53 protein-coding genes and 2 pseudogenes (2 of these 55 only partly in view) are annotated in these 57,523 nt (G+C 59.5%); 37 read left to right on the top strand and 18 right to left on the bottom strand.

Features of this window, described 5'->3' with window-relative positions:
• Both CN933_RS28105 and CN933_RS28100 read right to left on the bottom strand, forming a co-directional pair.
• A pseudogene (locus CN933_RS28105) lies at positions 1-192 on the bottom strand (CorA family divalent cation transporter) (its annotated part extends 2 nt beyond the left edge of the window); the annotation flags it as partial.
• A gap of 307 nt (positions 193-499) precedes the next feature.
• Positions 500-1,429 (bottom strand): LysR family transcriptional regulator, encoded by a 930-nt coding sequence (locus tag CN933_RS28100; RefSeq protein WP_102763011.1) that lies wholly within the window; start codon positions 1,427-1,429, stop codon positions 500-502.
• Positions 1,430-1,540: 111 nt separating this feature from the next.
• Between CN933_RS28100 and CN933_RS28095 the strand changes: the two genes are divergently transcribed.
• Both CN933_RS28095 and CN933_RS28090 read left to right on the top strand, forming a co-directional pair.
• Entirely contained in the window at positions 1,541-2,293 is a 753-nt protein-coding gene (locus CN933_RS28095; protein ID WP_102763010.1) for a 3-oxoacyl-ACP reductase family protein, read from the top strand.
• A gap of 26 nt (positions 2,294-2,319) precedes the next feature.
• Positions 2,320-2,919, top strand: coding sequence for an NADPH-dependent F420 reductase (locus CN933_RS28090; RefSeq protein ID WP_102763009.1), 600 nt, complete (start codon positions 2,320-2,322; stop codon positions 2,917-2,919).
• 110 nt (positions 2,920-3,029) lie between these two features.
• Here CN933_RS28090 and CN933_RS28085 read toward each other — a convergent pair whose 3' ends face one another.
• The gene (locus CN933_RS28085) at positions 3,030-3,515 is read right to left on the bottom strand and encodes a GNAT family N-acetyltransferase (protein ID WP_102763008.1); all 486 of its coding nucleotides are present in this window, start codon (positions 3,513-3,515) and stop codon (positions 3,030-3,032) included.
• Positions 3,516-3,774: 259 nt separating this feature from the next.
• Here CN933_RS28085 and CN933_RS28080 point away from each other — a divergent pair, with 259 nt between their 5' ends.
• The 6 genes from CN933_RS28080 to CN933_RS28055 all read left to right on the top strand — a co-directional run bounded on the left by CN933_RS28080 (position 3,775) and on the right by CN933_RS28055 (position 8,635).
• Positions 3,775-4,419, top strand: a complete 645-nt coding sequence (locus tag CN933_RS28080) for an HAD family hydrolase (RefSeq protein WP_102763007.1) — start codon at positions 3,775-3,777, stop codon at positions 4,417-4,419.
• Positions 4,420-4,993: 574 nt separating this feature from the next.
• A complete protein-coding gene (locus CN933_RS28075) occupies positions 4,994-5,308 on the top strand; it encodes a Rap1a/Tai family immunity protein (protein WP_018098172.1) in 315 nt (104 codons plus the stop codon).
• An 810-nt stretch (positions 5,309-6,118) separates the two neighbouring features.
• Positions 6,119-6,385, top strand: a complete 267-nt coding sequence (locus CN933_RS28070) for a hypothetical protein (RefSeq protein WP_522954418.1) — start codon at positions 6,119-6,121, stop codon at positions 6,383-6,385.
• A gap of 155 nt (positions 6,386-6,540) precedes the next feature.
• Positions 6,541-7,110: a hypothetical protein gene (locus CN933_RS28065; protein WP_102763006.1), complete on the top strand. Its 570-nt coding sequence runs from the start codon at positions 6,541-6,543 to the stop codon at positions 7,108-7,110.
• A gap of 182 nt (positions 7,111-7,292) precedes the next feature.
• Positions 7,293-7,763 carry a transposase gene (locus CN933_RS28060; RefSeq protein WP_102763005.1) on the top strand — a complete coding sequence of 157 codons (471 nt, stop codon included), beginning with the start codon at positions 7,293-7,295 and terminating at the stop codon, positions 7,761-7,763.
• Between the two features lie 269 nt (positions 7,764-8,032).
• Positions 8,033-8,635, top strand: coding sequence for a hypothetical protein (locus tag CN933_RS28055; protein WP_102763004.1), 603 nt, complete (start codon positions 8,033-8,035; stop codon positions 8,633-8,635).
• A gap of 147 nt (positions 8,636-8,782) precedes the next feature.
• On the opposite strand, the gene CN933_RS28050 is transcribed toward CN933_RS28055, so the two are convergent.
• Positions 8,783-9,634 (bottom strand): sugar phosphate isomerase/epimerase family protein, encoded by an 852-nt coding sequence (locus CN933_RS28050; RefSeq protein ID WP_102763003.1) that lies wholly within the window; start codon positions 9,632-9,634, stop codon positions 8,783-8,785.
• Positions 9,635-9,947: 313 nt separating this feature from the next.
• Here CN933_RS28050 and CN933_RS28045 point away from each other — a divergent pair, with 313 nt between their 5' ends.
• The 4 genes from CN933_RS28045 to CN933_RS28030 are packed head-to-tail and all read left to right on the top strand — an operon-like array spanning position 9,948 to position 13,756.
• Positions 9,948-10,835 (top strand): sugar phosphate isomerase/epimerase family protein, encoded by an 888-nt coding sequence (locus CN933_RS28045; RefSeq protein WP_102763002.1) that lies wholly within the window; start codon positions 9,948-9,950, stop codon positions 10,833-10,835.
• A gap of 56 nt (positions 10,836-10,891) precedes the next feature.
• Positions 10,892-12,061: a mandelate racemase/muconate lactonizing enzyme family protein gene (locus CN933_RS28040; RefSeq protein WP_102763001.1), complete on the top strand. Its 1,170-nt coding sequence runs from the start codon at positions 10,892-10,894 to the stop codon at positions 12,059-12,061.
• Positions 12,062-12,063: 2 nt separating this feature from the next.
• Positions 12,064-12,756, top strand: coding sequence for a FadR/GntR family transcriptional regulator (locus CN933_RS28035; protein ID WP_100673692.1), 693 nt, complete (start codon positions 12,064-12,066; stop codon positions 12,754-12,756).
• A 25-nt stretch (positions 12,757-12,781) separates the two neighbouring features.
• Positions 12,782-13,756 carry an NAD(P)-dependent oxidoreductase gene (locus tag CN933_RS28030; protein ID WP_102763000.1) on the top strand — a complete coding sequence of 325 codons (975 nt, stop codon included), beginning with the start codon at positions 12,782-12,784 and terminating at the stop codon, positions 13,754-13,756.
• 67 nt (positions 13,757-13,823) lie between these two features.
• On the opposite strand, the gene CN933_RS28025 is transcribed toward CN933_RS28030, so the two are convergent.
• The 7 genes from CN933_RS28025 to CN933_RS27995 all read right to left on the bottom strand — a co-directional run bounded on the left by CN933_RS28025 (position 13,824) and on the right by CN933_RS27995 (position 20,564).
• Positions 13,824-14,942, bottom strand: coding sequence for an ABC transporter ATP-binding protein (locus CN933_RS28025; protein ID WP_102762999.1), 1,119 nt, complete (start codon positions 14,940-14,942; stop codon positions 13,824-13,826).
• Positions 14,942-16,051, bottom strand: a complete 1,110-nt coding sequence (locus CN933_RS28020; RefSeq protein ID WP_102762998.1) for an ABC transporter ATP-binding protein — start codon at positions 16,049-16,051, stop codon at positions 14,942-14,944. The genes CN933_RS28025 and CN933_RS28020 overlap by 1 nt, the downstream gene beginning before the upstream one ends.
• A complete protein-coding gene (locus CN933_RS31720) occupies positions 16,048-16,248 on the bottom strand; it encodes a hypothetical protein (protein WP_018098160.1) in 201 nt (66 codons plus the stop codon). The genes CN933_RS28020 and CN933_RS31720 overlap by 4 nt, the downstream gene beginning before the upstream one ends.
• Positions 16,245-17,204 (bottom strand): carbohydrate ABC transporter permease, encoded by a 960-nt coding sequence (locus CN933_RS28010; protein WP_102762997.1) that lies wholly within the window; start codon positions 17,202-17,204, stop codon positions 16,245-16,247. Before CN933_RS28010 ends, CN933_RS31720 begins: the two co-directional genes overlap by 4 nt.
• Before the next feature lies 1 nt (position 17,205).
• Entirely contained in the window at positions 17,206-18,111 is a 906-nt protein-coding gene (locus CN933_RS28005; RefSeq protein WP_018098158.1) for a carbohydrate ABC transporter permease, read from the bottom strand.
• A 147-nt stretch (positions 18,112-18,258) separates the two neighbouring features.
• Positions 18,259-19,566 (bottom strand): ABC transporter substrate-binding protein, encoded by a 1,308-nt coding sequence (locus CN933_RS28000; protein ID WP_018098157.1) that lies wholly within the window; start codon positions 19,564-19,566, stop codon positions 18,259-18,261.
• 356 nt (positions 19,567-19,922) lie between these two features.
• Positions 19,923-20,564: a TetR/AcrR family transcriptional regulator gene (locus tag CN933_RS27995; RefSeq protein ID WP_018098156.1), complete on the bottom strand. Its 642-nt coding sequence runs from the start codon at positions 20,562-20,564 to the stop codon at positions 19,923-19,925.
• Between the two features lie 104 nt (positions 20,565-20,668).
• Between CN933_RS27995 and CN933_RS27990 the strand changes: the two genes are divergently transcribed.
• The 4 genes from CN933_RS27990 to CN933_RS27975 are packed head-to-tail and all read left to right on the top strand — an operon-like array spanning position 20,669 to position 24,383.
• Entirely contained in the window at positions 20,669-21,907 is a 1,239-nt protein-coding gene (locus CN933_RS27990; RefSeq protein ID WP_102762996.1) for a Tm-1-like ATP-binding domain-containing protein, read from the top strand.
• Positions 21,876-22,718 carry a phosphoenolpyruvate hydrolase family protein gene (locus CN933_RS27985; RefSeq protein ID WP_018098154.1) on the top strand — a complete coding sequence of 281 codons (843 nt, stop codon included), beginning with the start codon at positions 21,876-21,878 and terminating at the stop codon, positions 22,716-22,718. The genes CN933_RS27990 and CN933_RS27985 overlap by 32 nt, the downstream gene beginning before the upstream one ends.
• 29 nt (positions 22,719-22,747) lie before the next feature.
• Entirely contained in the window at positions 22,748-23,161 is a 414-nt protein-coding gene (locus tag CN933_RS27980) for a cupin domain-containing protein (protein WP_102762995.1), read from the top strand.
• Positions 23,162-23,195: 34 nt separating this feature from the next.
• Positions 23,196-24,383 (top strand): M24 family metallopeptidase, encoded by a 1,188-nt coding sequence (locus CN933_RS27975; RefSeq protein ID WP_102762994.1) that lies wholly within the window; start codon positions 23,196-23,198, stop codon positions 24,381-24,383.
• Positions 24,384-24,913: 530 nt separating this feature from the next.
• Here the strand turns inward: CN933_RS27975 and CN933_RS27970 are convergent.
• The 4 genes from CN933_RS27970 to CN933_RS27955 all read right to left on the bottom strand — a co-directional run bounded on the left by CN933_RS27970 (position 24,914) and on the right by CN933_RS27955 (position 29,561).
• Positions 24,914-26,275, bottom strand: coding sequence for an aspartate aminotransferase family protein (locus CN933_RS27970; RefSeq protein WP_102762993.1), 1,362 nt, complete (start codon positions 26,273-26,275; stop codon positions 24,914-24,916).
• 21 nt (positions 26,276-26,296) lie between these two features.
• A complete protein-coding gene (locus CN933_RS27965; protein WP_210204023.1) occupies positions 26,297-27,427 on the bottom strand; it encodes a phosphotransferase enzyme family protein in 1,131 nt (376 codons plus the stop codon).
• Between the two features lie 148 nt (positions 27,428-27,575).
• A complete protein-coding gene (locus CN933_RS27960) occupies positions 27,576-28,244 on the bottom strand; it encodes a haloacid dehalogenase type II (protein WP_018098150.1) in 669 nt (222 codons plus the stop codon).
• A gap of 441 nt (positions 28,245-28,685) precedes the next feature.
• Positions 28,686-29,561, bottom strand: a complete 876-nt coding sequence (locus CN933_RS27955) for a GNAT family N-acetyltransferase (protein ID WP_102762991.1) — start codon at positions 29,559-29,561, stop codon at positions 28,686-28,688.
• Positions 29,562-30,361: 800 nt separating this feature from the next.
• Here CN933_RS27955 and CN933_RS27950 point away from each other — a divergent pair.
• From CN933_RS27950 to CN933_RS27890, 13 genes are all read left to right on the top strand, one after another.
• Complete coding sequence (locus CN933_RS27950; RefSeq protein ID WP_102762990.1) at positions 30,362-32,026, top strand: ABC transporter ATP-binding protein; 1,665 nt, start codon at positions 30,362-30,364, stop codon at positions 32,024-32,026.
• A gap of 37 nt (positions 32,027-32,063) precedes the next feature.
• Positions 32,064-33,734, top strand: a complete 1,671-nt coding sequence (locus tag CN933_RS27945; protein ID WP_102762989.1) for a peptide ABC transporter substrate-binding protein — start codon at positions 32,064-32,066, stop codon at positions 33,732-33,734.
• A gap of 67 nt (positions 33,735-33,801) precedes the next feature.
• A complete protein-coding gene (locus tag CN933_RS27940) occupies positions 33,802-34,752 on the top strand; it encodes an ABC transporter permease (protein WP_102762988.1) in 951 nt (316 codons plus the stop codon).
• Between the two features lie 30 nt (positions 34,753-34,782).
• The gene (locus tag CN933_RS27935) at positions 34,783-35,661 is read left to right on the top strand and encodes an ABC transporter permease (RefSeq protein WP_102762987.1); all 879 of its coding nucleotides are present in this window, start codon (positions 34,783-34,785) and stop codon (positions 35,659-35,661) included.
• Positions 35,662-35,707: 46 nt separating this feature from the next.
• Positions 35,708-37,018 (top strand): NAD(P)/FAD-dependent oxidoreductase, encoded by a 1,311-nt coding sequence (locus tag CN933_RS27930; protein WP_102763057.1) that lies wholly within the window; start codon positions 35,708-35,710, stop codon positions 37,016-37,018.
• 294 nt (positions 37,019-37,312) lie between these two features.
• Positions 37,313-38,770: an NAD-dependent succinate-semialdehyde dehydrogenase gene (locus tag CN933_RS27925; RefSeq protein WP_102762986.1), complete on the top strand. Its 1,458-nt coding sequence runs from the start codon at positions 37,313-37,315 to the stop codon at positions 38,768-38,770.
• A gap of 54 nt (positions 38,771-38,824) precedes the next feature.
• Positions 38,825-39,820: an ornithine cyclodeaminase family protein gene (locus CN933_RS27920; RefSeq protein ID WP_102762985.1), complete on the top strand. Its 996-nt coding sequence runs from the start codon at positions 38,825-38,827 to the stop codon at positions 39,818-39,820.
• 149 nt (positions 39,821-39,969) lie between these two features.
• Positions 39,970-40,944 (top strand): threonine/serine dehydratase family protein, encoded by a 975-nt coding sequence (locus CN933_RS27915; RefSeq protein WP_102762984.1) that lies wholly within the window; start codon positions 39,970-39,972, stop codon positions 40,942-40,944.
• Between the two features lie 261 nt (positions 40,945-41,205).
• Positions 41,206-42,330 carry an acetylornithine deacetylase gene (argE, locus tag CN933_RS27910; RefSeq protein WP_102762983.1) on the top strand — a complete coding sequence of 375 codons (1,125 nt, stop codon included), beginning with the start codon at positions 41,206-41,208 and terminating at the stop codon, positions 42,328-42,330.
• 9 nt (positions 42,331-42,339) lie between these two features.
• Positions 42,340-43,263, top strand: a complete 924-nt coding sequence (locus CN933_RS27905; protein ID WP_102762982.1) for a 2-hydroxyacid dehydrogenase — start codon at positions 42,340-42,342, stop codon at positions 43,261-43,263.
• Between the two features lie 28 nt (positions 43,264-43,291).
• Positions 43,292-43,645, top strand: a complete 354-nt coding sequence (locus CN933_RS27900) for a cupin domain-containing protein (RefSeq protein ID WP_102762981.1) — start codon at positions 43,292-43,294, stop codon at positions 43,643-43,645.
• 97 nt (positions 43,646-43,742) lie between these two features.
• The gene (locus tag CN933_RS27895; RefSeq protein WP_102762980.1) at positions 43,743-45,206 is read left to right on the top strand and encodes an aldehyde dehydrogenase family protein; all 1,464 of its coding nucleotides are present in this window, start codon (positions 43,743-43,745) and stop codon (positions 45,204-45,206) included.
• Positions 45,207-45,214: 8 nt separating this feature from the next.
• Positions 45,215-46,258, top strand: coding sequence for a tartrate dehydrogenase (locus tag CN933_RS27890; RefSeq protein ID WP_102762979.1), 1,044 nt, complete (start codon positions 45,215-45,217; stop codon positions 46,256-46,258).
• 145 nt (positions 46,259-46,403) lie between these two features.
• On the opposite strand, the gene CN933_RS27885 is transcribed toward CN933_RS27890, so the two are convergent.
• The gene (locus CN933_RS27885; RefSeq protein WP_102762978.1) at positions 46,404-47,681 is read right to left on the bottom strand and encodes an NAD(P)/FAD-dependent oxidoreductase; all 1,278 of its coding nucleotides are present in this window, start codon (positions 47,679-47,681) and stop codon (positions 46,404-46,406) included.
• Positions 47,682-48,167: 486 nt separating this feature from the next.
• On the opposite strand from CN933_RS27885, the gene CN933_RS27880 reads away from it, so the two are divergent.
• Together CN933_RS27880 and CN933_RS27875 are read left to right on the top strand one after the other, a co-directional pair.
• Positions 48,168-48,998 (top strand): GNAT family N-acetyltransferase, encoded by an 831-nt coding sequence (locus CN933_RS27880; protein ID WP_102762977.1) that lies wholly within the window; start codon positions 48,168-48,170, stop codon positions 48,996-48,998.
• 13 nt (positions 48,999-49,011) lie between these two features.
• Positions 49,012-50,385, top strand: coding sequence for an aspartate aminotransferase family protein (locus CN933_RS27875; protein ID WP_102762976.1), 1,374 nt, complete (start codon positions 49,012-49,014; stop codon positions 50,383-50,385).
• Positions 50,386-50,469: 84 nt separating this feature from the next.
• Here the strand turns inward: CN933_RS27875 and CN933_RS27870 are convergent, their stop codons facing one another.
• Positions 50,470-50,946: an Lrp/AsnC family transcriptional regulator gene (locus tag CN933_RS27870; RefSeq protein ID WP_102762975.1), complete on the bottom strand. Its 477-nt coding sequence runs from the start codon at positions 50,944-50,946 to the stop codon at positions 50,470-50,472.
• A gap of 221 nt (positions 50,947-51,167) precedes the next feature.
• On the opposite strand from CN933_RS27870, the gene CN933_RS27865 reads away from it, so the two are divergent.
• On the top strand, positions 51,168-52,490 hold the full coding sequence (locus tag CN933_RS27865; RefSeq protein ID WP_102762974.1) for an NAD(P)/FAD-dependent oxidoreductase: 1,323 nt from the start codon (positions 51,168-51,170) through the stop codon (positions 52,488-52,490).
• 118 nt (positions 52,491-52,608) lie between these two features.
• On the opposite strand, the pseudogene CN933_RS27860 reads toward CN933_RS27865, so the two are convergent.
• Positions 52,609-52,755: pseudogene (locus CN933_RS27860) on the bottom strand (IS6 family transposase); the annotation flags it as partial.
• Positions 52,756-53,309: 554 nt separating this feature from the next.
• On the opposite strand from CN933_RS27860, the gene traI reads away from it, so the two are divergent.
• The 5 genes in view from traI to CN933_RS27835 are tightly spaced (at most 10 nt apart) and all read left to right on the top strand, a layout consistent with a single transcriptional unit that may run on beyond the window.
• Positions 53,310-53,933, top strand: a complete 624-nt coding sequence (gene traI / locus CN933_RS27855) for an acyl-homoserine-lactone synthase (protein ID WP_102762973.1) — start codon at positions 53,310-53,312, stop codon at positions 53,931-53,933.
• Positions 53,934-53,943: 10 nt separating this feature from the next.
• A complete protein-coding gene (trbB, locus tag CN933_RS27850) occupies positions 53,944-54,921 on the top strand; it encodes a P-type conjugative transfer ATPase TrbB (protein ID WP_102762972.1) in 978 nt (325 codons plus the stop codon).
• A complete protein-coding gene (locus CN933_RS27845; RefSeq protein WP_100673680.1) occupies positions 54,911-55,294 on the top strand; it encodes a TrbC/VirB2 family protein in 384 nt (127 codons plus the stop codon). The genes trbB and CN933_RS27845 overlap by 11 nt, the downstream gene beginning before the upstream one ends.
• Positions 55,287-55,586: a conjugal transfer protein TrbD gene (locus CN933_RS27840; RefSeq protein WP_100673679.1), complete on the top strand. Its 300-nt coding sequence runs from the start codon at positions 55,287-55,289 to the stop codon at positions 55,584-55,586. The genes CN933_RS27845 and CN933_RS27840 overlap by 8 nt, the downstream gene beginning before the upstream one ends.
• 10 nt (positions 55,587-55,596) lie before the next feature.
• Positions 55,597-57,523, top strand: partial view of a conjugal transfer protein TrbE gene (locus CN933_RS27835; protein ID WP_102762971.1) — the 5' portion only. It continues 530 nt past the right edge of the window; only the first 1,927 of its 2,457 coding nucleotides appear in the window; its start codon is at positions 55,597-55,599; the stop codon falls past the right edge of the window.

Below are 57,523 nucleotides of genomic sequence, written 5' to 3'. Positions count from 1 at the left end.
AGAGCCAGCCGCGCCTCTTGAAAAACAGGTACGGCATAACGGCCGAAAGAATCATCAAGCCGATCGCGAACGGATCGCCGAACTGCCATTGGAGTTCCGGCATCACATCAAAGTTCATGCCGTAATCGGGGCGACGAGCGTCGGCGGGAGAAATGCGACCGCCGCCACGGAGAAGATCTCGATGATCATGTCGGCATTGCCGACGGAGCAGATGGTTCGTACGCATTACTAAGTCAGCAACCGCTCAGACGCTGGCATTCAATTCTGACAGCTCACACACGCTATCGCCGCCCCCCACGCATCCGGTGAACCCCGATTGCGTCAACGACAGTTCCGGCGTGGTGGCCCGGTATTCCTACGGCAGAACTGCCGCGATCGCCTCGGCCAGACGGTCGACATTCTCGATCCGAGGACGGGACATGATGCCGACTTCTGATCGTCTAAGGGAACGACGTCAGGTCACTAGCGCCCAAGGGCACCTATGCGCCACAAGCGGAAATTAACCCAGCGTACCTGCGAACAGTTCTGGCCACCGCTCGCGTTGGAAGACCTCGCCTATGAAATCGATAAACACTCGGGTTTTGGTGGGCAGCAAGGTCCGATTCGCATAGTAAATCGAAATCGGACCGGCATCCGCGTACCATGCAGGTATCAACCGGACGAGTTCCCCGTTCTCCAGGTAGGGCAACGCGTCCGGTTTCGCGATCATGGCGACGCCGAGCCCCAGAACCGCAGCCGATCGCATTGCGGCCGGGTCGTTGACGACGATCCTTTCCTTCAGCGACGCCGACTGCTCTTCACCTGCGACGTTTCGCATCTGCCATTGCCGGATTCGACCTGTCCGCAATGAACGCATGACGATCCCGCCTAGCTCAGTCAGGCCGGATGGGTCGTGAGGCGGAATGCGGTCCTGCATGTAGGATGGTGAGGCAACCGCTATAATGTGAGCCGAGGCCAGTGTCCTTGCAATGATGCCTGGCGTCAGATCGAAACCACCGCCTATTGCCGCGTCGTATCCCTCGCCGATCAGGTCAACTTGCCTGTTCTCGAACATCCATTCCGGCCTGATCAGCGGATATCGGGTCATGAACTCGGGCAAGGTCGGAAGAATATACTCAACTCCAAATGTGGGACTCATGCTGAGTTTCAGCACACCTGCCGGTTCGGCCTGTTCATTTGACGCCTCGGCAATCGCGCCTTGAAGGCTCTCCAGGTGATCACGGACCGAATGGAGGAAGCGCTCGCCTGCCTCCGTAAGTGTCAAACTCCGCGTGCTACGCTGGAAGAGCCGGAGCTTCAGGTTGGCTTCGAGGGCGGCGACGTTTCTACTGACTGCAGCTGGGGTCAACCCCATCCTGCGGGCTGCGGAAGAGAAGCTGCCAAGTTCCGCGCTGCGAACGAAGGATTCCAGATTTGCCAGCGTTTCCATGAGGCATCTTTCAACGATTGCTTGAAATTAATAACAGTCAATTCCGTCTAATCATAGAGGAATAAGAAGGCGATATTCGCTCCATCGAAACCAAGCAATGAAGTGAACGCAATGACCAACACCTCTTTGAAACTGTCCGGCAAGACCGCTCTCGTCACGGGCGGTTCGCGCTCTATCGGCGCGGCCATTGCAAAGCGCCTCGCGGCAGATGGAGCCGCAGTCGCTCTCACCTACAGCGCCTCGCCGGAGAAGGCAGCCGCGGTCGTGAAGGAAATCGAAAACGCAGGCGGTCGTGCCATCGCCATCCATGCCGACTCCGGGAACCCTGAATCCGTACGGGCCGCGGTGGCCAAGACGGAGGAAGCGTTCGGCTCTCTCGACATCCTCGTCAACAATGCCGGCATCGCGCTCGGCGGTCCGATCGAGGAGATCAAGTTCGAAGACTACGAACGTATGATTGCGGTCAACGTGACGGGTGTTTTCGTCGGAACCCAGGAAGCCGCCCGTCGCATGAAATCCGGCGGACGGATTATCCATATCGGCTCTTCGATGATCCGTTATGCGGCCTTCCCGACAGCCTCTCTCTACACGCTGACGAAGGGAGCTGTCGCCGGCTTCAACCGCAGCCTCGTGCGCGATCTCGGTCCCAAGGGGATTACCGTGAACACCGTGCACCCTGGACCGACCGACACCGACATGAACCCGGATGGAGGTCCCGTCTCGAAGATCGTCGGCCCCGGTATGGCGATCGGCCGCTACGGCAAGGCCTACGAGGTCGCCAGTGTCGTGGCTTATCTCGCCAGCCCGGAGGCTGCCTTCGTAACCGGCGCTGATATCGTCGCCGATGGCGGCTTCACCGCCTGATCAGCAATCCAACTTGGAGACTACCAATGTCTATCGGCATCATTGGAGCGGGCGAGATCGGCTCCGCATTCGTCCGCGCGCTTGCGCGAAACGGTATCGCCGCAACGATCGCGAACAGTCGGGGTCCCGACACCCTTCGGGACTTCGTACGCGAACTGACACCACACATCACGGCAGGCACTATCGAGGAAGCGGCCAAGGCCGATCTCGTCCTGGTCGCCGTGCCGTGGTCGAAGTTGCCAAAGGCTCTGGCTGGTCTTCCGGATTGGGCCGGGCGCGTCGTGATCGACGCCAACAACCCCATCGAGCGTCCTCTCTTCCAGCCAGCGGAACTCAATGGTCGGCTGTCGACCGAAGTGTTCACAGACCTGGTGCCGGGCGCTCGTGTCGTAAAGGCGTTCAACCATCTCCCTCCGCATCTGCTCTCTGGTGATCCGCGCGCTGAGGGTGGAAGCCGCGTCCTTTTCTACTCGGGAGACGAGGCGAGGTCGAAGGCCGAAGTTGGTGCACTGATCGCCAAGCTGGGCTTCGCGGGGATCGATCTCGGTCCGGTCTCGGTCGGCGGAAAGCTCGTGCAGTTTCCAGGCGGTCCGCTCCCCGCACTCAACCTTGTGAAATTTGGATGACGAGGAGATTTGCCGGAAGCGAGAACGCTTGCTTCTGGCTTTCCCTTGCATCCACAAAGTCGCCTATTTAGACCGCTTTGGGCCGGGAGCGGAAGCTGGCTTTGACCGAGCTAAAGGCGCCGCGAAAAGGTGAGGACGGTGAGGCCATGCGGGCCGACATTTTCTTCCAGGCGACGCCAGCCGAATGCCTCATAGAATGAGCGCTTTTCCGGCAAGGCGCATAGATAGGCAACATCATGGCCCAGGTCGAACGTCGCTTCTACTGCACGGCGGACAAGGGCCCTGCCAATACCCCGACGCCGGTGGTCGGCATCGACCCATACGGCCGCCACCCATGGAGCGTATTGCGGACGCTCCTCCAGGTCGCAGGAGATGATCAGGGCCGATCCGAGATAGGTCGCGCCCTCGTGCGCAACGAGCCCGAAAGGCAGGGGTCCTTCGTCCAGCATTTCCTGCATGTGGTCGGCTACATGCTCGAGCGGATGGCCGGCGCCTTGCCACCAAGTCCGCCAGACACGATCTGCAATCGTGGGGCAGAAGCCCGGCTGATCACGCAAGTCCGAGATTGCGTAGGGGCGCGACTGTGATCGTGGCATGCGTCCTCGTGAGCTTCGGTTGCTGGAATGGGCCCAGCGCGGATAAAATTGTGAGTTGCTGCTTACTTCATGGCTGATGTACTTCAACGGGTAGTGATCGTAAAGCGCTGCAATTTCTCCCCCGAAGAGAAGCGTCCGCGATGCTGGGTTTAAAGCGCAACGTCAGCCTGCTGGTCGATTATGATTCCGCTTGGAGAACGAGTTCGCTGCCAGAGGCGAGCATCGGGAATTCCAACAGTCGCGGCCGAATGGAGGTCAAGTGAAGGTCTTCTTTGATGTCGATGGCGTGCTGATTGATGGCTGGCATGCCGATATTGCCCGTCGCAAGCCGTGGGATGCAACGGTCGAGGCCGACCTGGGCGTCGACCGCGATGCGTTTCAGCTCCTGTTCTTTGGCACGCCAGGCAACCGATCTGCCTCGCCGATGTTCGAATGCGTTACCGGACGTCGTGACCTGAAACAGGCCTTGGCGGCCATTCTTCCCGATGTCGGCTACAAGGGGAGCGTTGACGACTTCGTGCGCTACTGGTTCGAGAAGGACTCCAGGCTCGATCCCGATGTATTCGGAATAGTTCGGGAGCTCCGTGAGCGCGGCAGAGCCCAAATCTTCGTTGCGACCGGCCAAGAGCACTATAGAGCGGCGTACCTGTGGAACGAACTGGGTTTCTCCAGCCATTTCGATCGGCTATTCTATAGCGCCGAAATCGGCGTTCCAAAGAAGGACTTTCGCTTCTTTGAAGCTATCAACCGCGCTCTTGGAACTGAGCCGGGAGAGCGCCCGGTGTTCTTCGACGATCAGCCGGAAATTGTTGAACTCGCCAACCGTGCCGGCTGGGACGCGGCAATATTCACTTCGGTGCGGGATATTCAACAGCACCCACGCCTAAGGCACCTTTGGCCGTAGCCGAAGGGATTGCCCATCGATGCGCCGGCAACCTCGATCCACATTCGACAGGCCAGCGCGCACGATCGGGGGGGCGATTGCACGCGTTCTGGTCGACACGTGGCGAAGCACGTTCCTCGGTCTGCTTTCGGGCGAATTCTTGGAAGGCATGAGCTATGACCATAAATGAGAACGCCATGCCCGGCGATCGCCAGCCCGATGATCGCGTATTTTGTCGCCGCGATAGCATCGCCCGCCTATGTAGAAATGTATATGCCGACCTAGTTTGGTTTGTTGTAGAGTAATGAACAATGGAGCATCTTTGGAAACAGCTGCGGGCCATGAGAAATCGAAGGAATCGACGGCGGCAGAAGACAGGCGCGAGATCCTGAACATGTGCGGCCGCTTCGTCGAAATCCAGCACGATCTTAAATCAAGTCTGCGATCGCAGGCGGCACGAGCGATTTGCAATTTAAGCCCGTCATAGACCATGCGAATGGTGCTGGAGACCCGCACACTGACTTAAATGGACCGCCGAGGACACCAACAGTCTCCGAGTTTGCTACGGCTGAACCAATGTGCAACCGAGAATACGATGAAGATCGCCGCTCTTGCATCGGCTGGCATTCTGATGGCTGCTGCATCCGACGCCCAAGCGTCGAATGGCATCGACATTGAGCGGTGGTGCGAGAATGATCCTGCCGTCGCGCTGGCCTACATCGAAGGAGTTATCGATGCGTATGCGACGGTAGGTCCTCCGATTGACTATTGCCTATCAGAAGGCGCGACATACGGGGACGTTCGCGACGTCGTCTGCAGATGGGTCAGCAACTATCCAGAGGAGAGACACAGGGCAGGCGCTTTGCTCGTGCCTGTGGCGTTGCGCGAGGCTTGGCCCTGCAAGGGCTAGTTGATCGGCAAGCACAGGATCAGGCGAAAAGGAAATCGCCGCTCGAAACGTATTCGCAGCGCCGTTCGGACTCCTTCCCCACCCATGTTGCCGCTGGGAACCGATGATGTCCGGGCCTCTGCGCATGTCTCGGTGATTCCGTGCAAGACGCTTCGCGGGATGTTTCGTCGCTCGGTCATGGTGAGGTGCGGCCATCCACTGGCATGCCGGACACGTAATGCTCCTGCAGCCAGGGCGGCCCATCTGGGCGGCCGGTGGAGGGAGTTACCGTCGGCCATACGATGGTGCCAGGCCAGCTACGTCTCGCTGCAGTTTTCGACGTCGCCCGTTCCGGCAAGCGGGACGCGACAAGGCGATAGCGGCGTCAGAACCCAGGAGTTCAACCCTTCTCCTCGCTTGCTTCCGGGTGGGTTCCATCCGATACGGAGCCTGGATGAGGATCGCTAACGACCTTGTCGTCTTTGCCGTCTGTGTTTTCGATGGGCCTTTTAGGCGGCGATCGCCGCTTGCTTGTCTTCGATTCCGGTTTGGTCCGTTTCAAAGGCACCTCCTCTGGCATCAACGTCACTCCGCTGCAGTTGTCCAATAAATTAGGCTCGAAAACGTTCCGCCAAGAGGCGCCGGTATCTTCGAAGGTCGTTGTCGCTTGACCGCCACATTGGGAATGCGGCATCAGCTGCAACTGCGAGGAATGCCTTCGCCTGTATGGTGGCCGCAAGGCCCCACGCCGTGTGAGCCAGGCGATGATGGATTTGTGAGGCTGCCCCGCCTCTGAAGCTGCGGGAGCGGAGTCGGCTCGGTGACGAGAGCATGGCCCAGTTGCTGGAGGAGAGCGGCAGCTATCGCGTGCTTCTCAAGACAAGTCAGCGCTCGCGCGTGCGCATCTTCGCCGAACACAGCCGGTTCGACATGAAAAATCATCTAAAGCTTGGGGATATCGCTGGTCGGATGGCGACGGACGCCCGAAATCGTGGTGAATTGAAATCGACGAGGAGCAGCGTGCCGCGGAGCTCGCTTCCTCAATCGGAGATCAATGGGAAGAGGCGACCCACCCCTAAAAAGGCTGACGGCGTTTGATCGATACAAGGCCTGATCGGCATGACATTGACGAGCATGCCACGGCAGGCAGTTTGCTTAGGCTCGTTACCGCGATGGCGGTGCAGTCTCGAAAGGCGTGAGGAAGGGACAGCGGCAGCAGGATCACCGTCCGGCGTGCTCAAGGTTGGATCACTATGAAATCACCATGGAAATTCATTGTCCAACTGACGTCGCGTCGAGCGTCGGCAAAAGCGCAGGACAGTTCGACTGGCAATGACACCGATCCCAAGGCCCTCGAGAGCGAAGTGGAACATGTGTCCGCACTTCTACCCAGTTCGAATCTAGTTGATCAAGAGTCGAGTGCATCCGATGAGGGGAAAGGTGGTGACAGTGTTGCGCAGATAATAAGACCGCCGATCGATGATGCACAAGCTCACGCACCGGCGCGTCGTGAAGCTGACAATACGGTTGGCGAAGAGCCTTCGTTGGTACGAAAATACGCGGTAAGCACAAAGTCGCAAACGAAGGCACGGATTCAACGACGAGAACGTGGGGAGAAAGCCAACGCGCAGGTGGCTGCACAGACCCCTGTCACCGCACCGGATCGTCGAAGCATGCAACTCCCGTCTTCACGGGATCTGTTCTTTGATGAAGTGGCAACACTCGATGCAGAAATCAAAATGCTGAGGAGCCAGCTCGCTCAAAAGCTTCGTCTGCAGAACGTTCAGCTCAAGAAGATGCTCGAGCGCTTCGATGTTTCGTGAGCGTAACGACGCTCCGAGTCACGTCATTGAGACGACAGCTCGTAGCCTTTACTCGCCGTTGATCGGCACACTGCAGGCATAAGCCTAATATCAACCATCCGTAAAGCAGAACTCTTTTGCTTGAGTTGACTCTGTGGTGCTCTCAGCAGAAAACAGGCAATGACCACAGGAGGAAATTGTTGATGGCTGACGAAAGTAACACGGGACAGATTGCTGCAACTGAAGCGGCGAACGCAGAAGTGAAAGCACCGACGACCAAGAAGCAGAGGTCGGCACGGCGTCCAAAGACGGCTGCCGAACCAGTGCAAGCTTCATCAAAGGCGTTGGCCGCGAGACCCAGGAGGTATAGCGAACAGGAGAAGAGCGAGAAGCTCAGGCTGATTGAGACGCAAGTCCAAGGCAACAGTACCCTCAAAGACGCTATCAAGAGCGCCGGCATATCGGAGCAAACCTACTATCATTGGAAAGGCGCTGCGAAGGCCGTCAAGCAAAACGACACTAAGGGTATTAAGGGCACCAGGCCCGTGCCGGCCGGCGATGAGTTGGCAGACCTTGTCCAACTCGAAGAGGAAAACCAAAGGCTCCGCAAGCTACTGGCGGAGAAGTTGCGGGCGGAAAACGCCGAACTGCGCAAAAGACTTGAGCTGGATTGACTTAAAATTGCAGGCGTTGGTTCTTCAGCGGCCATCCGGTCCTGCGGTACGCCGGAAATAATTTGTCGATAGACCGGGCATAGCCGCGAATGGCCCCCTTTGACGGCTAGTGGCACGCATGTAAGCTGCGAAGTTGGCGACGCGAAGGACGCGGCGCCCGCTTCGGGTGCCGGGCAGTTGAAGTGTGCCGGAAGGAGCTGTATTTGTCCGCCAACAGTAGCGCCGATCGGCGTTGTTCTTTTTACGGCACTCAGGGATCTAGAGAGTATATGAAAACGCCACAGCGGAGTTTCGTTGTCGAATTCAAATCGGGGCGGCGACAGTCAAAAACTCGGACGAATTCCATCTGGGGGGACACTGACCTTAAGGCAGTGGCCCGCGAAGTAGAAGACAAGGTCCCGCATCTTTTCAAGTCAGATGAAGCACCGGGAACTCCTGAAGCAGATGACGCGGCTCCAACTGCTCCCGTGACTGGAAATTTCGCGAACGAACCCGCAGGCGATGACATTTCTGAGCAAGCAGCGCCAGCGTCGGCCGACGGTACGGAAATCGATATCGCGAAGCAGCATGAGTCCGATTGCCCGGCTACCGAAGCTGTTGCGCAAGTGCAGGACAGTCAGCAGACATCGCAGCCGACAACAACTTCAAAGCGCACACCTCGAAAGCGCGTCGGCCGGCGCCCTACCCACGCGACTACGCATAGCTCAATGGCGGCACTCGAGGATTCCAAGACTGCCGCGGATCCGATCTCGTTCGACGAAGTGGCCGTCCTTGATGCTGAAAACAAGCGGCTTAAGCGGCTGTTGGCCGAACAACTTCAGAGAGAGAACCTGCAGCTCAAGAAAATGCTTGAGCGGTTCGAGGTCACCTGAAGACACCATGGCATGGTTGCGAAGGGGTTGGGGGCTTAGATGCCGGTAGCTCCGGCTCAAGCTTAGCAAAACCAGGCGTCGGTGAGCGGCGCCACACAGGCTATTTCAACTGGAGCTTCTAGGATGTAGTCTGGAAGGCCGGGTCTGTCAGGCCGCTGCCTCCCATCCGTCCCGAATGTGACGGTATCCATCCCGGTAGACCTCTTCGGGGGTCTCGGAGAAATCGCGCCAGACCTTGGTTGCGGCCGCAAGGTCTTTCAATGCGCGGCCGAAGGCCTCGATTGTCAGCCAGCCGTCATAGCCGCTCGCACGGATTTCCTTGAAGGTCTCCGGCCATGGAATGTTGCCACGGCCCGGCACCCCGCGGTCGTTCTCCGAGATGTGGACATGAACAATGCGGTCCGCATTGTGGGTGAAGGCCCCTACGGGGTCGGCTTCTTCGATATTGCTGTGGAAGGTGTCGTACATGGCCCGAATATTCGGATGCCCGATCGCATCAATATGGGCAGCAAGGTCGTCCATTGTGTTGACGAGATAACACTCGAAGCGGTTCAGCGCCTCAAGCGCAACGGTGACACCGCGCTGAGCGGCATGATCGCCGATCGTGCGCTGCGAGGAGATGGACCGCCTCAGTTCTGCGGCGGTGGGCCCGGTACCGGAGAACTGGCCGAGCGTAGAATGCAGTGGACCGCTTAACGTGTGCGCGCCGAGGGCGGCCGCGCAGTCGATAGCCCATTGCATGTAAGCGATGCCGCGCTTGCGTGTCGCACTGTCAGGCGAAATCAGGTTCATGGAAGGGTCGCTCATGGCAGACACTGCGGTGCGCTCCAGACCTATGCGATCGAGCAATGCGCCAAGGCGGCGGTACTCGTCCGGAGCGCCCTCGAAGATCGGTATCTCTACCCCGTCGAAGCCGGTCGCCCTGATGTCCCGGAGTAGCCTTTCATGTTTCCGGCCGACGCTCGTCGTCCACAGAAACATGCACATACCGATCTTCATGGTTCCATCCTCCCGTTTCTCACTGCCGCGGTAACGCCTCCCACGCTGATCGCGATCTGGTAATACCAAATGCGGCGATCTGGTCAAGTTAGCAACGTCAATGATTTCGGACAGAAGCGCTACGATACGCCGCGAACTCGTATAAAAGTCCAGAAATGCGAGGTTACGCAAGCGGCTTGCCGGCAGAGGTAATTTGGGATAGACCTTCTACGAAGCATAATTGGCCAAACCAGAATAGGTTCGGTCGGAGTGGAGGAGATGCCCCGGCACCCTCGAGTGCCGCGGCAGTAACGATGGTTTTGGGAGGACGTTTATGCACCTTTCGACGCACAACTGGATGCGGGCGGAGCCTCTCGCCGTCACGCTGAAACGCATCAAAAAGTACGGCTACGAGAGCATCGAGATTTCAGGCGAGCCGGCCCAGTATGACTTCAAGGACACGCGCGCACTGCTCAAAGAACACGGCATTCGCTGCTGGGGCGCGGTGACGCTAACGCTCGGCGAGCGCAACCTCGCAGCCAAGGATGAGGGCCAGCGAGCAAAGTCGGTGGATTACGTGAAGAGTGTTATAACGATGGTGAGTGAGCTTGAAGGCGAGATCGTCACCCTTGTACCTGCGACCGTCGGCAAGGTTGTTCCGGATGGCACCGAGGAGGAAGAATGGCAGTGGGTCGTGGATGCGACGAAGGAGTGCTTCGCTCACGCCCGGGGAAAGGGCGTCCGGCTGGCGATTGAACCGCTCAACCGGTTCGAGACTTATCTCTTCAACCGCGCTGCCCAAGCGCTCGCGCTAGCCGACGCAGTTGATCCCGATTGCGGCGTTTGCCTCGATGCTTTTCACCTCAACATCGAGGAGGAGGACATGTACGACGCGATCAGGCTTGCGGGAAACCGGCTTTTCGATTTCCATGTGGCGGACAACAACCGCTTTGCGGCGGGCCTCGGTCATCTCGACTGGCCGAAGATCGTCGCCACTTTGAAAGAGATCGGATACGACGGCGCGCTCACCAATGAGTTCGTGGCTCCGGTAGACCGCACGCCAGCGGCGAAATACCGCGATATGGTCGAGCGCAATCCGGTCGATATCCCCCCGGAGCAGCTCAAATTCATCCAGGACCACGGATCGAGCTTGCTAACTGAGAAGTTCTACGATGACCAGATGCGGATCACCGCAGAGACCATCCTGCCGCTGATCAAGTGAGGGACGGGTCCCGAGTATGCCCCTGCGGCCGGCGTGCTGCGGGGTTGGGAGGCGAAATGCGTATCAAGACCGTCCAAGCCTGGTGGGTTCGCATACCTATCGAAGCCAATCGGCAGCATCGCAGCGATTTTGGTCGCCTGACAACCTTCGACGCGGCGATCCTGCGCATAGAAACAGATGACGGGATCGTGGGGTGGGGCGAGGGCAAGAATGCTGCGGGCAGCGCGGGTACTTACGGCACCCTCGTTCACATGCTCAACTATGAGGTGGGTCCGAGGCTCGTCGGTCGCGACGCCGCCGATATCTCCGCCATCTGGGAGATGCTTTACAATGGCGTGCGCCACGAAACGGCGGCGGTGTCAGGTCATGCTATGCCGGAGCTCTCACGCCGGGGCCTCTCGATCGCCGCGATCAGTGCCGTCGACATCGCATTGTGGGACATCCTTGGCAAATCGCTGGGCGTGCCGGTATGGAAGCTGCTCGGCGGGCGTAAAGCGGATCGGCTGCCTGCTTATGCTTCCGGCGGGTGGGAAAGTGCCGAAAAGATCGGCGCCCAACTTCAGTCCTACCTTGCCAGTGGCGGTTTCAAGGCGGTCAAGATGAGGGTCGGCGCGATGGACCGCGCACCGCATGTCTCGGCGGCCCGCGTGCGTGCTGCCCGGAAGGCGCTTGGCCCCTCGGTGGATATCATGGTCGATGCGCATGGCACCTATACGGTTGCCGACGCGAAACGTTTCATCCAGCTCGTCCGGGATTGCGATCTTGCCTGGTTCGAGGAGCCGGTGATCGCAGACGATAAGGCCGGCATGGCGGAAGTGCGCGCCGCTGGAAATGTTCCGATCGCAGCCGGCGAGAGCGAGGCCACTCGCTTCGCTTTCCGCGACCTTGCGGTGCTGCGATCAGCCGATATTTTCCAGCCCGATCCGGCGTTCTGCGGTGGCATTACGGAGGCCATGCGCATCGGCGCGATCGCCAGTGCCTTCAACCTCCGTCTTGCCCCGCATTTGTGGGCCGGTGCCCCGTGCTTCTTCTCTGGTCTGCACGTCTGCGCGGCCTCCCCGGCAAGCTTCGTCATCGAATACTCGGTCGGCGCGAATCCGATGATCCACGACCTCGTCGAAGAGACTGTCGCCGTGAGAGACGGGATGCTAGAGATTCCCGATAAACCCGGCTTGGGATTTACGATAAAGGAGCGCGTCCTGGAGACTCATGCGCAAAGACTGTAATTATGAAAGAAAACAATTTGCTTTCGGACCTGGCGGCCCATCTATTTTCAACTTCGAGCGGCAGTGGACGAACACCTTCGGAGCGGGAGCTCGCCGAGCACTTCGCCGTCAGCCGGGGACAGCTCCGGGAGGCACTGGCAATCCTGGAAGCCATGCGCATTGTGGAGCGCCGGCCAAAGTCGGGTATCTATCTGACGACGACGGAGGCGAGTGTCGAGGCCATAGCACTCTTCGCGCGCGCTGGCGTGCCACTGGACCCGATCGTGATCTACGAGACGGTGGAACTCCGCAAGATCCACGAAATCAAGGCTGCGGAGCTCGCCTGCGCGCGGGCGACGGAGGAGAACTACGAACGGCTGCGCGAAATTCTCGCCGCTTCCGAGGCGAAGATCGCTGCAGGCGAGGGCCTCGCGCGCGAAGATAGGGACTTCCATCTGGAGATCGTGCGGGCGACGAAGAACAGCGTGTTCCACCGGATCTGCAGCGTCTATTATACCATGGGCGAACAGCGACTGCCCATCTACTTTGCTGATATCGCCCGCAGCCGCCGCTCGCATGAAGAACATATCCGTATCTACGAGGCGCTGCTCGCACGCGACGGCAATCTCGCCCAAGCTTTGATGAACGCGCATCTTCAGGGCGCGGAAAGCTATTGGAAGGGCCTCATCGGCGGGCCTGCGACAGCCGCGGAGTAGTCCCCGGTCGGCAATGAGGAGGACGATGAGTTTCATTTTCTCGACCCATCGCCTGCACCCCGACGCCGAAGCTATGCTGAAGGCGGCGGGTGATCTCCGCGTCGCGTCCGCCCCCGATCCAGAGACGTTGCTTCGTGAAGGTGAGGGCGCGGAGATTGTCATCGTGCGCGCGCCGATACCGCCGGCCTTCTTCGGAAATGTACCGGCCCTGCGCGCCGTAGTCCGGCATGGTGCGGGGCTCGACATGATTCCCTATGACGCGGCCACGGCCGCCGGTGTGCTTATCGCCAACGTGCCGGCCGTCAACGCGCCGACTGTTGCGGAGCACGTCTTCATGGTGACGCTTGCGTTGCTGCGCCAGTTCCGTCCTATGGACCGCGATCTCAGAAACATGGGTTGGAGTGCTGGGCGAGCCCACTGCGACCGAGCACTTGATCTCGCCGGCCGCATCATGGGCGTCATCGGCATGGGCAATGTGGGAAAGGCGGTCTTCCGGATCGCGAAGTACGGGTTCCAGCTGGAGGTCGTTGCGAATAGCCGCTCGCCGGAAAGCCTGCCGAACGGTGTCCGGTTTCTCTCGGTCGACGATCTGGTTTCGACGGCTGATATCGTCGTTCTCTGTTGCCCGCTCAGGCCCGAGACGACCGGGCTTCTAAGCCGCGAGCGAATTGCGCGCATGAAGCCGGGCGCGATCCTCGTCAACGTGTCGCGCGGTCCGGTCGTGGATGATGGTGCGTTGATCGAGGCGCTAGAGATGGGGCGTATCGGCGGCGCTGCCCTTGACGTGTTCTCTACACAGCCCCTCCCGTCCGAGCATCCCTACTTCCGGCAGGACAATGTGATCCTGACGCCTCATCTCGCCGGTATTACAGAGCAAAGCATGATGCGCATGGGAATAGGAGCTGCGGCCGAAGCGATCCGCGTCATGGAAGGGGGATTGCCCGTTAACCTCCGCAACCCTGAGGTCGTGGAACATTACAGGCGGCGGTTCCCGGCATAGGGCTTCGTCCATTCCGGATGGACGCGTCCCTGGTGGTCATGTGAATGACGGGCAAGCGGGCGGGAAGTCACGTCCAGGATGGACTCGGTCTTTTGTCGTCAATGACGCCTCGGCCGGCATGGCGCAGGCTCATCCCGCTTCCGCCGTCGAAGAGCACGACCTTTTCCGGATTCCAGGAGAAGCGAACAGACTCCTCGATCTCGAGGTCGGTCTGAGCTGGCACCGTCGCTTGCAAGAAGTGGTTGCCTGTACGAAGCGTGATGATCTTTTCGACCCCATGGTTCTCGACGTCGTGCACGCGGGCCTCGCCGGGTGCGCCGCTTTCGAGGAAAAGATCCTCAGGGCGGATGCCGAAGGTCAGGGGCCGTCCGTCAAGCGCAGCGCCTAGCGCGGCGTCAAAAGGCAAGCGGTAGCCTTCGTCCGCGATAGCCTCGCTGGCCGCGAGCTTGCCGGAGATCAGGTTCATCGGCGGCGATCCGACTGCACGTGCAACGAACGTGTTGACTGGATTGCGATAGATTTCCTGTGGGGTGCCTGTCTGAACGAGCTGGCCGTTGTTGAGCACGCCGATCTTGTCGCCCATCGACATGGCTTCGATCTGATCGTGGGTGACGAAGAGAAAGGTTGCGCCGAGATTCATCTGAAGGTTCTTGAGTTCAGTGCGCAGCGCCTCGCGCAGTTTGGCGTCGAGGGCGGAAAGGGGCTCGTCCATCAGAAAGACGCGCGGCTTACGCACGATGGCTCGGCCGATGGACACGCGCTGCATCTCGCCACCCGATAGTCGGTCAGTCTTGCGGTCGAGCAGATGCTCGATGCGGAGCGTCCTCGCGACACGGGCGACACGCTCCTTGATCTCGGCCGGTTCGACACGCCGGATGCGAGACTTCAGCGGAAATTCGAGATTCTCGCGGACGGTATAGCGCGGATAGAGCGAATACTGCTGCAGCACAAGCGCCACGTCGCGCTCGGCGGCGCCCCAGTCGGCGACATCCTCACCGTCGATGAAGATCTGTCCGCCCGTCGGCTTTTCGAGCCCGGCAATCAGCCTGAGGGTCGTCGTCTTGCCGGCGCCCGTCTCGCCGAGCAGCACGAAAAACTCTCCGTCGGCAATCTCGAAACTGAGATCCCTCAGGGCGGTGTGGGTACCGAAGGTCTTGGTGATGCCTTTGAGTTCGATATGCGCCATCAGAGCCTGATCCCGAAAGATGTGCCAGTCGAGCTGTCGAAGAAATGCGCCTGAGCCGGATCTATGCGAGCCCAGACGGCCTCGCCGGGTCGGGGTACGAAACCACTTTTTGTCCGCGCGCGCAGCATCTGATCGCCAACCTGCAGGTCTATGATGTCATGCGAGCCGAGCGGTTCGATGATATGGGCCTCGACGGGCACGAAGCCCTCACGTGCTTCCCTCGACACGAGAACCCCTTCAGGTCGTACGCCGAGGGTGAGATTTCCGTTTCGAGCCCCAGCGACAGCGAGCTGGGCCGTGAGACTCGACGGAAAATCGAAGTACGTTGGAGCACCTCGCACCACGACGCGCGCATGCCCCGCGTCCTCGGAAACCGTCACGTCAGACATGTTCATTACCGGACTCCCGACAAACTGCGCGACGAACATGTTGGCAGGACGAGCGTAGACCTCATGAGGGCTGCCGACTTGCTGCAGCACACCTTCGTGCATAACGACAATGCGATCGGCGAGGGACATTGCCTCTACCTGGTCGTGGGTCACGTAGATCGTTGTCGAGCCCTGTTTGATGTGAAGTCGCTTGATTTCAGCGCGCATCTCTTCGCGGAGCTTCGCGTCAAGCGCGCCGATCGGCTCATCCATAAGCATCGCCTTGGGACGCCGGACGAGTGCCCGACAGATCGCCACGCGCTGCATGTCGCCGCCGGAAAGAGCGGAGGGCTTTTTGGTGAGCAGATGGGTGATCTGGAGCGTTTTTGCAACCGCCTGAACCTCGCGCTCGATATCCGTAGGGTTGCTGCGCGTGGCGCGGAGCGGGAAGGCGATATTCTCGAAGACCGTCATGTGCGGGTAGAGCGAGAAGGACTGGAACACAAAGGCGATGTCTCGGTGCGACGCCTTTATGTGCTGCACCGGCTGACCGTCTATGAGGATGTCGCCTTCATCGATCGTTTCGAGCCCGGCGATCGCGCGTAGAGTGGTCGTCTTGCCGCAGCCGGACTGGCCAAGCAGAACAATGAACTCGTTGTCGGCGATGGTGAGATTGAGGTCCTTGATGACCTGAACGGCACCAAAGTGCTTCTCAATCCCGCGTAATTCAATCTGCGTCATGGCCTGCTCTCGTCAGCTTTCTGTTCCGGCGGGACCTTCGACGTGATCATGAAGGCAATCAGCCCAACTAACGTCATCGTCAGTCCATAGCGATGAAGGAACAGGTTCCACGGCTGGCACAGCGCTATGATCCCGAATATCATCAGGAGCTGCGCGCCTGGCGCCAGATACTTCTGATTTATGGCACGAAACGTCATTTGCGGATCGCTCCGAAGCTCATGCCGCGCAGGAGATGGTTCCTGAGCAGGAAGGTGAAGATTGCGACCGGTAGCAGGAACAGGAAGGTACCTGCGGCGATGACGGTCCAATCCGGAAGGCCAGAGCCGACCTGGCTTGGGATGAAGGGCGGTGCCGTTTGAGCGCGCCGGTTCGTCATGATCAGCGCGAAAGCATATTCATTCCACGCTGTGATGAAGCAAAAGACGGCGGTCGCGGCGATCCCTGTGGCGGCCTCTGGCAGCACAATCTTGAAGAAGGCTTCCAAGCGCGTGTAGCCGTCGACGAGCGCCGCTTCCTCGTATTCCTTCGGAATCTCGTCGATGAAGCCCTTCATCAGCCAGACCGAGAAGGACAGATTGAAGGCGGTGTAGAGGATGATAAGACCCCAGTGAGTGTCGTTCAGCCCGACAGCCCGGTACATCAGGAACATGGGGATCGCCACGACCACGGGCGGCAGCATGCGTGTCGATAAAATGAAGAACAACAGGTCCGCTTCGCCCTTCACTTTGAAACGCGAGAAGCCGTAGGCCGTGAAGGTGCCCATTCCGACGGCGAGCACCGTAGAGGTGATCGCCACGATGAGCGAATTCATGAAGCGGTTGGGGTAGCCGGATAACTGCACCTCACCGCGTCCCGAACGTACGACCTTTTCCCCCCCGTCGAAGACCAGCCGTTCCCACCAGGGAGCGGCAGCATAGTCTTCGGGCTCTGGTGCTGACCGCAATTGAGAGCGCTTGGTGAAGAGCTTGACGAACGGCGAGATCTCCGGCTCGAAGATGACCGTCGGAGGGATGGTCGTCGCGAGGTTGCGCGGCTTGAAGGCCGTAGACGTGATCCAATAGATCGGTGCGAGGAACAGCAGCGTGATTACGAGCACGGCGGCGATCGCTACCCGGTTCAGCGCGCGCTCGGAGCGAGTTTGGACAGCCGCCATCTCAGCGCTCCTTCACCCTGTTGAGATATTTGACGTAAATGTTGGTGATCGCGAGCACCATGATCAGCACGATGTAGGCGAGTGCGCAGGACCGCCCGGTCTGCCATTCCTGAAACGCCATTTTGTAGAGGCGGATCGAGATCACCTCCGTGGTCGGTTGGCTGGTGAGAATGTAGGCGAGATCGAAAGTCTTGAAAGCCTCCATCGTGCGAAAGATGATTGCGATCATGAGTATCGGCGCAACGAGCGGCAGAGTGATACGGAAGAACGTGTAGAACGGTCCCGCTCGGTCAATGGCAGCCGCCTCGTAAAGGTGCCTCGGTACGGCCGAGAGGCCTGCGAGCGAGAGCAACATCACGAAGGGTGACCACATCCAGATGTCGGTGATTGCGACGGCGTAGAGTGCCATTTCGGGATTCGCCAGCCACTCGAAAGAGCCGAGGCCGAGCGCGTAGTTGATGATGCCGAAGGAAGGATCGTAGAGCAGCTTCCAGAAGAGCCCGACCACCGCCATCGACAACATCATCGGCAGCAGAAGCAGTGTCGTGATGAGACCCTTGAAGGGGATTTCACGGTTGAGCAGCATCGCCGTGCCAAAACCGACGGCGACTTGACCGGCAACCGACACGATCACGTATTTCGCCGTAATTGCGAAGTTCGCCCAGATGAAGGGGTCGTTCAACAGTTCCCGGTAGTTCTGCAGGCCGACGAAGGTGGCCGGCGCGTTCGTCGAAGCACGAAAGTCGGTGAACGAATAGCCGAGCGAGTAGATCAACGGGAAGATGTTGAAGACGATCAGGAACAGGATCGTCGGAATAATGAAAAGATTGCGAATTTTGATGTCGCTCAAGCCGCGCGAAGCAGCGCGCGACTTCGAATCCAACGATGTCATAACCACGGTGGCCAATGTGCTCCTCCTCCCAGAGCCGACGCCGGGCGCACTTGCGCCATCTGTTGCGTATTGCCTGAGCGCGGCGCCGCGTCCGGCGCGAGCCCTGTCCGGTGCCAAGTTGAAGAGCGGGAGGGAGCCGGGCACCCACCCGCGTGTCGTTCGTTATTGGCGGCCGTACTTCTTGAAGGTCGCGTTCCAGTCCTTGGCGAGAGCGTCGAGCGCCTCCTTCGCTGTCCCCTGGCCGGCCGTCACATAGGGATAAATGCGTTGGTTCATCTGGATCAGCAGCTCGGCATATTCGGGCGTTGCCCAGAAGTCCTTCACTCTGAACATGGTCTCGTAGAATGCCTTGTTGTAGGGCGTGGCGTTTTGGAACTCTTCGGACTCCAATACCTTAGCGCTTGCCGTGTAACCGCCGAGCTCGGCCCAGCGCTTCTGTGTCTCGTCCTTGACGAACCACTCAAGGAATTTCATCGCCTCTTCCTTGTTCTCCGAATAGGAGACGATGGAGATGCCCTGGCCTCCGAGAGCGGCATACTGGTCGCCCTCCGGGCCGGCCGGGTTGGCAAAGAAGCCGGTGACCTTCGCGTTCGGGTTTGATGCTTCGTTGACCAGCGCCGGGAAGAAGGCGAAGTAGTTCATGCTCATCGCCGCCAGATTTTCGGTGATCGCCTGGTTGTTCTCGACGAAGAAGGACTTTGCCCAGCCAGGAGGGGTGAAACCGTAAAGCTCGCGGTAGGCTTCCAAAGCCTTGACGTTCTTCTCCGAGTTGATGATCCCGTCGACCTTGTAAGTGCTGTAGTCTCCGAGTTCTCCTCCGAAAGAGAAGATGGCGTTCTCCACGCCCATAACGAGGCCGTCATAGGAGTTATCGGTGTAAATCGCGATGCCGTAGCGCTTCTGGTCCGGACGATGGAAGAACTCGGCGATGTCGCGCAACTGCTTCCAGTCCTTGGGCGGAGCGAGATCATAGCCATACTTCGCCTTGAAGGCTTCCATCTCCTTCGGGTCCTCGAACCAGTCCTTGCGGTATGACCACCCGACAGCGTCGCCCTCGGCAGGGATCGACCAGTACTTGCCGGAGTTCGCAGGATATTCCGAGTAGTACTTCACCGTGGCTGGTGCCATCACCTCGTTTAGCTTGTGCTGATTGAAGAACTCGGTGAGGTCGACGTAGTGGCCGGCCTCCGATGCGGCGCCGATCCACTGTGAGTCGCCGACGACCATGTCATAGGCCGAGCCCTTGGCGTTGAATTCGGTAAAGGCCTTCGTTTGAAAGTCGGCCCATGGAGTCGTTTCGACCGTGACCTTCACGCCGGTCTCGGCCTCGTATTCGTTTACAAGCTCCTGGAGATAATTGGCCGGGTCCCATTCGGCCCAGAAAATCGTCAGTTCTTGTGATTGCGCGGAAGTCCCGCAGGCGAACATAAAGCTGATACCAGCCACCAGACCGGCCACTGTCTTGCGCATAATATTCCTCCCCTTTTGTGTATCCCGCCCCGCCTTTTCCACGGCGGTTCGTCTGTCAAATCCTCCTGATTGGCGCTTCTGCGGCGGGTCCTCCTCCGACCCTCCCGGCCTGGGACAGATATTAAGCCCAAGCGAACGCAGCACCAATCTGGTATTACCAAATCTCACGAGCGTCAAGGTCACTGTTTCCTCGCCATTGCCGCAGGCCACCGCTCGCAATGCCGGGATTGTTACGGAATTAAAACTGCATGCCTTACCCCCAGTTCAACCAGGAATGAGTTGTCCATAAGTCGTCATCCACGCGCATTATCTAAATTGGTCAAACCAGTTCCTCGAGTCGGCGAGAATGCGCGAGATCATGTCGCGGATTGCGCATCGCGGACCGCCGCCTCGACCAAGGCTGCCGCCGCCCATTCTGCAACCGCTTGTGCACGTTCGGACGAGAGGCCCCAAATATCCTTCAGCACGACCAGCACCTCGACACCGAAAACAAGCGAGAGCGCCTGAGCCAACTGCTCGCGGGCCTCAGCCGGCACCTTGCCCTCGAGTGGCACGGTGACTTGTCGAAGGAGCTCGACGCGGTGCCCTCGCGTGAGCTGTGGTTCGTTACCAAGCGTGCCTGCCTGCCGCTGCGCCCACTGATCGAGCGAGAGCTTCAGTGCAGCCTTGAACGTCGCTTCGAACTCGTCGATGCGCGGCATGGCAGTTGCGAGCAGATCGCCAACGCGGGTGAGCGCATCGGGCGCCTCGGATCTCCAGTCGAGGATCGGGCCGAGCGCCTCGTGCACCACCGCATGAACCAGCGCCGCCTGGCTCGGAAAGTATCGGTAGGCCGTGGCGCGCGAAACTTCGGCGGCTTCCGCGACCTCACTCACCGAGGGGGTTATACCGGACTGCATCAACCGTGTGGCGGTATCCAACATGAGTTTGCGTGTGCGGGCTCGGGGACCGCGTTCAGCGCGTGCGACGGATTCGCTCTGTTGACGTGAGACATCCATGTCTTTACGATACGCGCATCTCATAATTTTGCAAGTGGCGACAAACCGGTCGAAATAAGGCGACCTTCAAGGCAGAGGAGGGCCAGGGTCGCCGGGGAGGAGAGATGAAGCGCATCTACGTCGTCGGCACGGCCGACACGAAGGGGGAGGAACTCGTTTATCTTGCGTCCTGCGTCGAGGCAGCGGGCGGCCAGCCTGTTTTGGTCGATGTCGGCACGCGTCGCCCAACGGTTGTGGTTGATATCTCCGCCGAAACCGTGGCCGCGGCGCATCCGGGCGGTGCCGCCGCGGTGCTTTCCGTCGACGATCGGGGAACAGCGATTGCTGCGATGGGCGAGGCCTTCGCGAGGTTCCTTCCCGCCCGGGACGACGTCGCCGGCGTGGTGGGCATGGGTGGCGGAGGCGGGACGTCGATCATCACCGCCGGCATGCGCAGGCTGCCGCTTGGGTTACCGAAGGTCATGGTTTCGACGCTCGCGTCCGGCGACGTGGCACCTTATGTTGACGTCTCAGACATCATCATGATGCCGTCGGTTACCGACATGGCCGGGCTCAACCGCATGAGCCGCGTCATACTAAAAAATGCGGCAGAGGCGATTACCGCCATGGCGAACAGGCCGGCAGACGAAACGGCCGCGAAGCCCGCTCTCGGCCTGACCATGTTCGGCGTGACGACGCCCTGTGTGACTGCGGTCGTTGAACGACTGAAGGCCGATCATGACTGTTTGGTTTTCCACGCCACAGGCACCGGTGGACGAGCAATGGAGAAGCTTGCGGACAGCGGGCTTCTATCGGGTGTGCTCGACATCACGACGACGGAGGTGTGCGATCTTCTCTTCGGCGGCGTGTTGCCGGCGACCGAGGATCGTTTCGGCGCAATTGCGCGCACCGAATTGCCCTATGTCGGCTCCGTCGGGGCTTTGGATATGGTCAATTTCTGGGCGCCAGAGACGGTGCCGGAGCGATATTCCGGCCGGCTCTTGTACCGCCACAATCCAAACGTCACGCTCATGCGCACGACTCCGGAGGAATGCGCCGCGATCGGAAGGTGGATTGGCGCAAAGCTGAACCTCTGCAGCGGACCTCTCCGGTTCCTGATCCCGGAGCGAGGCGTGTCGGCACTGGATATCGAGGGCGGCGCCTTCTTTGATCCTGCGGCGGATGCGGCGCTCTTCGAGGCATTGGAAGCCACCGTCGATAGAAATGACCGGCGCCGCATCGAACGCCTTCCGCTCCACATCAACGATCCGCAGTTCGCCGAGGCCGCAGTCGCCGCCTACCGAGACATTGCCAACTCTGAAAGAGACACCGATGCCACTAATCCCCCGCAAGACCATTCTTGAAAAGTTCCACGGCATGATCGCCGCCGGCAAGCCGATCATCGGAGGTGGGGCCGGAACGGGGATTTCGGCCAAGGCCGAGGAGGCCGGGGGCATCGACCTGATCATCATCTATAACTCCGGCCGTTACCGAATGGCGGGCCGCGGCTCGGCGGCCGGTCTGCTCGCCTATGGAAATGCCAATGAGATCGTCAAGGAAATGGCCTTGGAGGTGCTGCCGGTCGTTAGGGCGACACCGGTACTCGCCGGCGTCAACGGCACCGACCCATTCGTTTTCATGCCCCAGTTTCTCGCGGAACTGAAGGCCATGGGCTTTTCCGGCGTACAGAATTTCCCCACCATCGGCCTCTTCGATGGACGGATGCGGCGGAGCTTCGAGGAGACGGGGATGGGCTATGGTCTCGAGGTGGACATGATCGCCGAGGCCCACCGGCTGGATCTGCTGACGACACCCTATGTCTTCAACGAGGAAGAAGCGATCGCGATGACGAAGGCGGGCGCAGACATCGTCGTCGCTCATATGGGCGTTACCACGGGAGGTGCGATCGGCGCCACTTCCGCGATCTCGCTCGACGACTGCGCGAGCGAAATCGACGCGATAGCGGCTGCCGCGCGCTCGGTACGCAAGGACGTCATTGTGCTCTGCCACGGGGGGCCGATTTCGATGCCGGAGGACGCACGGTACATCCTGGATCGTTGCCCAGGCTGCAATGGTTTTTATGGAGCAAGTTCCATGGAACGCCTGCCTGCCGAGGTGGCGATCCGCAAGCAGACGGAAGAGTTCAAGGCGCTTGCCATCGGTACGGTGGTCTGAAGCGAGCAAGATGCGGAGGAGGCCGCGGCATGGCAAAGGACAAATATTTTCTCTACCCGATTGATGTTGACAGCTTCGGCTTCGACTGGGGCCGGCTTGCGCTGACGGTCGCGCCGGAGGTGAACGGGGCCGAGCGCTTCTCGGGCGGTGTGGTGGATTTGCCGAGCGGCGAAGGGCATGCGCGTCACAATCATCCGGGAGCCGAAGAGATCATTTTCGTCATCTCGGGAGAGGGGGAGCAGATGGTGGAGGACGAGAACGGCGATCCGGTGACGCGGAGGGTTGGACCCGGTTGCACTATCTATGTACCGGAAAGCCGGTTCCACTCGACGAGGAACACGGGTCCCGGTCCGATGCAGCTTTTCGTGGTCTATTCACCGGCAGGCCCCGAGCGCGCGCTTCGGGATCTGCCGGATTTCCGTCTAATCCCGCCCGGTACCTGAGGGCGCACGACAACGGCTTTGTGGGAGAAATTCCGTGGACATCAGCCCAAGACAAACGCTGGCGGCGGGGGCCCCCTTCGATGCGGCGAAACTCGACAAGCTCATGGAGGAGGCGGGCATCGACGTTCTGCTCGCCACATCCAAGCACAACACGCAGTACCTGCTTGGCGGTTACAAGTTCATCTTCTTCGCCGCAATGGATGCGATTGGCCACAGCCGCTATCTGCCGATCGTCGTTTATGAGAAGGGCTCCCCCGATCACTCGGCATATATTGGCAACCGCATGGAAGGGGGAGAACACCAGAACAACCCCTTCTGGACACCCGCCGTTCATACGGCGACCTGGGGTACACACGACGCAGCAGCGCTTGCGGTCGAGCACCTGAGAAAGATCGGCAAGGCCGGTGCTCGCATCGGCGTCGAACCGCCCTTCCTGCCGGCCGATGCGCGGGATCTGTTGGCTTCTCGCCTTGAAGGTGCGCGTTTCGTGGACGCGACGCATACGCTCGAGCGACTGCGCTCGATCAAGACACCGCAGGAGCTGGAGAAGCTCAAGGTTGCCTCCGAACTGATCACCGATTCCATGCTCGCCACCATCGCGGCTGCACGAGAGGGATCCACCAAGGGCGAGATCATTGAACGACTGAGGCGAGAAGAGACCAATCGCGGGCTGCATTTCGAGTATTGCCTGCTGACCCTGGGTGCTAGTCACAACCGTGCGGCCTCGCCGCAGGCATGGGCGAAGGGTGAGGTGCTTTCGATTGATTCGGGTGGCAACTACCAGGGCTATATTGGTGACCTTTGCCGGATGGGCGTGCTTGGCGAGCCCGACGCGGAGCTCGAGGACCTGCTAGCTGAAGTCGATGCGATCCAGCAGGCAGCTTTTGCCAGGATCAAGGCCGGGGCGAGAGGCAGTGAGATGATTGCTTCGGCGGAAAAGGTTATGAAAAGCTCGCCTTCGGCCGCGTTTACTGACTTCTTCTGCCACGGCATGGGGCTTATCAGCCACGAAGCACCGTTCCTGATGACCAACCACCCGGTCGCCTATGAAGGCGTAGATGCGGATCGGCCCCTGGAGGCACGCATGGTCATTTCCGTCGAGACGACGATGCTTCATCCGCAACGCGGTTTCATCAAGCTCGAGGATACGCTCGCCGTCACGAAGGACGGATACGAAATGTTTGGCAACAGAGGGCGCGGTTGGAACCCTGGGGCGGTTTAGCGAGCGGCGAAACTGCTGCGAAAGAAGGGCGCACGATGGTGTGCCGAGCTGGTATCAGATGTGGTAGATCTCGGTGCCAGCCCTTTGCCGACACCATCATGCCGTCGGCAATGACCCGGTTGGGGGCAGGTCGATACGGGTGCCGCCAACCATTGTGACGTGCGGCTCGCTGGCGCTGAGAGCGCCGTGCCGCCCACGACATCGACGACGATCAGAATTCGTTCGCCGTGGCAGATCGTGAATAATCGTACGCAGGCGATGCTGATGACGCGAAGCTCGTGGTCCAATCGCCATTGCAGCAGCGGTCCGGCGCCGCTGCGGGCTCAAGAGAAGTCGCGCACGCCCCGCGCGATTTGGATGACGGAAGCGGCAGGGCGCGATCTTGGGCGCCTCCGCCTTCCGTTCTGCGTGTCTTTATTCAGCCGCTCCGATCTTGGCGGACTTAAGCTGCACTTCACGACGCGAGCGTGCCCAGGATTCGCCGCCTAGATTGGCCTCGACTTGCGGCTTACGATTTTGGTGTGACGCTGTCAGGTGGCTCCACACAAGCCGTCGGGCTTCGTGTACCCGGCGACCTTGATGAGTGCGCGCTTCATAGCTTCTAGGAAGAGGTCTACGTGCTCGGCTTTGCAAACGAGTGGAGGGCGCACCTTGAGCGCATCCTCATTGGCTCCTGTCGTGCTGATAAGCACGCCATCATCCCGCATTGCATTCACCACGTCCAAAGCCATTGCACGCCGGCGCGGGGCCGGCATGCCTTCGGACCCGATATCTACGCCAAAGAAGAGACCGGCATTGCGGATTGCACGAACGCCCGTATGCTGCTTTGCCATCTCCGTCAGCCCGGCTCGAAGCCGCTGGCTCATGGCAAGCGCATTTTCAGGGATTTGGTCACGCTGCAGGATCGTCAGCACGGCGTCCGCCGTCGCTATTCCAACAGTGTTTCCGGCAAAGGTGTTCGAGTAGCGAGCGGTTGCACCAAAGCGCTCCATTGGGGCTCTGCGACCAACGACCGCGCCAATTGGAAACCCGTTACCCATTGGCTTGCCGAGGGTTACAAGATCCGGAACGATCCCGTGCCGCTCGAAGCCCCACATATGAGCGCCAGTTCGCCCGAAGCCCGGCTGAACTTCGTCGGCGATGACGAGGCCGCCTGCGTCCCGTGCCGCTGCAGCTCCGCCGGCAACGAAGCCGGGAGGATCTACCCATACGCCGTCGCTGGAAAAAATACTGTCGATAAGCAGGGCCGCAACGCCTATGCCACGACGGTTCAGATCCGAAATGGCGGAACGGATCTGTGCCTCGAAAAAGTCCGCAGCCTGGGATTCTGGCACGCCCGCTGGACCGGGAAGCGGTACCATGCGCACGAATGGGCTGAGCTTAACGGCGTCGCCCAAGTTTGGCGAAACCGCGGCGACAGCCGCGCTCGTGCCGTGATAGGCATAGGAGGAAACGATCACGCCTTCGCCGCCGCTCACAAATCGTGCGATACGCAGAGCCAGATCGTTGGATTCACTCCCCGTGCAAGTAAAGACCACCCGGTCTAGCTCCTCGGGGAAGGTATCAACCAACCGCTCGGCATAGTTGACAAGTCTTGGTTCTAGATAGCGCGTGTTAGCGCTTATTCGGGCCGCCTGCTCGGCCATTGCCGCGTTTACTTCCGGGTGGCAATGGCCGAGGGAAGGAACGTTATTGTAGAAGTCAAGATAGGCTCGCCCGTCGGGATCGTAGAGCCACATGCCTTCGCCGCGAACGAAGTGCACGGGCCGTCGGTACTGCAGTCGATAAGATGCTCCCAGGACTGCATCACGACGGGCAATCAGCTTGGCCTCGCGCGCTGGGAGATCAGACTCGCCGGGTCTGTAGCGATTAGGCATAAGGTCTGTGGACATGTGTTCCTGCCTGTCTAAGAGTTACGGCGATGGCTGTGACGCTGCCGCGAGGACTGCGGCCTCAGCTGATGCAGTGGAAAGAGGCGCCAGGATAGTTAGCCCGCGCTCGGCACGAGCCACATTCTTTTTGATGTATTGCGCGTCGGCCGGAAAGAGGTGGGATCGCCAGTAATTGACCAGTATTAGTGCGCTTTGTCGTGCGCGGATGAGTCCGATCAGTAGTCTTGCTTCCAAGGCGGAAAGTGGGACGACCGCGGCATAGCCCGAAATGAGATGTTCGGCTCCGCCTAAAGGAAGCGCCGGATCTGTCACGAGGTGACTCGCCGCGATAGCCAGGTCCTGTATCCTGGGGCTCCAGCAGCCATCGCCGAAGTCGATGAAACACAAGCCGTGGGGGGTAACAATTGTGTTGAACGGGCTAGGATCGTTGTGCGCGACCTGCCACTCCAAGTTCGAGATCTGCGGCTCGACGAACCTCATGTACTCCGTCATTGCGGTCCGAACGCTTTCGGCAACGCTACCAGAAGGTAGGTGTTCCTCCAGTTCCATCAATCGCGACCAGCACCCTACATGCCAGAGAATGGGGCGGTGGGCTGCGGGTATATTGACTTGCGCAAGGGCTAGGTCCATTTGGCCGAGGGCGTTGCCAGTTCGAAAGAGGAGATCAGGAGTGGGCGTCTCCTGGTGCAGAGACACGCCCTCGATTCGGGTCTGCAGGTAACCACTTAGGCCCTCTTCCTCAAACATCAACGCGCCCCCACTGGTCGGGATCACTGTGGGTGCAGCAAATCCCACGCTTCCTTGCAGTGCAGCCAAAGCGGCACTTTGGAAACGGAAGCTGTCGACCGCCTCTTGTCGTGCCGACGTCTTCAGGATCAATTGGCGGCCGTCGAACAGGGAGACCTCTACAGTGCGCTCGATCTCGGAGGATAAGACCGCGGTCGATCCTTCCAGTCCGTAGTGCCGCTTGAGCAGTGTCGCCGAAATGTCCGGTTCTGACTCGTCTGGCGCCGAGGACAGAATGGCGGTTGCGGCACGAAAATAGGCTTCTGTCGACGCTGCAGCATGCGGCAGGTGACGGGAGGCCGGAGCCGCAGAGCCGTTGCGCCGGCCTAGTTCCTGATCAGCAGCAAGTCCACTAAGATCGCCCAATTTGAAGATCCTCGTCCGTTCATGGTGCTTTTCGGGCTGCGAAGTTGGATACCCTGATCTAATCTGACTAGCTCAGAGCAGGCACTCCGGCATAGCTCAGTGGCCCGCGCGTGTTTTCGTGTCTGAACCGCTGTTGCGTTATCTCAAGTCAGAGCCCGAAAACGCCGGGCAGCTGCGAAATATCGCGGATCTCGGTGTATTCATAATAGGGATTGGCCGGCTCATGGCCGCGGTTGACCCACACCTTGCTTTTGATACCCAGGTCATAGGCGGACATGAGGTCGTGACGGAAAGACGACGAAACGTGCGTGATGTCTTCCGGTCCGCATCCCAACATGTCGAACATATATTCGAACGCCTTGAGGTGGGGTTTGTAAGCTCCCGCTTCTTCTGCGGTGTAGACGGCATGAAACGGCGCGCCTAGCTTTGCCACATTCGACGGGATCTGGGCCACCATGGAGTTTGTGAGAATGACCAGCGGGATTTCCTTGGCTAATTTGGCTAGGCCCTCGGGCACATCCGGATGCGGTCCCCAGGTCGGTACGCGGTTGTAGATGGTTTCGGCGTCTTCGGGCCTGAATGCAACCTTGTTGCGACGGCACGTGCGCTCCAATGCGTTGTGAACAACGTCGGCATAGGGCTTCCAGTCCTGCAATACCTCATCGATGCGGTACGCTTGGAAGTTCCTGATGAATTCGTCCATGCTCGGCCCATCCAGAAGATGACCGAACAGATCACGAGCGGCTTCCGCCATTTGAAAGTTGATTAGCGTACCATGGCAGTCGAATGTTACGTATTTTGGCCTGAAGCGATCCATATCCTTGGCTCCTGTGAACTCTACGGCATGGACGAAGCATAGTTGCAGTTGTTTGGAAGAATGTGCCGGAATGCTTCGTCTTTCAGCAGAAGTTTCTTCGGTTGCAGCAAATCCCGCACAACCTTTCGCTGGCGCCGCGTCTCGCATTTGGGCGTGTCCTGAGTTGAGCTGTTGCTCCACCGAAGGCAGCCGTTCGCGTGCGTTGATTTTGGCAACGTTGTGTTGGAAGCCGAATAGAGCGTTGCGGTCTGCCTCTCATGGCAGTTGGCGAGACGGGTTGGCTCGAATACCTAAGTGGCTTCGAAAGCCGCCATTTCGAGCGTCGGCAGGCCGAGGCGGGGGGCGACGCAAGAGCTGACAAGCCGAGGCTGCTCTGAATAGGCTTCCTTGTGTATGACCGACCAAAGCTATCGAGCCCGTCATCAGGGGACGGGCTACGGTTCACCCGAGTGCGTGACCAGCTAAGCCATAGACCCAAGGCTCGCCGGCCTTGCGGTTCAAAAGAAGTCGGCCTCGCGACATAGTCGTTACTCGTTCGGCCACTCGAAAGTCACTCGCGCGAAGAAAGTTGACCAATGGTCCTGTTTCCCGCGTGTCGACGCGCGCGAACTGCCCTTTCAGGTTCCGTAGATGGACGGCAATAAGCTGAAGCGCGTCATCGTCATTGCTTGCTACCACGGGGCCGATCACATGGCCGCGGCCGAACTCCCGGCATATAGAATAGCCAACGATCTTCCCATCCCGGCAGAGGGATTGGATGGTGGAAATCGGGGCTAGTGCCGAGATCAGCTCCTCTCGCTTCCAACCGAAGGCCTGGGTATCAAGTTCGATGATCTGCGGGAGTGCATCAATCCCCGCCTCGATCAAATCACAGTTCGGCGCGGGCAAGTTGGGTAGGGAGGAAGCAACCGTTCCTTGGTGCATCCATACCGTCGCCTCGTTTGCAAAACCCAGCGAGACATACAGGTTGTGTGCCGCGCGAGTTGAATTGAGATACAGATTTCTGCCGCGGCATTCTTCGAATACCTGCTCCATGAGCCAACGCGCATTACCCTGAGCCTGCGAGCGCGGAGTGGTGATCACCAGGCCGATCATCGCAACATCTTGGCCATAGGGGAACCACATGGCGCTTCCGAAAACCCGGCCTATGCTGTCGACTACCGCGATGCCCCGGCCGAACTGGCGAAGCCAATCCCAGTCTTTGGGACGGTGTGGCCAACCAACGGCCACGGTTAAGGCGTGGAGCGAGCCGACATCGATCTCATTGATGTCCCGTGCCACCAATTCGAATGACTTAAGTCGAACTGACTTCGGCATTTGACTTTGAGCTCCTTCGCCGGTTCAACAAGTGCAACGGCCTTGGCAACTCTGCAGCCGCCGAGGGTCGATCAGCTCATGATTGCACACTAGGCTCGGCATCTTTCACTGATTTGCCCTTGGCGTTCGAAATCTTCTCCCGAAATACGGGTGCCGGGCAGGAGGAACCCTGTGCCCCGATTTGCTTCACGTAGCATCGCACCGATGACAACGCAACTTCGCGAAACTTAGGTACAGAGAAGTTCGATTGACTGCCGGTTGGCCGCGCACAGATCAGAGTAGTCAGACAGGGGGAAATTGCTCTCGGGCCGGGCTGTCGGGAGAAGCAACTGTTCAAACTCAACATTGAGGCCCGTTTTGGCACGACCTGCTCTCTAACAACGGGCGCTGGTTTCTGATGACTTTGAAATAGTTCATAAATCAGCTCTGCTTGGTCCCCGAAGAGCGTCGAGAAATTCTGAAGGCGCCAGCCATTTTGGAATTTCGTGCTGTTGCGGAAGCGTAATTCGGTGACTCCTTTGGCAGGAGAAGTCGATACTAGCGTCATTCGGTCATGGCATGACGTGCGATGGCAAAGGGTCTGCCAGGCGGGATCTCCTTTGCAAGACACGGCGACACCGCGAAGAAAGTAGTGACGATCAAACGGCGTCACGCCTGGAGGAGACGCAGAGCTGCCGCTGGTGCATGTATCGGTAAGAGCTCGGCAGTCTGGGTCAGTGCGTGGATAACTACAGCATACGCCGTTCCCCGCAGGGGCGTTGCAACTGCCGCATCGTTGCGGTGAATAGGAGGATAACTCGATGATCGCCAGCATCCAGACTTTGGGCGCGGACGAGGTGGCGCTCTCGGTGCGCGGCCTGAGTATCAGCCTCCCGAAAGGGATGGAGCGGGCTTTCGCCGTAGAGAATATCTCATTCAATCTAAAGCGCGGAGAGATCTTGTGCATCATCGGCGAGTCCGGTTCGGGCAAATCGGTGACAGCCAACACGATCATGGGTCTACTACCCAAGGTGATACCGGTGGCGGCAGGCGCGATTCATCTCGAAGGCACGGCCATCGTGGGGGCTTCTCCCGAACAGCTCAGGGATCTGCGCGGTCGTGTCGTTTCCATGATCTTCCAGGACCCGCTTTCGGCCTTGAATCCGCTGATGACAGTGGGCGAGCAGGTCACCGAAGTCATGGCAGCGCACAATGTCGGAACGCCCGCGTCGCGCCGGATCCGTGCTATTGAACTGCTGACAGAGGTGGGATTGCCGGACCCGGAATTGATGTACCACCAGTACCCGTTCCGACTGTCTGGTGGGCAGCGCCAGCGGGTTATGATCGCGATGGCTCTGGCACTCGAGCCTAAGATCCTGATTGCGGACGAGCCAACGACCGCTCTGGATGTAACCACCCAAGCCCAGATCCTGAAACTGATCCGCGACATCCAGCGGCGCAAGGGCATGAGTGTGATGTTCATCACCCACGATTTTGGGGTTGTCGCAGAGATCGCCGACAGCGTGGTGGTAATGGAAAAGGGCCATATCGTAGAGCAAGGAAGTGCGGAGCAGGTGCTGAAGGCACCCCGCCATCCCTATACTCAGCGCTTGGTTGCAGCTGTCCCCCACCTCAGCGGCAGGGATCGTGCACACGAGGACGCGGCTCCCGCCAAGCCAATCATGAAGGTCGAAGGTCTGGTCAAGACCTATCGAACCAGCGGTGTGTTTTTCGGCAAGAAGCGGATCGTTACCGCCGTGAACGATGTATCCTTCGACCTGGGGCCTGGCCGCACATTGGGGATCGTCGGAGAGAGCGGCTCGGGCAAGTCCTCGCTCGGGAGGTTGCTCATCAAGCTGATGGACAGTGACGGCGGACGGATACTGTTTGACGGCCACGATATCGCCAAGCTGTCCGAAGTGGTTTTCCGCCCTTTGCGGCCGCGGATCCAGATGATCTTCCAGGATCCGTTTGCATCCTTGAATCCGCGTTCGACGATCGGGCAGATTCTGACGGTCGGCCCCGTCGCCCACGGGACGCCCTATGCCCAGGCCCGGGAGGAGGCGAGGGCGCTGCTGTCCCATGTGGGACTCGATGCAGGTGCCTTCGGTCGCTATCCGCACGAATTTTCCGGTGGGCAGCGCCAGCGCATCGGTATAGCGCGGGCATTGATGTTCAAGCCGAAGCTTCTCATCGCCGACGAGGCCGTATCTGCCCTCGATGTGTCGATCCAGGCTCAGATCCTAAAACTTCTGGACCAAATTCAGCGAGAAACCGGCGTGGCCATGATCTTCATCACCCACGATCTGCGGGTGGCAAGCCAGATTTCTGACGAGATCGCAGTAATGCAGAAGGGACGGATCGTCGAGCGCGGCCCGCCCTCGCAGATATTCCTCAATCCACAATCCGCCTACACGCGCGAGTTGGTCGCAGCCATTCCCGGAGAGCGGCTGAATACCGCCCCGGCAACCGCCGCTAACTCCTGAATGCGAATCCAAACATGTCCACTAGGGAGGAGACATCATGACTAAGGTTGAAACGACTAAACAGACCTATTCGCGACGCGAGGCCCTGCGCATGATGGCAGCTGGAGGGATGGCAGGGCTTGTCGCGCCAAACCTCCTGGTGTCGCCGGCCTTTGGCCAGACCGCCCCTGCAAAACCGACCGGTCGGGTCGTCGTCGGGCTTTCACAGGAACCCACTGTCTTCAATCCGCTGATGGCGCATACCGAAGTCGACGACGCCGTGCATTTCTCGGTGTTTGATGCGCTCTTTCGAATGGACCCCGAGGGCGTTCTCCAGCCCAATCTCGCGGCCGAAGTACCAAGCCAAAAGAATGGCGGTATCTCGCAGGACGGCCTGCAGTGGCGCATTCGTCTGCGCGACGACGTCCGCTGGCACGATGGTGAGCCCTTTACAGCGGAAGATGTGAAGTTCACTCTCGAACTCATCACCAACCCCAAGTTCCGAGCATGGCGCACGAGCGGCCATTCATTAGTGCGTGATATCAAGGTGGTCTCACCCACGGAGATCACCTGGCGGATGGAGTCCGTTTTCGCGCCCTACTTGTCGTTTCTCGCCGAGACCTTCATGGTGCCGAGGCACCTTCTCGAGAAGGAGGCAGATCCGAACGCCGCCGGCTTCAATCAGGCGCCTATTGGCACTGGAGCATTCAAGTGGGCGCAACGTATCGCCGGCGATCATATCGAACTCGTCGCGAACGCTGACTATTTCGGGGAAGGTCCTTATCTCGAGCGGCTCGTGTTCAAATATATTCCGGACATGACGGTGCTCTACACCCAGTTCAAGAGCGGCGACGTCGACCTTGTCGACCAAGCTTACATTACCGCCGATCATTACGCGGAAGCCAGTATGTTGCCGGATCGCGTGGTTACTCTGGAATCGGGGGCGTCAGTCGAGTCGATTTACCTCAACCTTGAAAAGCCGCAATTCAAGGATCCGGCAGTGCGACAGGCGCTCTACGCCGCTATGGACAGAAAAGCGATCATAGACGCGATCTATTATGGCGTAGGTAACCTCACCGAAACCTTCATGCCCCAGCAATCCTACTACTACAATCCGAACCTGCCGGCGCAGGAGTACAACCTGGACCGGGCGCGCCAAATCCTCGACGAGGCAGGCTGGGTGCCGGGATCGGATGGAGTGCGCGCCAAGAACGGCGTTCGCTTGTCGTTTTCCAATGCAACAACGGCAGGTAACAATCTGCGTGAACAAGTGCAGCAATTTCTGCAGCAGACATTTGCTGAAATCGGGGTCGAGATGACCATATCCAATCTGCCAGGAGCAGTGATGTGGGGCGATTTCTGGCTCAAATCGCAGTTCGACTCGGCAATTTCCGGTGTGACCTATGTCGTCGCGGCGGACCCAGACGTGACGAACCGCCTGCACACGCGCGCGATTGTCGCGAAAGGCGGAAAAGGATCAAATACCGGCCAGTACTCCAACTCGGAGGTCGACGCGCTGCTCGAAAAGGGTGTCCGTACGTTTGATCCCGAAGAGCGAAGGGCGATTTACTTCCGCGTGCAGGAAATCGTCCGGCAAGACCTGCCGTTCCTGCCGTTGTTTGCGTACATCAACGTGTTCGGCCGTAAGGGAGAACTCGAGGGCTTCAAGCCGAATGCCAACACCCGCGTCGCATCCTGGCATGCCGCCGGATGGCATTGGAAGAGCTGATCTCCGGAGCCGCCGTCACGAGTAGCGGCGGCGGCCCATCCATTGGCGATGTCATGAGGAGAGTTGAATGCGCGGCTTCCTACTTAACCGGCTTTACCAGAGTCTCATCCTACTGGTGATAGTTTCAATCATCGGATTCACCATCCTGAATCTGATACCGGGAGGTCCGTTGGCGCAGTACGGCCTCGACCCCGGAATGACCCAGGAAGATCTCGACCGCCTCAAGGAACAGCTTGGGCTGAACCGCCCTCTTTGGATGCAGTACCTGGACTGGGCCTGGCGCCTGCTGCAGGGCGATTGGGGGCACTCGTTCCGGGATGGGGCAACGGTGTTGAGCGTCATCGGCCGTCACCTTTTCGCGACCCTGTTGTTGATGGGTTCGTCCACAGTGATAGCGATTGCAATCGGCACCTGGATTGGTATCCGTGGCGCCACGCACCGCTATTCGGCGTTTGACTATCTGGCCACCGTGGGCGCCATGGTGGCACTATCGATTCCGACCTTCTGGTTCGGATTGCTGGGTATCTATGTTTTTTCGCTGCAACTGGGTTGGCTGCCTGCCGGCAACATGTACACGGTCGGCGATGGCTCCCTTCTGAACTATCTGCACCATCTGATCCTCCCGAGTATCGTACTTGCTCTGGTCCATGTGGCGATTTGGAGCCGCTATATGCGGACCGCGACGCTTGATGCCATCAGCCAGGAATTTGTGAAGACCGCCCGTGCCAAGGGGTTGAGTGAACGCAGGATCCTGATGAAGCACGTCGTCGGCAATGCCCTGCTGCCCATGATAACGCTTGCGGGCATGCAGCTTCCCAGCATCCTTACGGGGGCGCTCGTTACCGAGACCGTATTTACCTGGCCGGGAATGGGCCGGTTGTTTCTCGATAGTCTCGGATATAGCGATTATCCGGTGGTGATGGGACTACTGATGTTCTCCGCCATACTTGTCATCCTGGGCAATCTGATCGCGGACATCGCCGTGGCGATCATCGATCCCCGCATTCGGATGAGTTAAGCGCATCACGCCCAACAGGAGACACTCGTTATGACCGCTATTGCTGCAAATCCCGTGTCGGACCGTTGGTGGAACAGCCGCGCTGCACGACGCTTCATGAGCCATCATCTCGCACTGCTGGGGATGGCGATGATCGTGGCTCTGACGCTCGCATGCGTGCTTGGACCGTACATTCTCCCCTATGACTCCCTTTATATCGACCTGCGTGCGCGCTTCGCTGGTCCGTTCACTGGTCATCATTACCTCGGAACCGACCCTCTTGGGCGGGATATCGCGGCGCGACTGTTCATGGCCGGCCGTATCTCGCTGCTCGTCGGCTTTTCCGCAATGCTCCTGTCCACTCTGGTCGGGACCATCGTTGGCGTGATCGCGGGATATCGCGGCGGCTGGATCGGGGCGGCGCTGATGCGCACAGTGGACGGTTTCCTCGCCTTCCCTTCGATCTTCCTCGTGCTTGCGCTTGCCGCGGCACTCCAACCAAGCGCGATCATGATCACCGTTGTTATCGCCGCCAGCAGCTGGATGGAAGTGGCGCGCATCGTCGAGGCCGAGGTTCGCTCGCTCCGCGAACGGGAATTCGTTCAGGCCGGACGGATGCTGGGATTGAGCGCAAAGCATATCATGTTTCGAGAGATCCTCCCGAATGCGGTTGGTCCGATCATTGTTGCATCGACCCTGACCATCGCCCGGGCCATCCTGATGGAGGCGTATATCAGCTTCCTGGGTTACGGCATCCAGCCGCCGCTTCCGAGCTGGGGCAACATGTTGAATGGGGCACAGCAGTATCTCGGAACCGCGCCTTGGCTGGCGATCATTCCGGGCGCGGCAATCACCATCGCCGTCACCAGTTTCAATTTTATCGGAGATGGTCTGCGTGACGCGCTTGATGTTCGGGGCGACCACAGCTGACAAGTTTGTCCTTCCGGCCCGGGTCAAAACGAAAAGAGCAGAGCCCATGAAAGAATATAAGATTGCCGAAAAGGATACTCCATATTGGTGGGAGGCGGCGCCTGTAAGACCCTTGCCGAAGCAGTCGCTGGCCAAGAACCTGGATGTCTTGATCGTCGGCGCAGGTTATACCGGGCTGTCCGCGGGCCTGACTCTCGCGCGCGCAGGCAGGTCGGTAGCTGCGTTTGACGCAATGAATCCCGGCGAGGGTGCGTCTTCCCGCAATGGGGGGATCACAAGCGGAAGCATTCGTCCGGATTACGCGACAATCACTCGGCGATTTGGCGAAGAGAAGGCGATCGCGATCGAGACCGAGGGCAAGATCGCACGTGAATTCGTCTACAACCTGATCAAAACTGAAGGGCTAGACTGCGATTTTCGGCTTGTGGGTCAATTCAAAGGCGTAGTCGGGTTCGAAGATTATGAGAAGACGGCCCGGAGCGCTGACGTCCTGGCGAAAAAGCTCGGCATTGAAGCATATGGTGTACCTTACCGCGAACAAGGCAAATATATCGGCACCGACTTCTATCGCGGCGGCATGGTGCGAATGGATATCGGTGGACTGCACCCGGCTAAATTCCATGCCGAATTGTTGCGCGTGGCGCTTGCTTCCGGGTTGACCGTCCATTCTGGAACTCGTGTGAGCTCTATCGAACGGGATGGTTCGGCCTTCCTGGTTTCGACCTCCGCAGGCACGGTGCGGGCTCGGCAAGTTCTCGTCTGCACGGACGGGTACACAGACGGCGCAGTGCCTTATCTGCGTCGCCGGCTGGTGCCGGTCCGAAGCCGCATCATCGTAACGGAAGAGCTTGCACCAGATGTCATGGCGCGCTTGATGCCGAAGCAGATGACGATGACTGAAGGCCGTAAGCTTGGATTCTATTACCGGCCCACCCCGGACGGAAAGCGCATTCTGCTCGGCGGCCGCGACAGCTCACGAAGGGGCGATCCGATTGAGCCCAAGCTCTATCTGCGTAACGGCCTCGTCAACCTGTTTCCGGAGCTGGAAAACGTCAAATTGTCCCACACTTGGTTTGGCAACGTTGCCATGCATCGCGACATGCTTCCCAGGATATTCGAGCGGGAAGGGGTCGTTTACGCGACCGGCTTCTGCGGTTCAGGCGTGGTCTGGGCGCCGTGGGTGGGAACGCGCGCTGCTCACAAACTTCTGGGGCACACAGAGCAGGCCCGTTCGGCTTTCGATTTTCGGCCGCCCGCGTCAATTCCTCTCTACAGTGGCAATCCTTGGTTCATGCCTGCCATCATCCAAGGTTACCGGATCCAGGATCGAATAGCATTCTATCGAGCACGCCGTTGACGCCGGCGGTGTTCTTCAGATTGTGAGTCTGATCCCGTTAGAATGCGCTCCGAATAAACGACTGTTGAGCAGCCAACCACATCATTTTGTTTCGTCCAGGCAGCCCAGGCCGACGCATTCTGCTTTCCGTTCCTCGCTAGGATTATGTCGAACAGGACGACGGCTTCATCAAATCGTCCTCCGACCGCTGCAACTGCCGTCCGTCCATCTCGGCGTTCGGCCGGGCTGACGGCCCTGGGGATGGAACGAAGAAGCATGGCATTAAAGTAATGACTGATCGAAGGGAGAAGCAGGATGCATCAGTTGAACGATAAGGACCTATTTCGGCAAGCCGGTCTCATCGACGGCTCTTGGGTGGGAGCCACCTCTTCAAAGACGATTGATGTCATCGACCCGGCCACTCAGGCGTCCGTAGGTACCGTCCCAGATATGGGGCAGGCTGAGACACGTGCTGCGATCGACGCGGCAGCCAAGGCATTCGCGACATGGAAGAAGAAGACCCACGCCGAGCGCGCCGCCCTGCTTGAGCGCTGGCATTCGCTGATGGTCGAGAACCTCGAGGATCTTGCTACGCTCCTCACGCTCGAGCAGGGCAAGCCGCTCGATGAAGCACGCGTCGAGATCCGCTATGGTGCTTCCTTCGTTAAATGGTTTGCCGAGGAAGCCCGTCGCATCGGTGGCCACACTATTCCGTCGCCTACGGCAGACCGCCGGATCGTCGTGCTGAAGGAGGCGATCGGCGTCTGCGCGATCGTCACACCTTGGAACTTCCCCAATGCCATGATCACCCGCAAGGTCGCGCCCGCCTTGGCGGCCGGATGCACGGTTGTCATCAAGCCTTCGGAATTCACGCCGCTCTCGGCACTCGCCCTCGGTGTCCTTGCCGAGCGTGCGGGCATTCCCGCCGGCGTAATCAACATCGTCACCGGCATGCCGACCGAGATCGGCAATGAAATGATGGCAAACGAAACGGTGCGGAAGATCTCCTTCACCGGCTCCACGCGGGTCGGTTCGCTCCTGATGCGCGGCGCCGCCGACAGCGTGAAGCGGTTGAGCCTCGAGCTCGGCGGAAACGCGCCCTTCATTGTCTTCGATGATGCCGATCTCGACCTCGCCGTGGAGGGCGCCATAGCCTCGAAGTTCCGTAATGGCGGCCAGACCTGCGTTTGCGCCAACCGCATTCTGGTGCAAACCGGCGTCTATGACGTCTTTGCCGAGAAGCTCGGCGCCAGGGTCAAAGCCATGAGAGTCGGCCCTGGAACCGAGGCCGGCATCGACATAGGTCCAATGATCAACACTGCGGCCATAGAGAAAATTGATCGTCACATTGAAGATGCGCTTGCAAAGGGCGCTCAGATTGCGGCTCGCGGCCGCTCGTTGGAGGACGGTAAGCAATATGCAACGCCGATCGTCCTCACCGGCGCGACGACCGACATGCTGCTGGCCACCGAAGAGACCTTCGGCCCTGTTGCCCCGTTGTTCCGTTTCGAGACGGAAGAGGAGGCGATCGCGATTGCCAACGGGACACCGTTTGGCCTCGCGGCCTATTTCTACACAGAGAGCCTGAAGCGCTCCTGGCGCGTGGGTGAGGCGCTGGAATTCGGCATGATCGGCCTCAACACTGGTGGGATCTCGACCGAAGTGGCTCCCTTCGGCGGCGTTAAGCAATCTGGTCTCGGACGCGAAGGCGCTCAGGCAGGCATTGAGGAATACCTGGAGATGAAGAGCTTTCATATCGGCGGGCTGGCTTAAGTTCGCGGGCCCAACCTAACGCTTTGCCTTCGTGCCAATGATGGGAGAAAGTTCGTGAAAACCCTGCTTCTCAAGAAAGAAGAAGTCAGCAGATTGATCAGCATGAAGGACGTCATCAGTGCCGTCGAGGAGGCATACAAAGCCTTCAACAGTGATCAGGTGGAGCAACCCGACTATATAGGAATGCATCTCCCGTCGCCCGGTAGCGAAATCGATTTCAAGCTCGGCTACTACAAAGGCAATGAACTTATTTCAATGAAGACGTCTTCGGGAGGGTTTGTCGACAATCCGACTGCTTTTGGCCTTCCGAGCGGGATGGGGACCATTCTGTTGTTCGACGCCAGAAGCGGGGCGCTGATTTGCGTCATGGACGGAAGCCTGATCACGGGCTTGAGGACGGGGGCGGCTGGTGCGGTTTCCGTAAAAGTGCTCGCGAGGAAAGACGCTCGACGGATCACGTCGATCGGGACAGGAAATCAGGCCCGAATGCAGATCCGCGCGATCCGCGAGGTCATGGATATCGAAGAGATCCAAGCGTGGGACAACAGTGCGGACACGCTTTCCCGTTACAAAACCGGTATTGAAAGCGAGTTCGGCATTCCCGTGGTCATGGCGCCCTCCAAGAAGGATGCGGTCGAACAGGCGGATATTCTGATTACGACGACGCGGGGTAAAGGCTCGCTGGTGGAAGCCGATTGGGTAAGACCTGGCACGCATATCGTCGCGATCGGCACGGATCAACGGGGCAAACAGGAACTGGATCCCGAGATATTCAGAAATGCCAAAGTGGTCGTCGACTCGATCGTGCAGTGCAGCGAGAAGGGGGAGACATGGCATCCGCTGGACCGGCAGATCATAACCAGGGACGGCATCCACGGCGAAATCGGAGAGATATTGCTGGGAACGAAAGCTGGAAGAGAACGCGACGATGAGGTGACCATTTTCGATTCCACGGGAATGGCAATCCAAGACAACACAACCGCATCGAAGATCTATAGCAATGCCATAGAAAAAGGAGTTGGGACCTTCTTCGAATTCTTCGAGTCCTGACCTCCGGACGGCTATTGGAAGACGGCTGGAAGGCTCCAGCACGGGCGGGCACGCCGTTTACCTTGCGGTCCGACGCCGAAAACAAATCAATCTTCCTGGCATCCTTTCCATCAGGGAAAGGCGAGCTCTAACATACTGAGGCGAGCATCATGCTAGACCATCCGACTATTCAGGACATTCGAGAAGCGCGCGAGCGATTGGCGCCCCATATCAGGCAAACGCCGTTGCTGCGTGCTGACAAGATCGAAAAGGCTGCAGGATGTCAGCTCTATCTCAAGCCCGAAACGCTGCAGATTACCGGCGCATTCAAGATTCGCGGCGCTCTCAACAAGATGCTTTCTCTGCCGAGAGAAGCCATCGAAAACGGCGTCATCGCCAGTTCCTCGGGCAACCATGCCCAAGGGCTCTCATACGCGGCTCGAATGCTCGGTGTGAAGGTTGTCATCATTGTTCCGGCCACTACGCCGAAGATCAAGATTGCCAATACCGAGGCGCTGGGCGCCGAGGTCATTGTTTTTGATGGCGACACTGCTGCGAGGTGGAAGCGGGCCTATGAAATCGCCGAAGAGAACAACTATGCGACCGTCCACGGCTTTGAAGACCCCCTGGTCATGGCAGGTCAGGGCACAATCGGTTGTGAAATTCTGGAAGATTTGGAGGACGTGGACACGGTCATTGTTCCCTTGGGCGGTGGAGGCCTGATCTCCGGAATTGCGACCGCCATCAAAGAAACCAAACCGTCTGTTCGAGTCATCGGCGCTGAGCCTGCTTTGACGCCGAAATATTATCATAGTCGGATCAACGGGCAGCGCACCTCGTTGCCTCTGAAGAACACGATTGCCGATGGCCTGAGAATTAGCGTTCCAGGTCAGAACCCGTATCCAATAATCGAGAAATACGTCGATGAAATCATTCTCGTCGAAGACGAGCACATCATCGCTGGCATGCGCGCACTTGCTAAGGACGCCAAGCTGATCGCCGAACCCGCGGCTTCGATCGGCATCGGAGCACTGCTCGCGGGCTCCATAAAAATCAGGTCGGATGAAAAGGTTTGTGCGGTTCTGACCGGTGGCAATTGGGATCTGCCGGATCTCGCCGATATATACAAGACCGGCTCGGAATAAACTGCCCATGATCCCAGTTGTATCCGCACGGAGACCGAATTCGCACCGCAATGGTCGCGATTGCAGGCAGCGGGGTCGCTAGCCAAGCAGATCGCCCGCCGTTGGCGCGGGTGCGCGCCCCGCACGAAACATCCTGCTTCGGAATAGGGCGATTCGATAGATTTTGCTAATCCGGACGGAGCGTTCGGCAGGATATGGCCCCAGTTGGCGATATTGTGGAGAGCAGAGCGCGGCTGGAAGCTTACGTCAAGGAGACCTGCGATGAACGCCAAGGAAATACTCGACCGGCTGGTCGGTTTTCCCTCCGTCGTTGGCACGCCGAATGACGGAATCGTTGCATGGATCAGGGATTTTGCCGAAGGCTGCGGTGCCAGGGTGACGGTACTGCGGGGACCGGAAGGCGATCGCGCCAACCTCTTCGCAACGGTCGGCCCCAATCATGTGCCCGGCTACATTCTCTCTGGACATATGGATGTCGTTCCCGCCCTGGAGTCGAACTGGACATCCGCTCCGTTCACGCTGAGGTCCGATGGCGATTTGCTCTTCGGCCGGGGGACGAGCGACATGAAGGGCTTTCTCGCTGCAGCATTGGCCGCACTCCCCGCGGTCGTGGAAATGCCGCTCGCACGCCCCCTACACTTTGCATTTTCCTATGACGAGGAAGCCGGCTGTCGGGGTGTGCCCCATCTGATCCGCCAGTTGCCTGACCTTTGCGCTAAGCCGATCGGCGCGATCATCGGCGAGCCCAGTGGCATGCGTGCGATCCGCGCCCATAAGGGAAAGGCCGCTGCAAGAGTTGAGATTCGCGGACGATCCGGTCATTCGTCGCGGCCCGATCAGGGTCTAAATGCGATCCATGCCTTCGCCTGCGTCCTGCTTGCCGCCGTTCGTACGGGAGAGGCACTCCGGAGCAGCCGATTGGACCCAAGCTTTGAGCCACCCTATTCCTCGCTCCAGGTCGGAACTGTGTCTGGCGGGCAAGCAGTGAACATCATTCCGGATTTCCTCACGGCGGAAATCGAGGCCCGGGCGATCACGGGAGCGACACCCGCCGATCTCCTCGAGCCGGTAAGGCTTGCCGCAGTCGCGCTTGCGCAGCGAGGCTTTGAAACAAAGTGGGATCTTCTGAGCTGCTACCCCGCGTTGTCGCTCGCCGCCGATGCGCCACTTGCTAGGCTGATGGAACAACTGATCGGTATCGAAACGCTTGCCGCCGTGAGCTACGGCACCGAAGCCGGGCTTTATCAGGCGGCCGGCATCGACGCGATCATCTGCGGGCCGGGCGATATCGCCCGGGCCCATCGCCCCGACGAATTCATTCGCACCGACGAACTCGTTGCGTGTCAGACAATGATCGAGCGACTCGCTGAAACACTCCGAAGCTGAGGCATACAAATGGCGTTCTGGTTCAATTCCGATCGAGAGAGAGGGCGCATCTTCTCCGAAGCCTTCGCCCGCGACCTTCCCGATCTCCCCTTCATTACGGATTTGACGCAGGTTGATCCTGATGATGTCCGTTACGTCTTGACATGGACCTTACCGCCGGATCTCGACCGCTTCAAAAACCTCGAAATCGTCTTTTCGATCGGTGCCGGCGTCGATCAATTCCGGATAGAGACCCTTCCGACTGAGGTCAAGCTCGTCCGGATGGTCGAAGACGGCATCGTGCGCATGATGCAGGAATATGTGACGCTTGCCGTATTATCGCTTCACCGCAATCTCAAGGCATATCTTGCGCAGCAGTCCGAAGGCAGATGGCAAGCCCTGCCCGCCCGGCAGGCGGCAGACCGCCGGACCGGCGTGCTCGGCCTCGGGATGCTCGGGCAAGCGGTCATCGAGCGGCTGACGCCATTCGGCTTTCCGCTGTCCGGGTGGAGCCGTTCCCCACGCCAGATCGACGGAGTGCGGTGTCATTATGGCGCCGAGTCGCTACCGTCCTTTCTTGGGGAGACTGACATTCTGGTCTGCCTTCTCCCGCTCACGGGGGAGACCCGCGGCATTCTCGATGCGCGCCTCTTTGCGGCCCTTTCGCCCGGCGCATCGCTCGTTCATGTCGGTCGTGGCGCACAGCTAGATCATGATGCCCTCATAGATGCGCTCGATAGGCATCAATTGTCCGGGGCGGTGATCGACGTCACCGAGCCGGAACCTCTGCCGCCCGAACATCCGTTCTGGCGGCACCCCAAGATCATGCTCACGCCGCACATCGCCAGCGTGACACAGCCGGACACCGCGGCCCGTGCAGTCATCGAGAACGTCAAGCGCCATCGCGCCGGCCTCGACCCGATCGGACTGGTCGATCGCAGCCGCGGGTACTGAACCACAGCAGGACAGCATTGGAGAAACCATGTCCCTTCTCAAGACCATCGACCCGAACAGCACAGAGGCCCCGCGCGAATCCAAACCGCTCCCCGAGCGGCTGATCTCTGGCGATCCCTCGTTCAAGACCTGGGCCCAGGATGTGGCGCGCGATGGGCTCGTCCATACCGGGGTCTGGGAAGCAACGTCGGGTCTCACCCGCTCGATCAAGGGCGAGACCTTCGAGTTCTGCCATATCCTTCAAGGCGTCGTTGAGCTCACACCGGATGAAGGCGAGCCGGTTAGATACAAAGCGGGCGACAGTTTTGTCATGAAACCGGGCTTCACCGGCACCTGGCGCACCATCGAAACGGTCAGGAAGATCTATGTGACGGTGATGTAACCACACCGTCGACCACATTTTATGAGGACCGCACGAGCCTGTTGAGTGGAATAGTAGCCCTCGTGTGGCCTCGCCAATATCATCCAAGGACACGGCCATGGCTCTGAGCTTTGATCCAGACACAATTCAGTTGCCGAAAGGCCATTTCATCGGCGGGCGCTACATCGATGCCGGGGGTGGGTTGCCCATGCGCCGCCCCTCCGATGCCGTCGTCTATGCCGAGTGCCCCGTAGCCGATGACGGCCTTGTCGACGAGGCCGTATCCGCTGCCAAGACGGCGCTCCGCGAAAGCCGCTGGTCCACCCGCCGCCCGCGCGAACGCACCAATGCCATGCATCGCTGGGCGGACCTGATCGAGGCCGAAGGCGAAACCCTTGCCCGGCTGGAAGCCGTCTCCTCCACGCGCCCGATCGGCCATCTCATTGGGGGCGATGTCGCGGTCACCGCCGAGCAGATACGCTTCTTCGCCGAATTCGCCGACAAGGAAGGCAGCGATCTCGTCCCGACCGATGACTCGTGCCTCGGCATGATCCTGACCGAGCCCTATGGCGTCGTCGGCGCTATCACGCCGTGGAATTTTCCGCTCTCCATGGCGGGTTGGAAACTGGGGCCCGCACTTGCAGCCGGCAATGCCATTGTATTGAAGCCCTCGGAGATGACGCCGTTTTCGACGCTTTACCTCGCCGAACTTGCCGTGCGGGCCGGCATCCCGGCGGGCCTCATCAATATCGTGCTCGGCGACGGGCAGACCACCGGCCAGGCGATGACCGGTCATCCGGATATCGCGAAGATCAGCTTCACCGGATCGACTGCGGCCGGGTCTGCCATCATGGCGAATATCGCGAGGACGGGCGTGAAACCAATGACGCTCGAGCTCGGCGGCAAAAGCCCGCAGATCGTCTTTGCCGATGCCGACCTGACGCTTGCCGCCAATGCCATCGCCAACAGCATCCTCGTCAATGCCGGCCAGGCCTGCGTCGCGGGTTCGCGCATCATCGTCGAGCAATCCGTAACGGAGCCGCTGATTGAGGCGATCTTGTCACAAATGGCGACAATCCGACCGGGCGCGACCTGGGACGAGACAAGCAACTATTCGCCGATCATTTCCGAGCGCCAGATCACCCGTATCGATGCCATCGTGCAGGCGGCGCGTCAGGCTGGAGCCGAATGCCTGGCCGGCGGCAAACGCCTCGAAACTGACGGCTATTTCTACGGGCCAACTCTGCTGTCGAACATCGACCAGACCTCCCCGGCCGTCACGGAGGAAATCTTCGGCCCAGTGCTGACTGTGCAGAGCTTCACGGATGAAGAGGAGGCCCTCGCACTCGCCGACCACCCGACATACGGGCTGGCGGCAGGACTTTTCACTTGCGATCTCTCGCGTTCCATCCGCATGACGCGACGGCTGCAGGCCGGCACTGTTTGGGTCAATCGCTACAGCCGCTCCCGAGACCATATCCTGCCGACCGGTGGCTACAAGCGTTCCGGCATCGGCAAGGACCTCGGCCGCGAAGCCTATCACGCCAACCGCAAGAGCAAGAGCGTGCTCATCAACCTTTAGGATCACACATGAAGACCTACTCGATCGCGCTACTGCCGGGCGACGGCATCGGCAAACCAGTCACCGAGGCCGCCTGGGACGTCGTGCAGGCGACCGCCAAGGCATCGGGCTTTACGCTTGAGGGGACGACCTTCCCGTGGTCCTGCGACTTCTACAAGCAAACCGGGGCCATGATGCCGGCAAACGGCATAGAAACGCTCAGACGCTTCGATGCCATCTTGCTTGGTGCCGTCGGCTGGCCGGCGGAGGTGCCGGATTCCGTTTCGCTGCACGGGCTGCTGTTGCCGATCCGCAAGGCCTTCAACCAATATGCCAATATCCGCCCGCACCGGCTCTTGCCCGGTGCCTCCGGCCCGCTGAAGAGCGACAAATTCGACATACTCTGCATCCGGGAGAATACCGAAGGCGAATATTCCGGCGCCGGCGGGCGCATTCATCAAGGAACGGCCGACGAGGTGGCTATAGAGACCGCCATCTTCACCCGCAAAGGCGTCGAACGTATCCTGCGCTTCGGTTTCGAGCAAGCGCGCGCGCGACGCGGCCAGCTGGCCTCGGTCACCAAATCCAATGCCCAAAAATATACCATGGTGTTCTGGGACGAGATGACCCGGAGCCTGGCCGCCGAATATCGCGACGTCGAGGTGACGAGCTATCATATCGACGCGATGGCGGCGCGCATAGTCATGGCACCGGAAACGCTCGACGTCGTCGTCGCCTCCAACCTGTTCGGCGATATCCTCACCGATCTCGGCGCCGCCATCCAGGGCGGGCTCGGCTTTGCGGCCTCGGCCAATATCAATCCCGATCGCACCGCGCCTTCCATGTTCGAGCCGGTCCATGGCTCAGCGCCCGACATCGCATATCTCGGTATCGCCAGCCCGATCGCCGCCATCTGGTCGGGCGCGATGATGCTCGACCATCTCGGCGAGCGTGCCGCCGCGGCGCGCGTCATCGCGGCGATCGAAGCGACGACGAAGGCCGGGATCGGCACCATTCCTGGAAGGCATATGACTGACACGATTGCGAAGGCAGTGCTCGAACGTCTTCTCTGAGGAGCCGCTCAAGTGCTCAAGCGCGCCCAACTTGGCATTGAGCAGTATCCTTGCTTGAAGTGCTTCCATCCATTCCAACGGTGAAAAAGAAGGCGCGGATCGAAAGATCCGCGCCCTAATTGGCGGCAGGGGAGGAGGGCCGCCCTTACTGAAATCGGTCGAGGGTCTTGTAGTAGAGCCCGACCAGCGGCAGGAACCAGGGCTTGCCGAAATGGCCGGGCACAGCAGGCCATTCGAGGCCCTTGAGCGGGTTCCGGTCAGCCTTGCCCAGCATGGCGTCGGCCATGATCATCCCGAGATGCGTCGAGAGCTGCGCGCCATGGCCCGAATAGCCCATCGCATACCACACGCCGTCGACATAGCCCGCGCGGGGATAGCGGTCCTTGGTCATATCCACCAGGCCGCCCCAGCAATAGTCGATCTCCACATGGGCAAGATGCGGGAAGATCTGGGCGAGGCTGGCGCGCAATATGGCGCCGCTCTTTGCGTCGGAGCGCTGGTCCGACGTCGCGGCAAAGCGGGCGCGCCCGCCGAAGATCAGCCGGTTGTCGGGCGACAGGCGGAAATAGTTGCCGATGTTCATCGAGGTGGTGCAGGTGCGGTTGCCCGGCATGGTGGCTGCCACTTCCGCCGAGGTCAAAGGCCGGGTCGCGATCAGGAAACTGCCGACCGGGATGATTCGGCGCCGGAAATAGTTGAAGGAGGCCCCGGACGTATAGGCGCCGGTCGCGACTAGGACATGGTCGGCGGTCACCTCACCTCGGGCCGTCTCCAGTCGGTGCTTCGGGCCCGATATGGTGTGGCGTGTCACATGGGCGTTTTCGAATATCGTCGCGCCATGCCGTGCTGCCGCCTGGGCCAATCCAACGACATATCGGCCCATATGCATCATCGCGCTCTTCTTCGAGAGCATTGCGCCATGGAAGGGAGAGCCGACCTCGTTCCTGAGATCATCCGGCGTCAGCAGGGCGGTATCCGGATCGACTTCACGATGCACCGCTTCGAAATTGCGGGCGATCGCCTCGAAATGCTGAGGCTTTGAAGCGAGCTTCAGCTTCCCCGCGCGCCGGAAGTCGCAATCGATGGCTTCCTCAGCAACGATTTTCTCGATCGTATCGATCGAGTCGTCGAGAGCGCGATAAAGCGCCACCGCGCCTTCTTCTCCGAGCTCTGCTTTGGCGGCGACGAAGCTGTGGGCAAGCCCGTTGTTGAGATGCCCGCCGTTGCGGCCGGATGCACCCCATCCGATATGGTTCGCCTCCAGCACGGCCACGCGCGCGCCGGACTTAGCGAGCTGCCGTGCTGCGGCCAAGCCGGTGAAGCCGCCGCCGATCACGGCAACATCATAATGGCCTTCGACGGGGCCACCGCAGGCGCCTGCGAATTTCGGGGCGGTGTCGTGCCAGTAGGATTCGAACTTCATCGCCTTGCTCCGCTAGAGGCCAACAACACCGGAATGGTCTGCCATGCTCTTGATCTCGACATAGCCGTTGATCGGCTCGCGTCTACGATCAAGTTTGTTCTGGATATGGAAACGGAGTGCCGACATGAACATGAGGAGTACACTCCAGTGATTGGTTAGTGCATTTCGGTCGGTATCGTATCATCGAGTGGTCCTTGGTTATGCCGAGGCGCCTTCGATATAGGTAATTCTAGCAAGGGCTATGCAGAGCAACTGGCCGCAGTTGCCACTGTGCGAAGCAGAATCTTTCGTATTTCCTCGATATTTGGCAGAGAGTTGCGCCTGGCAGCCGTTGTGGCACCTGAGCCATTCGAAGATTTGCTATCAGCACAAGATGCGGTGAGCGCTCGCCAACACGGTCAAAGATGTCGCCCGTCTCCGGTTGTCGGGACGATCTTCTTTTCAGGCGACGTTATTCTTCCCTGTGAAGAAGCAGGGATCCAGGCAATGCATATGACCCAACTCGACATCGTTCCGTTTGGTACCGAACATCTCGAAGGCGCGCTGGCGCTTTCGCGACAGGCCGGTTGGCCACACAGGCTGGAGGATTGGGAAACGGCACTTGCAATGAGCACAGGCGTCGTCGTGCTGGAGAATGAAAAGGTCGTTGGCACTACACTCACGACACTCTTCGGAGGCTGCGCCACGATAAATATGGTCATCGTTGCTGAAGCCATACGCGGACGTGGCCTCGGCCGCCGACTGATGGAAGCGGGTCTTGATGGTGCTCACGGAGTGCCATGCAGACTGGTTGCGACCCAGGAAGGCCTGCCGCTTTATGAGAAGATGGGCTTTCGCCAAGTTGGAGATATTCTGCAATGTCAGGGCATCTGTGCGGCCGTTGAAGCGCCGATCGATGTCGAATGGATGCAATCCGGCGATCTCCCGCAAATAGCTGCCCTGGACAGGGCAGCCTTCGGCGATGATCGCAGCAAGCTGATTTTCCATATGAAGGATATCGGGCGGTTTGCGGTGATCCGGCGCGACGGACACGTCGCAGGTTTCTCGGCAACGCGCCCATTCGGCCGCGGTGAGGTCATCGGTCCCGTGGTGGCGGAGAATGCCGATGATGCCAAAAAGCTCATTTTGTTCCAAATAGCGGCTCGAGGCGACAGATTTCTTCGCATCGACACACCCAAGGACTTGGGCTTGTCGCAGTGGTTGGCCGAACGTGGACTTATCCGTGTCGGCGGAGCGACGGCAATGCAGCGCGGCGGCCAAGTCAACCCTTCTCCCCGTGTAAAAACCTTTGCCCTGGCCAATCAGGCTTTCGGCTGAATCGGAGACAAAGATGCTCAGCAACTCCCTTATCGAACTCGACCGCGCCCATCTCGTACATCCGGTCGCCTCCTATCGTACCCACGAAAAGCTCGGCGTACGCGTCCTGTCCTCTGCTTCTGGTGCGACCGTGACCGACATGTCCGGGCGCCAGCTCATCGACGGTTTCGCGGGCCTCTGGTGCGTGAATGCCGGTTACGGTCATGACAGCATCGTCGAGGCTGCCGCGCGGCAGATGCGGGAACTGCCGTACGCTACCGCTTATTTTGGCCTCGGCGCCGAGCCGGGGATCCGTCTTGCCGCGGCGCTTGCCGAGCGGGCCCCTGGCGATCTCAATCATGTCTATTTCACCCTCGGCGGATCCGACGCGATCGACAGCACTGTCCGGTTCATCCGCTATTACTATCACGCCAAGGGTACCCCGCAGAAAGACCAGTTCATCTCGCTCGAACAGGGCTATCATGGCTCTTCGACGGTCGGCGCCGGGCTGACGGCTCTTCCGGCCTTCCATGCCGGCTTCGGCATCCCCCTCGACTGGCAGCACAAGATCCCCTCGCATTACGCTTACCGCAATCCCGTGGGCCCCGATCCGCAAGCGATTATCGCTGCCTCGAAACAGGCGTTGCGGCAGAAAGTGGAGGAGATCGGCGCGGAGCGGGTGGCGGCATTTTATGCTGAACCGATCCAGGGCTCGGGCGGCGTACTGGTGCCGCCCAAGGGCTGGATGAAGGCGATGCGCGACCTCTGCCACGAACTGGATATCCTGTTCATCGCCGACGAAGTGATCACCGGTTTCGGCCGCACCGGCCCGCTCTTCGCCTGCAGCGAAGACGAAGTCGTTCCCGATTTCCTGACAGTCGCCAAGGGCCTGACCTCGGGCTATGTGCCGATGGGCGCTGTTTTCCTGACCGAGCGCGTCTATAGCACGATCGCCGACGGCGCTGGCACTTCCCTGGTGGGGCATGGCTATACCTATTCAGCCCACCCGGTGAGTGCCGCGGTGGCGCTCGAGGTCTTGCGCCTCTACGAGGGCGGGCTTCTGGAAAATGGCCGCAAGGCCGGCAAGCGCCTTATGGAGGGGCTGCAGGGCCTTGCCGACCATCCCCTCGTAGGCGACATCAGGGGCCGCGGCATGCTGGCGGCGATCGAGCTCGTCACCGACAAGACGAAGAAGACGCCGCTTCCGGCCACGGCCGATCCTTCCCGTCGGATTTTCGACCGGGCGTGGGACAACGGCCTCATCATCCGCGCCTTCGGCAATGGCGTGCTGGGCTATGCGCCGCCGCTTTGTTGCACAGATGGCGATATCGATGCGATCGTCGCCCGCACCCGGAAGACACTCGACCAGACGCTGGAAGACAGTGATGTCAGGTTGGTCATGGCTTGATGCGGGAGCGAGTTGCTTACTTCCGGCAGCTCGGAAAAGCCTTGCTCGGGAGGCGCCACTCGAACTTTGCTGGCTTTTGCCGGCTCACAGGGGAAATAGGCTGGTCAGCGGCAGGTGCGATTTGACGATCGGCGATTTCAACACGACGTAACTGAAATATCGGTCGATGCCGATATCCATGTCGATGAGACGCTCCATGATCTCCTGATATTCGGCGATGCCGCTGGTGACGAACTTGATCAGATAGTCGTACCCACCTGAAACCAGGTGGCATTCGATGACCGAGTCGATCTTTTCGGCAGTCGACAGGAAGCGTGCGAAATCAACCTGCCGGTGGTTCTTCAAGGTGATTTCGGTGAATACCGTTATAGTCTGACCGAGTTTGGCGGTGTTTATATGGGCGGAATAGCCGTCGATATAGCCTTCCGACTGCAGTTTTTTCACCCGCATCAGACAAGGGCTCGGCGATAGATGAACTAATTCGGCGAGCTCGACATTGGTAATCCGGCCGTTCTTCTGCAATTCATAGAGAATCTTGATGTCGATGCGGTCGAGCTTCACGCGGTCTCCCCCGGGGCCGTTTCGGGCCCGCCTGTCAGCAGATTATGCCAGAGAGCATAACACAGCTTCCCACCTTGTCCATTTTCGCTGAGAAACATCTAGTCAGCATAAATGGTTATACTTGCCATCAATTGCAGAACATTATTCCGTGGACCGTTGGATTCAGCACGCCACTTTGGCGGAGCCCGCACTAGTATGGATTTGCCTCAACGGAGATGACCATGCCTGCCCCGCTCGTTCGCATAGAAACCACGGACTCCCAGCCCCAAGCCGCAGATGTTGTCGTGATCGGGGGCGGCATCGTCGGCGTCTTTACGGCTTACTATCTCGTTTGCCACGGTCTCAAGGTAGTTCTCGTTGAAAAAGGCCTTATCGGGGCCGAGCAATCGAGCCGCAACTGGGGGTGGTGCCGGCAACAGAACCGCGATGCCCGCGAACTTCCACTCTCCACCAAGAGCCTTAATCTCTGGGATCGGTTCGCCGCAGAGACCGGAGAGGACACCGGCTTCCGACGCTGCGGGCTTCTCTATCTCTCCAACAACGATAGGGAGTTGGAGGGCTGGGCTCGCTGGCGGGACTTCGCCCGCACGGTGGGTGTGACCACGTTCATGCTGTCTTCCACGGAGGCGACCGAGCGTGGCAAAGCCACGGGGAAGCCGTGGAAAGGCGGTGTCTTTTCTTCGTCTGACGGCACCGCGGATCCGTCCAAGGCAGCGCCTGCGGTGGCGCGCGCGATCATCAGCGCGGGCGGCGTCGTACTCCAGAATTGCGCAGCTCGCGGCATCGAGACGAGTGGCGGCCGACTCTCCGCCGTTATCACCGAGAAAGGGACAATCCGGACAAAGGTCGCCGTCCTTGCCGGTGGCGCTTGGGCCTCGTCATTCTGCAACAACCTGGGTGTGCGCTTCCCTCAGGCTTCGGTCCGGTCGTCGATTCTGTCCGTCGAACCTGTCGAGGGCCTGCCGGATGCTCTCCACACGACGGAGGTCTCCACGACACGGCGTGCCGATCGCGGTTATACCCTGGCGATCAGCGGCCGCGCCAGGGTCGACGTTACGGCACAGCAACTTCGGTTCGCGCGATATTTCGTACCGATGTTTGCCCGCCGCTGGCGGAATCTGGCACCGGGCGGGGTCGAGGGCTGGCGCTCGGGACATGAAACGCTCAGACGCTGGCGACTCGATGAGCGCACACCGATGGAACGCATGCGTATTCTCGATCCGGCTGTCGACGAGGGCACGATTTCCGAAATTCTCCGCCGGGCCCGGAACTTACTGCCTGGTCTCGCAAAGGCGAAAATTGCCTCAAGATGGGCCGGCTATATCGACAGCACGCCCGACGGTGTGCCGGCCATCGGCGAAGTCCCCAACATTCCCGGCTTCATTCTCGCAGCCGGTTTCAGCGGACATGGCTTCGGAATCGGCCCGGGTGCCGGTCATCTGATCGCAGATGTCATCACCGGACAAACGCCCCTTGTCGACCCTGTTCCCTACAAACCGGAGCGTCTTACAGGTTCCGCCTGGGGCAAAGTGGCTGAGTTTTAGCGCTTTCGGGGCGGTCGCGGGTTCGCGCGCTTCAAGCTCATTTAGGGGGCTTGTCACAAGGTTGGCGGTAGGCGAGTTGAGCCAAAGTACACCCTGCTCTTCACGCCTTGTTAACCTTTTAAAGTCCGAAGAGGCGCGCGAACAGATCGTTCTGGTCAATGACGGTCCAGCCACCGCCGAAGCCGAACCCTTTGCGCAGCCACAACATCGCTCTCAAACTGGCGATCGTTCGCCGCGCCATTCCGAAGGACCGGAAGTCACCGACTTCGGCATGTTCATCTTCCAAAATCTTCTGTTATTGCGCCCTCATTCCTAGGCTCCGGGCTAACTACCGGACCTCCCAAATCGACCCCAAATCGAAGGAAGGGCGGGATCCTGCTCCTGCGCTCGTGCGGAACAGGGAAGAGAGGGGGACAAGCGCTAAACCGAAGGGGGACCACTCATCCGCCGAAAGCATAAGGAGACCGGTTTTGTGCTTGTCGGGGGAGCGAGAACAGAGGGCACTCTCCTCCTCTTAGCCGTCTTCAGGGAGCCGAACCGCTTTTTAAGGCAGACGAGCAAGCGCACTGGTTCCAGGTCTTGCGGAAAATGGGCGGTCTCGCAGGACGGCCTCAGCTGTGCCTTTACGCTGAGCAGCAAGGCAACCTTCATGATGCTCCGATTGCTGAGATTGCGAGCGAAGGCAGCGATATCCGCATCCGAATGACCGAGCCCCTTTCCGCATTGCCCGCTTATCTCGGCTTATGTAGGATTCTACAACTGCAAACCGATACCGATCCGTGCTGATTTCACCGCCGACCAACAACGACGGAGAAATTCATGCAGATTCTCGCGATCTCGGAGCCACGGAATGACGAAGAAGCCCGGCTCCTCTACAGGCATCACCAATTGCGCGCCCGGATCTTTTCCGCCCGGTTGGGCTGGGACGTTGACGTTATTGACGGTCGGGAGTCAGACGCTTTTGACGCGCTGATGCCAACCTACATCCTCGCAATTTCCAACGACGGTGACGTGGCAGGGTGCGCGAGGCTGCTTCCGGCGCTTGGCCCGACCATGGTGACGGACGTCTTTTCCTCGCTACTTCCGAATGGCCAGCTCAACGCGCACTCCGCGATGATCGAAAGCTCCCGCTTCTGCGTCGACACTAGTCTCGGGGAGGGCAAGGGAGCCGGCTCGGTACATGAGGCAACGCTGACGATGTTCGCAGGCATCATTGAATGGTGCATGGCGAATGGATTCACCGAAATCGTCACGGTGACCGATCTCCGCTTCGAGCGGATCCTCGCTCGTGTTGGCTGGCCGCTGCAGCGGTTGGGGGAGCCGAAGAAGATCGGCGTAACGATGGCCGTGGCGGGCATCCTACCCGCCGACGCCGGCACATTTCAAAAACTCCGCCCATCTAACTACCGATCTGAATGCACCCCCCTCCGCAAGGCAGCGTAAGGAGAAATCGGTGAACCAGCTTCGCTCTCACCCTCGGCTTGTCCGCAAACTACAGGAGGCGCTCGGAGATCACCTCTGCGTGGCGCTGGACGATGCAACGGTCGTCGAGATCATGCTCAATCCGGACGGAAAGCTCTTCATCGAGCGGCTCGGCCACGGCGTCGCGCCGGCCGGCGAGATGTCGTCGGCGGCGGCGGAAATGGTGATCGGTACCGTTGCCCATGCGCTTCAGTCAGAGGTGAACACGGAACAGCCGATCATCTCCGGAGAGCTGCCGATCGGTGGCCACCGCTTTGAAGGTCTTTTGCCGCCGGTGGTCGCCAAGCCTGCCTTCACTATTCGTCGTCGTGCGTCGCGTCTTATCCCGCTCAACGAGTATGTGCGCTCCGGCGTGATGACAGAGTACCAGGCATCGACGATCCGCAGCGCGATTTCCTCCAGGCTCAACATCATCATATCCGGGGGAACTGGCTCCGGCAAAACGACGCTCGCGAATGCTGTCATCGGCGAGATTGTGAAGAGCGCACCAGAAGACCGGCTCGTCATTCTTGAGGACACCGCAGAGATTCAATGCGGGGCCCAGAACGCCGTCCTTCTCCATACCAGCGATACCGTTGACATGGCTCGGCTGTTGAAGAGCACCATGCGGCTGCGGCCCGACAGAATTGTGGTCGGTGAAGTCCGCGACGGCGCTGCGCTCACACTACTCAAGGCGTGGAACACCGGCCATCCGGGTGGCGTGGCGACTATCCATTCAAATACAGCGATGTCGGCGCTCCGCCGTCTCGAGCAGCTGACCGCCGAAGCCAGCCAGCAGCCGATGCATGAGGTGATCGGAGAAGCGGTCGATCTCATCGTCTCCATAGAACGGACCCCGCGCGGACGGCGCATCCGCGACGTCATTCAGGTCGAGCGCTTCGCGGGCGGCCAGTACGAAATCGAATCCGACCGGCTTACAGAAGAGAAGGAGGCGCGCAATGTCGCGTAAAAATGCCGTCATCGCCGTCGCGCTCCTTGCGGCGCCCATCGTTCTCGCCTGCGTCGCGCCGGCGCTCGCCAGTTCGGGCGGCAGTCTTCCCTGGGAAGGGCCGCTGCAGCAAATCCAGGAGTCGATCACCGGGCCGGTCGCGGGAGCTATTGCACTTGCAGCGGTCGCAATTGCTGGCGGCATGCTCATCTTTGGGGGAGAACTGAACGACTTCGCGCGGCGGCTGGTGTATATCGTGCTGGTGGCGGGCATCCTGCTCGGTGCCACCAACATTATAGGCCTGTTCGGCGCGACGGGCGCCTCGATTGGAGCATCGGACGAGCAAACCACATTCTTCAGCCGAAGCAGAGTAGGGGAGGGGGCTCATGGTTGAGTCCCTGTCCCGTCTAAAACACAACCGCATCCACCGTGCACTTTCGCGCCCGAATCTGCTGATGGGCGCGGACCGGGAACTGGTCCTGCTCACAGGTCTCGCCGCCGTCATCCTGATCTTTGTGGTCTTGACAATATATTCCGCGCTCTTCGGGGTTGCCGTCTGGATCGTCATCGTTGGGCTCTTGAGAATGATGGCAAAGGCGGACCCGCTGATGCGTCGGGTCTACATCCGGCACATTTCTTACAAGCCCTACTACAAGGCGACCACCTCGCCGTGGCGGCGGTATTGAGGAGGTTTGCATGGTCGCTCTCAAACGGTTCCGGGCAACCGGCCCATCCTTCGCGGATCTCGTCCCCTATGCCGGTCTGGTTGACGATGGCGTCTTGCTATTGAAGGACGGCAGCCTCATGGCTGGCTGGTACTTTGCTGGGCCCGACACCGAAAGTGCCACCGATCTGGAACGCAATGAGCTATCGCGACAGATCAACGCCATTCTGTCGCGTCTTGGAAACGGATGGATGATCCAGGTCGAAGCGATCCGTATTCCGACGGTTGACTACCCGTCTGAGGACCGGTGCCACTTCCCGGACCCGGTCACCCGGGCGATTGATGCCGAGCGCCGGGCGCATTTTGCGCGAGATCAGCGGCATTTCGAGAGCAAGCACGCTCTTATCCTCACCTATCGGCCCCTGGAGCCCAGAAAGACTGCCTTCAGCAGATACATCTACTCGGACGAGGAGAGCCGCAAGAAGACCTATGCCGACACGGTGCTGTGCATCTTCAAGAATGATATCCGGGAGATTGAGCAGTATTTTGCCAACACCCTTTCGATCCGGCGAATGGAAACGCGCGAGGTCGTCGAGAGGGGCGGGGAGAGGGTCGCTCGCTATGACGAACTGCTGCAATTCGTTCGCTTCTGCATTACGGGCGAAAACCATCCTATCCGGCTGCCGGATGCTCCCATGTATCTCGACTGGATCGCGACAGCCGAGCTCAAGCATGGGCTGTCGCCAAAGGTGGAAAGCCGCTACCTGGGTGTGGTGGCGATCGACGGACTGCCGGCAGAGAGCTGGCCGGGGATTCTCCACAGCCTCGATCTGATGCCGCTAAGCTATCGCTGGTCATCGCGCTTCATCTTCCTCGATGCGGAGGAGGCGCGGCAAAAGCTCGAGCGCACCCGCAAGAAATGGCAGCAAAAGGTCCGGCCGTTCTTTGACCAGCTATTCCAGACGCAAAGTCGTTCGATCGATCAGGACGCCATGAGCATGGTGGCCGAGACCGAGGACGCTATCGCGCAAGCCTCCTCGCAGTTGGTCGCCTATGGGTATTACACCCCTGTCATCGTTCTATTCGACGGTGATCGCGAAGCCTTGCAGGAGGAGGCGGAGGCAGTACGCAGGCTAATACAAGCCGAAGGCTTCGGAGCGAGGATCGAAACACTCAACGCAACCGACGCCTATCTCGGAAGCCTTCCAGGCAATTGGTACGCAAACGTGCGCGAGCCGCTGATCAATACCAGCAATCTCGCCGACCTCATCCCACTGAACTCTGTTTGGTCGGGCAACCCCGTTGCACCGTGCCCATTTTACCCGCCGGACTCGCCACCGCTCATGCAGGTTGCGAGTGGGTCGACACCGTTTCGGCTGAATCTTCATGTCGACGACGTTGGTCACACTCTCATTTTTGGACCGACCGGATCGGGCAAGTCGACGCTTCTGGCACTAATCGCGGCGCAGTTTCGACGCTACGAACGCGCCCAGATCTTTGCCTTTGACAAGGGAAACTCGCTCCTGCCCCTGACGCTCGCCACTGGCGGCGATCACTATGAAATTGGTGGTGGCTCTGAAGAAAAAGGAACGGCACTGGCCTTTTGCCCGCTTTCGGACCTCTCCAGCGAAACTGATCGGGCCTGGGCCACGGAATGGATCGAGATGCTGGTGGCGCTGCAAGGCGTAACCATCACCCCCGATCACCGCAATGCAATTTCCCGGCAGATCAGGTTAATGGTCAGCGCGCCCGGAAGATCGCTATCTGACTTCGCAAGTGGGGTGCAGATGCGTGAAATCAAAGACGCGCTGCATCACTATACCGTTGATGGTCCAATGGGACAGCTTCTCGACGCCGAGGAAGACGGTCTGACGCTCGGTGCCTTCCAGACCTTTGAGATAGAACAACTGATGAACATGGGCGAACGCAATCTCGTGCCCGTACTGACCTATCTGTTCC

Origin of the sequence: Sinorhizobium sp. M4_45, assembly GCF_002885915.1 — a bacterium.
Lineage (GTDB): Bacteria > Pseudomonadota > Alphaproteobacteria > Rhizobiales > Rhizobiaceae > Sinorhizobium > Sinorhizobium meliloti_A.
Note: the sequence above shows the minus strand (reverse complement) of the source record. Positions and strands in the feature narration are given on the sequence as shown.

Bases quoted from the DNA above. Each gene is read 5' to 3' on its own strand.
- CN933_RS27865 (WP_102762974.1), top strand. From the start codon at position 51,168: ATGCCTGCCCCGCTCGTTCGCATAGAAACCACGGACTCCCAGCCCCAA.
- CN933_RS27940 (WP_102762988.1), top strand. From the start codon at position 33,802: ATGCGCGGCTTCCTACTTAACCGGCTTTACCAGAGTCTCATCCTACTG.
- CN933_RS27895 (WP_102762980.1), top strand. From the start codon at position 43,743: ATGGCTCTGAGCTTTGATCCAGACACAATTCAGTTGCCGAAAGGCCAT.
- traI (WP_102762973.1), top strand. From the start codon at position 53,310: ATGCAGATTCTCGCGATCTCGGAGCCACGGAATGACGAAGAAGCCCGG.
- argE (WP_102762983.1), top strand. From the start codon at position 41,206: ATGAACGCCAAGGAAATACTCGACCGGCTGGTCGGTTTTCCCTCCGTC.
- CN933_RS27960 (WP_018098150.1), bottom strand. From the start codon at position 28,244: ATGGATCGCTTCAGGCCAAAATACGTAACATTCGACTGCCATGGTACG.
- CN933_RS27950 (WP_102762990.1), top strand. From the start codon at position 30,362: ATGATCGCCAGCATCCAGACTTTGGGCGCGGACGAGGTGGCGCTCTCG.
- CN933_RS31720 (WP_018098160.1), bottom strand. From the start codon at position 16,248: ATGACGTTTCGTGCCATAAATCAGAAGTATCTGGCGCCAGGCGCGCAG.
- CN933_RS28030 (WP_102763000.1), top strand. From the start codon at position 12,782: ATGAGTTTCATTTTCTCGACCCATCGCCTGCACCCCGACGCCGAAGCT.
- CN933_RS28000 (WP_018098157.1), bottom strand. From the start codon at position 19,566: ATGCGCAAGACAGTGGCCGGTCTGGTGGCTGGTATCAGCTTTATGTTC.
- CN933_RS27880 (WP_102762977.1), top strand. From the start codon at position 48,168: ATGCATATGACCCAACTCGACATCGTTCCGTTTGGTACCGAACATCTC.
- CN933_RS28100 (WP_102763011.1), bottom strand. From the start codon at position 1,429: ATGGAAACGCTGGCAAATCTGGAATCCTTCGTTCGCAGCGCGGAACTT.
- CN933_RS27985 (WP_018098154.1), top strand. From the start codon at position 21,876: ATGCCACTAATCCCCCGCAAGACCATTCTTGAAAAGTTCCACGGCATG.
- CN933_RS27935 (WP_102762987.1), top strand. From the start codon at position 34,783: ATGACCGCTATTGCTGCAAATCCCGTGTCGGACCGTTGGTGGAACAGC.
- CN933_RS27900 (WP_102762981.1), top strand. From the start codon at position 43,292: ATGTCCCTTCTCAAGACCATCGACCCGAACAGCACAGAGGCCCCGCGC.
- CN933_RS28095 (WP_102763010.1), top strand. From the start codon at position 1,541: ATGACCAACACCTCTTTGAAACTGTCCGGCAAGACCGCTCTCGTCACG.
- CN933_RS27970 (WP_102762993.1), bottom strand. From the start codon at position 26,275: ATGTCCACAGACCTTATGCCTAATCGCTACAGACCCGGCGAGTCTGAT.
- CN933_RS27885 (WP_102762978.1), bottom strand. From the start codon at position 47,681: ATGAAGTTCGAATCCTACTGGCACGACACCGCCCCGAAATTCGCAGGC.
- CN933_RS28040 (WP_102763001.1), top strand. From the start codon at position 10,892: ATGCGTATCAAGACCGTCCAAGCCTGGTGGGTTCGCATACCTATCGAA.
- CN933_RS27890 (WP_102762979.1), top strand. From the start codon at position 45,215: ATGAAGACCTACTCGATCGCGCTACTGCCGGGCGACGGCATCGGCAAA.
- CN933_RS28085 (WP_102763008.1), bottom strand. From the start codon at position 3,515: ATGCCACGATCACAGTCGCGCCCCTACGCAATCTCGGACTTGCGTGAT.
- CN933_RS28050 (WP_102763003.1), bottom strand. From the start codon at position 9,634: ATGAAGATCGGTATGTGCATGTTTCTGTGGACGACGAGCGTCGGCCGG.
- CN933_RS27845 (WP_100673680.1), top strand. From the start codon at position 54,911: ATGTCGCGTAAAAATGCCGTCATCGCCGTCGCGCTCCTTGCGGCGCCC.
- CN933_RS27990 (WP_102762996.1), top strand. From the start codon at position 20,669: ATGAAGCGCATCTACGTCGTCGGCACGGCCGACACGAAGGGGGAGGAA.
- CN933_RS28090 (WP_102763009.1), top strand. From the start codon at position 2,320: ATGTCTATCGGCATCATTGGAGCGGGCGAGATCGGCTCCGCATTCGTC.
- CN933_RS27945 (WP_102762989.1), top strand. From the start codon at position 32,064: ATGACTAAGGTTGAAACGACTAAACAGACCTATTCGCGACGCGAGGCC.
- CN933_RS28060 (WP_102763005.1), top strand. From the start codon at position 7,293: ATGGCTGACGAAAGTAACACGGGACAGATTGCTGCAACTGAAGCGGCG.
- CN933_RS27840 (WP_100673679.1), top strand. From the start codon at position 55,287: ATGGTTGAGTCCCTGTCCCGTCTAAAACACAACCGCATCCACCGTGCA.
- CN933_RS27995 (WP_018098156.1), bottom strand. From the start codon at position 20,564: ATGGATGTCTCACGTCAACAGAGCGAATCCGTCGCACGCGCTGAACGC.
- CN933_RS27925 (WP_102762986.1), top strand. From the start codon at position 37,313: ATGCATCAGTTGAACGATAAGGACCTATTTCGGCAAGCCGGTCTCATC.
- CN933_RS28070 (WP_522954418.1), top strand. From the start codon at position 6,119: ATGGCCCAGTTGCTGGAGGAGAGCGGCAGCTATCGCGTGCTTCTCAAG.
- CN933_RS28075 (WP_018098172.1), top strand. From the start codon at position 4,994: ATGAAGATCGCCGCTCTTGCATCGGCTGGCATTCTGATGGCTGCTGCA.
- CN933_RS28035 (WP_100673692.1), top strand. From the start codon at position 12,064: ATGAAAGAAAACAATTTGCTTTCGGACCTGGCGGCCCATCTATTTTCA.
- CN933_RS28045 (WP_102763002.1), top strand. From the start codon at position 9,948: ATGCACCTTTCGACGCACAACTGGATGCGGGCGGAGCCTCTCGCCGTC.
- CN933_RS28065 (WP_102763006.1), top strand. From the start codon at position 6,541: ATGAAATCACCATGGAAATTCATTGTCCAACTGACGTCGCGTCGAGCG.
- CN933_RS28010 (WP_102762997.1), bottom strand. From the start codon at position 17,204: ATGGCGGCTGTCCAAACTCGCTCCGAGCGCGCGCTGAACCGGGTAGCG.
- CN933_RS28020 (WP_102762998.1), bottom strand. From the start codon at position 16,051: ATGACGCAGATTGAATTACGCGGGATTGAGAAGCACTTTGGTGCCGTT.
- CN933_RS27875 (WP_102762976.1), top strand. From the start codon at position 49,012: ATGCTCAGCAACTCCCTTATCGAACTCGACCGCGCCCATCTCGTACAT.
- CN933_RS28055 (WP_102763004.1), top strand. From the start codon at position 8,033: ATGAAAACGCCACAGCGGAGTTTCGTTGTCGAATTCAAATCGGGGCGG.
- CN933_RS28025 (WP_102762999.1), bottom strand. From the start codon at position 14,942: ATGGCGCATATCGAACTCAAAGGCATCACCAAGACCTTCGGTACCCAC.
- CN933_RS27915 (WP_102762984.1), top strand. From the start codon at position 39,970: ATGCTAGACCATCCGACTATTCAGGACATTCGAGAAGCGCGCGAGCGA.
- CN933_RS27905 (WP_102762982.1), top strand. From the start codon at position 42,340: ATGGCGTTCTGGTTCAATTCCGATCGAGAGAGAGGGCGCATCTTCTCC.
- CN933_RS27930 (WP_102763057.1), top strand. From the start codon at position 35,708: ATGAAAGAATATAAGATTGCCGAAAAGGATACTCCATATTGGTGGGAG.
- CN933_RS27955 (WP_102762991.1), bottom strand. From the start codon at position 29,561: ATGCCGAAGTCAGTTCGACTTAAGTCATTCGAATTGGTGGCACGGGAC.
- CN933_RS27980 (WP_102762995.1), top strand. From the start codon at position 22,748: ATGGCAAAGGACAAATATTTTCTCTACCCGATTGATGTTGACAGCTTC.